Genomic DNA, 57,671 nt, shown 5'->3' with positions numbered 1-57,671 from the left:
GGAGGAGAACGCACCGCTGGACCCGCGCTGCTTCCTCGACCAACGCAACCAGTTCTCCCGCTCCCGTGGACACCTCGCCGTCGCCGACAACGGCATCGCCGCCGCCAAGGGCGCGACCGTGGACGCGTCGAACCCGGTCGGCACCACCCTGACCAGTCCCGTCGTGCCGGTCGGCGGCCAGCGGCAACTGGAACTCGTCTTCTCCTCGCACTACCGGCAGGCGCACAAGGCCGTCGGCCGGGTGACCGTGTCGTTCGACGGCGGCCCGGAGAGCGAGATCCTGCGCTACTCGGCCGCCCGGATCAGCGCCAACGCAGGCGGGGACGTCATCTCCGGCCAGGAGGTCGTCCCGGTCAAGGTCCCGGCGAAGGCCAGCACCGCCGTGTTCCGGTTCGGCTACTCCAGCAACCAGCCGAAGCTCTACTGGGCGATCGACGACGTGCTGGTCCGTACGCCGATGGTTGCGCTGCCGGCGGACGCCACGGCGACCACGATCCAGGTGCTCAGCGACATCCAGCACGAGGGACTGCCCTACCTGGACGGCACCCTCGACCTGCTGCGCCGCCAGGCGCCGAAGGCGAAGGCGCTGCTGGTCGTCGGCGACATCATCAGCGGCCCGCGCGAACAGACCCAGGAACAGCAGGTCGCCGAGTACGACGAGGTCAGCGACATCTTCGCCGACCGGGACCGGATCCCGACCGTGCTGCCGGTGCTCGGCAACCACGACGTACGCAGCCGGGTGCTGACCCTGCAACAGCAGGTCGACAACTTCCTGACCTTCGGCAACCGGTGGGGTGCCGAGATCGACAGGACGTACTACGAGAAGGTCGTCGGCGGGGTGCCGATCATCGTGCTCGGCCCGGAGGCGGGCGTGCCGGCCGAGGAACAGCAGGACATCAGCGACGCGCAGGTGACCTTCCTCGGCCAGCGGCTCGCGCACTGGTCCGGGCGGGGCAAGCAGGTCCTGGTGCTGCGGCACTACCCGTTCGCCTGGACGGTCTCCGGCACGTACGGCAACTTCTACGGCAACGGGCCGCGCGACGTGCAGTTGGAGAACATCATCGGCCGCTACCCGAACGCCATCTACCTCAGCGGACACACGCACTGGTCGCCGTACCGGTCGGACTGGGCGGTCCGTACGGTCACCGACGGCGGGCACCCGGACGGCTACACCGCCATCAACACCGGGGCGCTGGCGATGGAGTTCGCGCCGAGCCCGACCGACCCGTGGGACGAGGACTCGGCGACCGACCGGCCCGAGTCGCCGTCCGCGCTGACGATCTCCGTCTACCCGGACCGCACGGTCGTGCTCGCGTACGACGCGCTGACCGGTGAGCAGATCAACCGGGTCGAGGTGGCGAACCCGCTCCACCGGGGCTGACCCCGACCAACCGGGCGCCCCGACGTCCCAGCGACCCAGGGGCGCCCGGTGACGGGGGAGTGGACCGGTTGTGAACATGAACAGCAGGACAACTGAGGAACTCCGCCCGTACGTCACCATTTGCCGGGCGGCGTTATGCGAGTGACGGAGCGGACCGACCGGATAGCCCGTTTCCGCTGGCCGGCGACGCCAAAAATTTACACCGTCCCGTACACCCGTCAGTTCATGTAACGACACTGTTTCCGCATATGCTCCAGCGCGTCTACCCCCCTTTACGGAGGCTTAGTTTGATGCGCCGGAACAGACGCACGCGCTCACTGAACGCGCTGGGCGTACTCCTCACCACTGGTGCGCTCGGCCTGGCCAGCGGCACCGCCGCGGTGGCCGCCGAACCAACGGCAACCCCGTTCATCAGCGAACTCCACTACGACAACGCCGGCACCGACTCCGGCGAGGCGATCGAGATCGAGGCCCCCGCCGGGTTCGACCTGGCCGGCTGGCAGATCGTCCTCTACAACGGCAACAACGGCGCCGCCTACAACACCCGTACGCTCAGCGGCGCGGTCCCGGCGGCCGGCGTGGTCGTCGCGACCTACCCGGTCGACGGCATCCAGAACGGCTCGCCGGACGGGATCGCACTCGTCGCACCCGGCGGCACCGTCGCCGAATACCTCACCTACGAGGGCACCTTCGCCGCCGTCGGCGGCCCCGCGAACGGTCTGACCGGCACCGACATCGGCGTCTCCGAGGGATCGTCGAGCCCCGTCGGCTTCTCGTTGCAGAAGGTCGGCGGCGCCTGGCAGGACGCGGCCGCGAACACCTTCGGCGTACGCAACGCCGGTGGCGACCCGGACCCCGATCCCGATCCCGACCCGGTCGGCTGCACCGTCACCGTCACCAACACGATCGCCCAGGTCCAGGGCACCGGCGACGCGACCCCGCTGGCCGGCACCCGGGTCACCGTCGAGGGCGTGGTGACCGGCGACTACCGCACCGGCGGCTACAACGGCATCTCGGTGCAGACCGCCGGCAGCGGCGGACGCGCGCCGGCCGCCGGCACCGCCTCGGACGGCATCTTCGTCTACCTGACCACCAACGCCGCCAACCACCCGTCGGTCGCGATCGGCGACCGGATCCGGGTCAGCGGCACGGCGAGCGAGTTCAACGGGCTCACCCAGCTCAGCATCGCCGCCAAGGCCGACGTGCAGGTCTGCGAGCAGGGTGCGGCGCTGCCGACCCCGGCCGCGCTCAGCCTGCCGCTCGACCCGGCCGGCCGCGAGTCGGTCGAGTCGATGCTGGTCGCCCCGGTCGGCCCGTACACGGTCTCCGAGGTCTACAACACCAACCGGTACGGCGAGGTCGTGCTCGCCGCCGGTGAGTTCGCCGCCCCGATCCCGACCGACCTGGCCCGCCCCGGCACCGAGGACGCCCAGGCGGTCGCCGCCGCGAACAAGCTCGCCCGGCTGCTGCTCGACGACGGCCGCACCACCAACCTGTCGACCGACAACACCCTGCCGCCGTACTTCTCGCCGACCAGCCCGCTGCGCGTGGGTGACCAGGTCGAGGCGTTCGGCCCGTCGGTGCTGTCGTACGGCTTCAACGAGTGGCGGCTCCAGCCGACCACCCCGGTCGCGGCGAGCACCCCGCCGGCCGGTCGCACCACCTTCAAGTCGACCAACCCGCGTACGGCGGCACCGGAGAACGTCGGCGGCGACATCCGCCTGGCGAGCTTCAACGTGCTGAACTACTTCGTCCACTTCGGTGGCGAGGCGCGCGGTGCCGACGACGAGGCCGGCCTGTTGAAGCAGGAGGCGAAGATCGTCTCGGCGATCAACGCGCTCGGCGCCGACGTGGTCGGGCTGGAGGAGATCGAGAACTCGGTCCGGTTCAACACCGCCGACCCGCAGCAGGCGCTCAAGCGGCTGGTCGCCGCCCTGAACGCCGCCGCCGGTGCGGGCACCTGGGACTACGTCCGTACCCCGGCGCAGTTGCCGCCCGCGAGCCAGCAGGACTTCATCACCACGGCGATCATCTTCAAGCCGGCCAAGGTGACGCCGAAGGGCGAGTCCCGCTCGGTCAACGACGAGAGCGTCTGGTTCAACGCACGCGAGCCGATCGCGCAGAGCTTCACCTCCGGTGCGGTCACCTTCACCGTGGTCGTCAACCACCTCAAGTCCAAGAGCGCCTCCGACTCGGCGACCGGCGACAACGCCGACGCCGGTGACGGCCAGGGCCAGTTCAACGGCGACCGGGTCCGCCAGGCGCGGGCACTGGCCACCTTCGTGGACCAGTTGAAGACCGACAGCGGCAGCGACGACGTGCTGCTGCTCGGCGACTTCAACGCCTACACCCACGAGGACCCGATGCAGGTCCTCTACGACAAGCAGTACACCGACCTGAACATCACCCACGAGGCGAGCTACGTCTTCGGTGGCGAGTCCGGCTCGCTGGACCACGCCATCGCGTCGCCGTCGCTGGCCGCCCGGGTCACCGGCGTCGACGTCTGGCAGATCAACTCGCACGAGTCGTTCGCCTTCCAGTACGACGGTCACCCGGCGTTCTACGCGCCGAACCCGTACCGGGCCAGCGACCACAACCCGATCGTGGTCGGCCTGAGCACCGCACCGGCCGGTCCGATCGAGCTGCAACTGCTGGGCATCAACGACTTCCACGGTCGGCTCGAATCGCCCGGCAACGCGCCGGACGGACGCCCGATCGGCGGGGCGGCCCAGCTCGCCGGCCTGGTCAACCAGTTGCGTGGGCAGAACCCGAACACCGTGTTCGTGTCGGCCGGCGACAACATCGGCGCGTCGACGTTCATCTCGGCCATCGACGGGGACAACCCGACCCTGGACGCGCTGAACATGATGGGCCTGGACGCCGCGTCGGTCGGCAACCACGAGTTCGACAAGGGCTTCGCCGACCTCGCCGGCCGGGTCAACGACCGGGCGAACTTCCCGTACCTGGGTGCGAACGTGTACCGGGGCACCGAGCGGGCGCTGCCCGCGTACGAGGTGAAGACGGTCGGCGGCGTACGCGTCGGCATCGTCGGTGTGGTCACCGAGCAGACCGCGTCGCTGGTCAGCCCGGACGGCATCGCCGGCATCACGTTCAAGTCGCCGGTTCCGGAGGCCGAGGCGGTCGCCGCCCAGCTGAAGGACGGCAACCCGGCCAACGGTGAGGCCGACGTCGTGGTCCTCGTCGCGCACGAGGGTGCGGCACTGGAGAACATCGCCACCCCGGAGGCGCTCGCCGCCGACCCGGTGTTCGGTGCGTTCGTCCGGGCCAGCGCCGACATCGACGTCATCGTCAGCGGGCACACCCACCAGCCGTACGCCTTCGAGATGCCCATCCCGGGCACGGACCGGCTCCGGCCGGTCGTCGAGGCCCAGGAGTACGGCCGCAAGCTCGCCCAGGTGAAGCTGAGCATCGACCCGACGACGAAGGCGGTCACCGCCTCCGACGCCGGTCTGCTCGACGTCGTCGGCGCACCGGCCGACCCGGCGATCGCACAGCTCGTCGCGACCGCCAAGGCCAACGCCGACGTGCTCGGCCAGCGGCCGCTCGGCTCGATCACGGCCGACATCCGCCGGGCCACCACCAACGGCCAGGAGGATCGGGGCAAGGAGTCGGCGCTCGGCAACTTCATCGCCGACGTGCAGCTCGACGGCACCAAGGACGCCGGTCGGGGTGGCGCGCAGATCGCGCTGATGAACCCGGGCGGGCTCCGGGCCGACCTGGTGTACGGCACCGACGGGGTGATCACCTACTCCGAGGCGTTCTCGGTCCAGCCGTTCTCGAACGACGTGGTGACCAAGAGCTACACCGGCGCCGAGATCAAGCAGGCGCTGGAGCAGCAGTGGCAGCCGGCGGGCGCGTCCCGTCCGCTGCTCTGGCTCGGCGTGTCCAAGGGCTTCACGTACACGTACCTGCCGGACGCCGCACAGGGCTCCCGGATCACGTCGATGAAGCTCAACGGTGTGGCGATCAACCCGACCGCCACGTACCGGGTCACGGTGAACTCGTTCCTCTCGGCGGGCGGGGACAACTTCCTCGCCCTGGCCGGCGGGACCAACCGGGTCACCACCGGCGACAACGACCTGACCATGCTGACCGACTACCTCGCGGCGAACTCGCCGGTGACCGCCGACCCGCAGCCGCGCTCGGCGATCGGTCAGCCCGGCCCGCAGTGCACCACGACGATCACCGGCCGCTGGAGCAAGCCGCTGACCGTCAGCGCGGGCCTGACCTGCCTGGAGAACGCCACCATCTCCGGCCCGGTCACGGTGGTCCCCGGCGCGTCGCTGATCAGCACCGGTAGCACGATCTCCGGTCCGGTCACGGCCACCCGCCCGGTCCTGTTCACCCTCTCCGGGACCACGGTCTCCGGTCCGGTGACGGTGACCGGCGCCACCGGTGCGGTCCTGGTCGAGTCCGGCCGGATCAGCGGCCCGGTCACGGCGACCAACAACACCGGCGGGGTACGCCTCGACACGCTCACCATCGCAGGTCCCGTCACGGTGACCGGCAGCACCGGCAGCCAGCCGGTGCTGGTCGCCGGGAACACGGTCAGCGGGCCGCTCTCCTGCTCGGGCAACACGCCCGCGCCGGGCAACGACGGCCGGCCGAACACCGTACGGGGTCCGGCGTCGGGGCAGTGCGCCCGGCTCTGACCTGACGCCGTACTGATCAGGTAGTTTCCACCCCCGGTCCGGGGTCGCCGTTCGACGGCGGCCCCGGATCGGGTCTTTTCCGGTGTGTGTCGGCCCCGGGATCCGGCGGATCGGGCAGGATTCGAGGGGAATCCGATCTAGCGAGGGCGAGTGTCGACGTGAGAGCCGTTCAGTTCAACGAGTACGGAGACCCGGACGTGCTGCACGTGGCCGAGGTGCCCGAGCCGCACGCCGCAGCGGGTCAGATCCGGGTGGCGGTCCGGGCGATCGGGGTGAACCCGTGGGAGTGGAAGGTCCGCTCCGGTGCGATGCGGGAGTTCATGCCGCTGACCCTGCCCAGTGTTCCGGGCAGCGAGGTGGCCGGAGTGGTCGACGAGATCGGCGACGGGATCACCGGGTTCTCGGTCGGGGACGAGGTGTTCGGCTTCGCCACCGGAGCCGCGTACGCCGAGTACGCCGTACTGCCGCAGGACCATTTCGCCCAGAAGCCGCCCGCGCTGCCCTGGCCGGAGGCGGCGGCACTGCCGACGGCGGCCGAGACCGGGTCACGCGCCCTGGACACGCTCGGAGTCACCGAGGGGCAGACCGTGCTGGTCAACGGTGCCGCCGGGGGCGTCGGACTGGCCGCGGTCCAGCTCGCCGCGCTGCGCGGCGCCACCGTGATCGGCACCGCCAGCGAGCCGAACCACGACTTCCTCCGCTCGCTCGGCGTCACCCCGGTCACCTACGGCGACGGCCTGGTCGAGCGGGTACGCGCGATCGCACCGACCGGGCTGGACCGGGCCCTGGACGTCGCCGGCCGGGGTGGCCTGCCCGACCTGATCGAGCTGGCTCACGGCACCGACAACGTGCTGACCATCGCCGACCCCGAGGCACAGAAGTACGGTGTCCGGTTCTCCAGCGGTCGCAGCAAGAACCCGTTCCCGGCCCTGGACCGGGTGGCCCGCCTGATCGAACAGGACGCCTTCACCCTTCCGGTGGCCGAGACGTTCCCGCTGGAGCAGGCCGCCGACGCCCACCGGATCAGCCAGGCGGGCCACATCCGGGGAAAGCTGGTCCTGCTCCCCGCCTGAGGCATGTCAACGGCTCGGCGGCTTGTCGATTAAGGACGGCACAGAACCGGAGTAATACTGCTGAGGACATGGACCGCCAGCGCAGGCGCCAGGCAGAGTTCCTGGTACACCGGAGCCTGCCCACGCCCCTGATTCAGTGGGTTGGAGTCTACGACGATCATCGAGGCTCACAGGTGCGCGAGATCCTGAAGGATCATTCGCTCGCCGGACGCATTATCGTCAGACCAACCTGGTACTACGGATACGGGCGGGGGTGAGGTACATGATCGAGGAGGGCCACGGCAACCTGCTGACGGCCGATGTCGAAGCTCTGGTCATACTGCCGATGTCCGGAAAGTAGTCGCCCGGTCACGGGGTCAGGGCGTGGAAGGCGCCGGCGCGGGTGCCGACGTAGACGTGGCCGCGCCAGACCGCAGGGGTGGACTCGACGCAGCCGCCGAGCCTGAGCTGCCAGAGGGGTTTCGGCGCGACCATGGTGTCGGTGACGTCGTAGGCGTGCAGCACGCCGGCGCAGTCGCCGATCAGCAGGACGTCGTCGACCACCACCGGCGACTGCCAGGTCGGTCCGGGCAGGTCGAAACGCCAGCGGACCGTACCGGTGCTCCGGTCGACACCGAGCACCTCACCGCCGTTGGTGTCGAAGATGACCACGTCCCGGTGCAGGGCCGGAGTGCCCCAGACCCCGGCCGGTCGACCCTCGGTGTCGTGCACCCGCCACACCAGCGGGTCACCCGTACGCCGGGGATCGAGCTTGACCATCTGGCCGACCTCACGGGAGCGGGCGGTACCGCGCTCGTACTCGGCGCCGACGTAGAGCGCGCCCTCGGCGTCGACGACCACCGTGGCGTCGGTGTCGTCGCCCATCCAGAACCGGAACACGCGTTTCGGCGTACGGCCCTCCTTCAGACCGCCGATGTCCCAGCCCTGCACCAGACCACCGGAGTTGGCGAAGTAGACGGTGTCGCCGTACACCGCCACCGAGCTTTCGATCGACACCATCCGGTCGCCGACATCGCGCAGCAGTTGCGCGTCCCAGCCGGGTGCGTGGAACACCAGCTTCGGCGCGACCGTCACCCTCCCGTCCGGGCCGTAACCACGGTTGAGCTTCACGACGTGGAACTGGCTGTTCTCACCGCCCTCGAACAGGTAGTCGTCGATGACGATCGCGGACCCGTCCCAGTCGTCGTTCCACATCGTCGGTGAGACCGCGTTGGCGGAGAGTTTCCACAGCTCGGTCGGCTTGTCCCGGTCGATGGCGATGATCCGGTAGTAGTTGTCCCGGGAGCCGGTATACACCAGCGGGAAACCGTCCGGGTCGACCGTGACCGAGCCCTTGATGATGTCGCCGGTGGGGAAGTCGGGCAGCAGCCGCTCGCCGGTCACCGCGTCGAGGAAGTGCACCTTGCGGTCGTACGCGCCGAACACCACCCAGGTCCGCCCGGCCCGCTCGAACACGGCGGGTTGACCGGTCCAGCCGGAACCGCACCACTGCCGGGTGCCCTTGTCGTCGGTGGACTCGGCGCAGAGCCCGCCGCTGCGGGGGAACGTCCACGCCTGCTTCGGCGCGGTGCGCGGCAGCGGTCCGGTCCCGTACCAGGTGCGGGTCGGGTTGCCCCGGAAGGTGAGCAGACCGGGGACCTTCTCGCCGTACGGTCGGCCCACCCCGGCCGGGTCCGACCACCGGGTGTCGGGCGCGGCGGCCGCCGTGGGCGCGGTCGGCCCGGCCGTCGCGGACCTCGACCCGGTCACCCAGGATGGCCCGGTACGGTCCGGCGCGTCCCCCCGGCCGCACGATGCCCCGGCCATGAGCAGCACGGCGACGACCACCGCCGCACCGAGGCGGCTCGGGTGCCGATCATGGGATGGGCTCATCGGGTCAGTGTGCCCACCGTCCTACCGGCTGGCGCTCATCCCATCCGACTGTTTCGATATCTGCGCTGTCAGTGCATGTCGGACGAACGGACGAGCCGGCGCCGCCGTGGCGCGGGACCTCACCTGTCGCATGCCCTCAGTAGCATTGCGTGCGGATGTGGGTTGGGTCACCACGGACCCGCCGCACCCGGCCGACGAGGGGTGGTGACAGTGACACTGACCGAACTGGACCCCGATCCACGACCGGAACCCGCCACCGCCCCGGGCGGCCGGTGGCGAACGGTCGGGCGCCGGCAGCGGGGGCTCCGGCGCCGCCGGTTACGCCGACTGCTGGTGCCGACCCCCAACCGGTTCGTCCTGGTCGGGGCGATGCTGCTGGTGCTCTTCGCGCTGACCGCGGGCATCGCCGGGCTGGCCGTGCGGGCCGCGGTCGACGCCGGCAAGGTGATGGTCACCAGCGCCGCCCAGATGAGCGGCAACGCCCAGGGCATGCACCGCTGGCTGGCCGAGGCCGACGCCGCCGCCACCGGTCGGTTCCTCGCCCCGCCCGACTCCGCCCATCGGATACAGCTCAACCGCAACTACGAGGACGCGGTCGGCGAGGTGCGCCGGTTGCTGGCCGAATCGGCCGGGCTGACCGGCGGCGACCCGGAGCGGGCCGCCGGGCTGGCCCGGGTGGCCAACCAACTGCCGACCTACGTCGACCTGGTGCAGCGCGCCCAGCAGTTGGGCGCGGAGCCGGCGAGGCGGGAGTTCGACGCGCTGCTCGGCGCGGCCTACCTGCGGGAGGCGTCCGGCTACCTGCGCGATGTCCTGCTCCCGGCCGCCCAGCAGCTCTGGGAACACGAGACGACCCGACTGAGCGAGGCCCGGCGGGGCGGCCAACTCGCCCTCTTCGGGTCGATCGGGATCACCCTGATCACCCTGGTCGCGCTCGGGTGGAGCCAGCGCTACCTGCGGCGCCGGACCAAACGCCGGGTCAGTCCCGGCCTGGCGCTGGCCACGGCCGCCATCGTCGCCACCACCGGCTGGCTGGTGGTCTCCTGGTCCCACTGGCCGCAGGCCGAGGAGCGGCTGACGGTCGCCGGCCGCAAGCTCGACCAGCACCGGAACCTGATCGGGATCCAGCGCGACGCACTCCGCGCCCGCGCCGACGTCCACCTGCGACTGGGCGGCAACAGCAACCAGTACGGCATGGTCGCGCTGAACGAGCGGTTCGAGCGGGACGCGCACTGCGAGTCGACCGGGCCCGGATTCACCCCTCGGATGGAGGTCCTGGTCGACGTCTGGTGCACCGCCCACCGGCAGCACATCGAGGAGAACGAACGGCTCGGCGCCCACTCGGCGGCGGTCGCCGCGGCACTGCCCGATGGTGAGGTCGCCGCCGCGTTCGGGCACTACGACACCGAGCTGACCAGGGAGATAGCCCGGCTCGACCGGGAGATCCACCAGGAGTTGACCACCACGCCATCGGCGCCGACCTCGCTGGGTGTGGTCACCCTGCTGCTCTGCCTGGTCGCCGCCGTCGGGGTGGCGTTCGGCATCGGGGTACGGGTGAGGGAGTACCGGTGACGAGATACCCGACCGGACCGCGTCGCACCACCGCCGTACTGGCGGTGGCGGCACTGCTTGCCGGTAGTGGCTGCGCCAACAGTTACCAGCCGCCGCAGGTGGCTGCGCCGTACCCGGCGGGGGTGCAGTGGCCGGCGCCGACCCCCAGCCCGATCAACCCGCCGGAGTGTGACGCGCGGCGGAGCCTGCTGCCGGATCCGACCCCGCCGAGCAAGTACGTGGAGCAGGGCTACATCCGGGCCGGGGTGGACCAGACGATGACCCGGATGACCTCCCGGCACCCGGCCACCGGCGAGTTCTCCGGCTTCGACATCGAGCTGCTGTACGGGATCGCCGAGGCGATGTTCCCCGGCAAGGACCCGAAGGAGACGCTCCGGTTCGTCGTGGTCACCTCGGGGGAGCGGCAGCAGCGGCTCAACGACGGGACGGTCGACATCGTCGCCGACTCGATGACCGCCACCTGCGCGCGGGCCACCGAGGTCGCGTTCTCCACCGACTATCTCGACTCCGGGCAGACCGTGCTGGTGCGCGGCGACTCGCCGTACCGGGGGATCGGGGATCTGGGTGGCAAGGCGGTCTGCGCGGCCACCGGCACCACCTCGCTGGAACACACCCGCGCCCGGCCGGAGAAGCTGGTGCCGGTCTCGGTGCCGAACTGGACCGACTGCCTGGTCATGCTGCAACAGGAGCAGGTCGAGGCGATCTCCACCGACCACAACGTGCTGCTCGGTCTCCAGGACCTCGACCCGACCACCCGGTTCGTGACCCAACCGCCGTCGCGCCCGGCCGGCGACTCCTCCTGCGACTGGCACGCCGAGCCGAAATCGGCCTGCACCTGGTTCAGCGACGAACCACACGCGATCGCCACCCGACAGGACGACGTCGCCCTGCTCCGGTTCGTCAACCACGTGCTGGAGCAGATCCGGCAGGACGGCAGGTGGGTGAAGATGCACGAGCGCTGGCTCGACGACCACCCGGACAACGGGCCGCCGCCGGCCCGCTACGGTTCCAGCCTCTCCTGGCCGCCGGGCATGTGAGGACGGGATGGCCGAACCACGTGCGCGGGAACATCCGATCCGACGGCACCAGCCGGAGGTGCAGCACCAGCAGGGCGGACAGCACCAGCCGGAGGTGCGCCAGCAGCAGGACGGCCCGGCTCAACCGGAGGTGGAGCTGCGCCGGCTGCGGGCCGAGTGCGCCCGACTGGCCGGTGCGCTGGTGGTCCGCGACGACCCGGACGGCTACCGGCAGCTGGAGCGGCCGGACGCGGCCGGGGCGACCGCCCGCGCCTGGCAGGACGTCCAGTGGCGGATCGGTGAACTCGCCGCCCAGCTCGCCGCCGCCCAGCAACTGCTCGACCGGGCGGACCTGCTGCGCCAGCGCCGCTTCGGCGGCCCGGTCGAGCCGGCGGCGGCCGGCGGTGGGCCGGCGGATCCGCCGGGGCCGACCGGTGACGCCGAGTTGTGGGCGCTGCTGCGCGGTCCGTGCGAGGTGGTGCTGACCGCCGCCACCGGGGCGCCGGTCGAGGTGATCCGGCTGCCGTTGCCCGAGGTGATCGTCCGGGCCGGCGAGCACCACGCGGCGATCCTGGCCGTGGCCGAGGCGGTGGCCGGCGCCCGCGCGACGATGTTCACCCGACTGGAGGCGGTGGTCGAGCACCTCGCGGAGCTGCGGGAACGGGCGGCCGGGGTGGGCGTACCCGAGGTTCTGGTCGAGGGGTTGCAGGCGGAGGTCGAGACGCTGCGGCGGGTCGGTGAACGGGACCCGTTGGGCGCCGCCGACGGGGTGGCCTGGGTCGCCGCCCGGGACCGGCTGGTCGGCCGGGTCACCGAACTCGGCGTACGGGTGGGGCTGGCCGAGCAGCTGCGGAGCCGCTGGCCGAGCCTGGTGGACGAGTTGCGGCTGCTGATCGGTCGACTCGACGCGGACGAGACCGAGGCGCGGCAGGCGTGGCGGGGACTCACCCCGATCCCCGGTGACCCCGAGTCGCCGACGGGATCCGGTGGACCGGTGCCACAGGCCGCGACCCTGCGGGTACGGCTGCGTGCCGTCGAACGCCGGTGCCGCCGGGGCGAGTGGTGGGACGCGGTCGACGAGGAGTCCGAGCCGGCCGAGATCGGGGCGGCGGTCGCCACGGCGGCGGAGCACGCCGCGCGGGCCCGGGAGGCGGCCGGAGCGCACCGGCGCCGGTTGTACGACTTCCGACTCGAACTGCGGGGTCGGCTGGACGCCTTCCAACGCAAGGCGTTCAGCGCCGGGCGTTCCGAGGACCTGGCGCTGACCGACCTGTACAACGAGGCACGGCGTCGACTCCGGTCGGATCCGTTCGACGCCCCGGCAGCCGACCGGGCGGTCACCCGGTACCTGCACGCGGTGAACGAGGAGGGCCCGGCATGAACGGCTGTCTCGCCCGGGACTGTCCGGGCACCGTCGACCTGGACGGCTTCTGCCTCAAGTGGGGGCACCAGTGCGTCGGCCAGTCCGGCGACGACTCCGCCGGCTCCAACGGCAGCGGTTCCGGCGGCGGCAGCGGTGCGGGCGGCGTCGACGGTGGCTCGGTGGCGGGTCCGGGCGGGACTCCCGGCAGCGGGTCGAGCGCGTTCGCCCGTCCGGCTGCTCCCGCCGCCGCGAACCGTCCCGCCACCTCGGGTCGTCCGGGTGCTCCGAGCCGTCCGGGTGCTCCGAGCCGTCCGGGTGCTCCGAGCCGTCCGGGCACGTCGGCTCGTCCGGCGGTGGCGAGTCGGCCCGCAACCGGGTCGCGCCCTCCGGCGGGTGGAAGCGGTCCGGCGGGTGGGAGTGGTCCGGGGCCGGCCGGGGTCAGCTCGGGTGGTGCCGGCTGGCGTACCGGATCGGGTGGCGGCTCGACCGGCGGCTCCGGCGGCGGTGCGGTCGCCCGGCCGGGTGGTGGCCGGCCACCGGGTTTCGGCGGCGGGACCCGGCGCTGGTTCGGACTGGTCGAGATGCCGGTGGTGCCGCCACGGGACCCGCTCACGGCGATCCGGGCCGAGCACGCCGTGCCGGAACACGCCCGGATCTGTGCCCGGTCGTCCTGCCGGCGACCGGTCGGTCGGACCGACGGCACCGACTCCGGCATCACCACCGGCTACTGCCCGTACTGCGGCACGCCGTTCTCGTTCGTCCCGCCGCTGCACGACGGGGACGTGATCAAGCAGCGGTACCGGATCCGGGGCTGCATCGGCTACGGCGGCATGGGCTGGATCTTCGCCGCCCGGGACGAGGACATGGACGGAAGCTGGCGGGTGCTCAAGCGCCAGCGGGCCGCCGAGGACTCCACCGCCGCCGAGGCGTTCGTCGGGGAGCGGCGGGCCCTGATCGCCCTCGACCACCCGAACATCGTCAAGATCTACGACTTCGTGCCGCCGGAGGCGGGCGACGGTACGCCGTACATCGTGATGGAGTTCGTCGGCGGGCAGTCGCTGGACGAGATGCGGCCGCGCCCGTCCGGCTGGGGCGTACCGGGGCCGCTGCCGTTGCCGCAGGTGCTGGCGTACGGGCTGGCCATCCTGGACGCCTTCGAGCACCTGCACGAACAGGACTGGCTCTACTGTGACCTGAAACCGGACAACGTCATGCACGTCGGCAACCGGCTCAAGCTGCTCGACCTCGGCGCCGCGCGGCGGGCCGACGACCTGGACAGCCCGCTGCTGGGCACCCGTGGGTTCGAGGCGCCCGAGGTGCACCGGCACGGGGCGCGGGCCGCCTCGGTCCGCTCCGACCTCTACACCGTCGGGCGTACCCTGGGCGCGCTCAGCCTCGCCGCGAACACCAGCCAGTACGTCAGCCGCTTCCCGGACGGGCTGCTGCCGGACACCGTCCCGCAGCTGCTCGACGAGCACGAGTCGTACCGCCGGTTGCTGGCCCGGTCCACCCACCCGGAACCGGCCCGCCGCTTCGGTTCGGCAGGCGAGATGTACGCGCAGGTGCACGGCGTACTGCGGCAGGTCCTGGCTGAGCAGGGCCAGGAGGTGCCGCTGTCGGCGTCGACACTGTTCGGCTTCGCGCCCCGCCCGTTCGGCGCGTACGACGATCTGACCACGCCGGTGCCGGCGGCGATGGTCGCCACCGCGCTCCCGGCGCCGTTGATGGACCTCGCCGACCCCGGTGCCGGTTTCCTCGGTTCGGTCGGCGCGGTCGCGCCGGCGGAGCTGATCGGCCTGCTCGGGCGGGCACCGGAACGCAGCCGGGACGTGCTGCTCCGGCTGACCCGGGCCTACCTGGACGCCGGGCAGCCGGAGTTGGCCGCCGGCACCCTGACCGAGCTGGCCGCGCGACCGGACGCACCGGTCGACGACTGGCGGTTGGACTGGCACCACGGGCTGGTCGCACTCGCCTCGGGCGAGATCGGTGCCGCCCGGGAGCACTTCGACACCGTGTACGGGCTGCTGCCGGGCGAGTTGGCGGCCCGACTCGGGTACGCGGTGGCCAGCGAACTCGACGGTGACCTGCGGGCGGCGGAACGCCACTACGGGGCGGTCTGGGCCACCGAGCGCTCGTCGCTGAGCGCGTTGTTCGGGTTGGCCCGTACCCGGTTGCGGCAGGGTGACCGGCGGGGTGCGGCGGCGGCGTTGGACGAGGTGCCGGAGGCGGCGAGTCACCGGGTGCCGGCGCAGATCGCGAAGGTACGGGCGCTGCTGGCCGGTGCCCGCCCGGCCGAGTCGGCGTCGGGTGACCTGGTGGCCGCGGCCGGTGCGGCCGAGGCGCTCGACCTGACCGGGGCCGCCCGGGACAGCCTCGCCGCCGAGGTGCTGGAGGTGGCGCTCGCCTGGGCCATCCCGCGCCAGACCGACGCGGCGGAGCAGGTGTTCGGGGTGCCGCTGGCCGAGGGGCGGCTGCGGGAGCGGCTGGCCGAGGTCTACCGTTCGCTGGCTCGGCATGCCGTGTCGCGCGGGGAGCGGGTCGCCCTGGTGGACCGCGCGAACCAGGTACGCCCGTGGACCTGGCTGTGAGTTTCCGATCCCGCGCGACGTCGCGCCGTCATCGCCCGAACCGAGCCGGGGAGGTGCGCCGGTGAGCGCTGGCCCGAACTTCGACATCAGCACCCACTACGAGATGTACCTGCCGACCGAGGGGACGCTGGTCGACGTCGTCGCCACGGTCCGGTCGACGGGTGCGACCGACGGCGACGGCCGGTCCGGGGCGGTCGCCCCGCACCTGGCCGAGGTGATCCTGCTGGACTGTTCGGGCTCGATGGGGTCACCGACGAGCAAGCTGATCCAGGCCCGGCGGGCGGCGGTCGCGGCGATCGACGCGCTGCCGGACGGGGTCCGGTTCGCCGTGGTGGCCGGCACCCACGTGGCGGAGATGATCTATCCGGGGGCGGCCCGGTTGACGGTCGCCAGCGACACCAGCCGGGCCGCCGCCAAGGAGGCGTTGCGGCGTACCAGCGCCGGGGGCGGCACCGCGATGAGCAGCTGGCTGCGGCTGGCGGCGCGGATCTTCGAGGATGCGCCGGGCAGCGTACGGCACGCGATCCTGCTCACCGACGGGCGCAACGAGAGCGAACCCGTCGAGGAACTGGACGCGGGTCTGGCCGAGTGCGCCGGCCGGTACACGGTGGACTGCCGGGCGATCGCCGAGCGGCCGGGGGTGCACACCTGGCGGGGGACCGAGCTGCTCCGGATCGCTGACGCGCTCGGCGCGAACCCGGTCGTGCCGGTGGAGGACCCCGACCGGCTCTCGGCCGAGTTCACCCAGCTCATCGCCGGTGCGCTCGGCCAGCAGGCGGCGGACGTGCGGTTGCGCGTACGGACCTCGGCGCTGGCCGGGGTCCGCTTCGTCAAGCAGGTGTACCCGACCATCGCCGACCTCGCCGAGCTGGCCCAACCGGTCGACGCCCAGACCACCGACTATCCGATCGGGTCCTGGGGCGAGGGGCACCGGGACTACCACATCGGGCTGGCGGTGCAGCCGATGGCGGCCAACGAGACCCGCCGGGTGGCTTGGCTGAGCCTGCTGGTGCCGGGTGCGGCCGAGCCGGCCGACGGGGACCGGCCGGACGCGGTCGGGCTGGCCGAGGTCGGGCAGACGGCGGTGGCGGTGGAGTGGACCGAGGACATCGCCCGGTACACCGGGATCAACCCGACGGTGGCCCACTACACCCGGCAGCAGGAGCTGGCGGTGGCGATCCGGGCTGCCTGGGAGGCGTTCGACGAGCGCCGGCTCGCCGACGCCGAGACGTTGATGGGGCGGGCGGTGGCGCTGGCGCACGCCGCCGGTGCGCACGACAAGCTGGCCGTCTTCGGCCGGGTGGTGGAGATCGAGGACGGTGCCTCGGGGCGGGTCCGGCTCCGGTCGGACGTCGACCCCGGCCACTGGCAGGTGCCGACCGTCACCGGCCACCACACCCGGTCCTGGGACACCGCCGGTCCGACCGGTTTCAGTGCCCCGAACGACGCGTCCCTGTCCGGCAACGGCGTCCCCGGCCCGACCGGTGGCGGGGTGCCGGGCGTGCCCGGTCAACGCTCCACGGGTACGGTCGACGCGGTTGTCGCCCCGCTGCCCGACGAGTGCCCGGAGTGCGGCACCCGGCGCCGGGGCCGGTTCTGCGAACGGTGCCGGTACGACTTCCAGGCGAGCCGGACCGGCTGATGGACTTCGACCTGTTCGAGTGGCTGGAGCGGTTCGACAACATATCGTCGATCATGGTCAGCACGATCGCCGTACTGGCGATGATCGGGGGCAGTGCCGCCTGGCAGCGCCGCCGGCCGGGCCGGACCTCGGAGACCACGGAATCGGTACGCGCCCTGGTGGCCGCCCAGCGCGACGCGGTACCGGCGCACGCGTACCAGTTCCTCGACGGTTCGGTCTCCGCGCTCTCCGCGATCTACGTACGGCAACGGGTCGCGCCGGGCGTCGGTCCGATCGGGCCGGTGCCGGCGTTCGAGGCCGACCGGCTGCTCCGTACCGACGCGCACCTGCTGCTGGTGGGGCCGGCCGGCAGCGGCAAGACCACCTTCGTCGGCCACGCGGTACGGGAGCTGGCGCGCGGTTTCACCGGCAACGGTCGGGGCCGGACCGGGGCGTCGGAGCAGGTGGGGCTGGCCCTGCCGGCGACGGCACTGGTCGACCGGTCGTTGCCGGAGGCGCTTGCCGAGGCGTACCGGTTCGGGTTGCCGACGGTGTTGACCGGTCAGCCGCCGGGGCGGTCGGGCCGCTGGCTGGTGCTGGTCGACGGGGTGGACCGGATCGTCGACCCGAACGTGCGTTCGCGGGTGCTGGGGCAGTTGCGGGAGTGGGCGGCCCGCTCCGACCACCCGTACCGGCTGCTGCTCACCACCCGCCCGCTGGCGGCGGAGGAGGCGACCGCGCTGCGGACGTACTTCGCCGAGTATCACCTGCTGCCGTTCGACCCGGCCGACCTGTCGACGTTCGCCGAGCGGTGGTTCCGGGACCGGGTGGCCGATCCGGACCGGGCGGCCGGCGACCGCGACCGGTTCCGGACAGAGCTGGACCGGGTGGAGCTGGGCGGGTTGACCGGCAACCCGTTGCTGGTCACGCTCGCGGCGCTGAGCTGGGAGGGTCGGCCGGGCGGATTGCCGCCGGGCCCGGCGGAACTGCTGGACCGGTTCGTCCCGCACCTGGTCGAGAGCGGCGCGGGCGCGGTCGAGGAGACCGGCGCCGCGCTGGGCCGCCGGGGTGGTTCGGGTACGACGGTCGCCGCCTGGCTGGACGAGCAGGTCGAGGGCTTGTGCGAGGCGGCCGCGGCGGGTTGGCTGCGCGACGGTGCGGCGGTTGGTGCGGCGGTCGGGTGGACGAACGAGCACGCTCCGGTCCCGCCGGGCGGCCTGTTGCGGGACTGGCCCGGTCGGGTCCGCGCCCTGCTGGTCGCGACCGGGTTGTACGTTCCGCGCGGTGCCGACGCCGAGCCGCTGACCAGGTCGGTGGCGGAGTACCTGGCGGCGGGGCCGCTGGCCCGGTCGTGGCTGGAGCCGGAGTGGCTGGCGTTGATGGCCGACCCGGCGACCCGGGGTACGGCGGCGTACGCGCTGGCGCGGGCCGGTCGGGCGAGCGAGGCGACGCTGACCCGGTTGGCCGGTGGGACGGGGCCGCAGGTGCTGGCCGCCGGGCGGCTGCTCGGTGCCGGGATCCCGATGTCGGACGGCGTACGGGACATGATCCTGGCGGCGCTGCTGCGGCACTGGCAGGCCGGTGAGCGCCCGTTGGCCGCCGAGTGCCTGGCGGTGCTGGGCGAGTTGGCCGGTGCGCCGGTGATCCGGCGGGCGGTGTTCGGTATCGCCTCGGACTCGCGCTGGCCGCGTCAGGTGCGCTCGGCCGCCACGACCTTCGCCGCCGTACCGGTCCTGCACCGGCCGGCACCGGAATGAGGGGTCCCTTCGGGCGGTATCGGTCACGGGGCGGGGTCGGCCGGGCGAGAATCGGAAAATGGCCCGGGGCGGAGCCGTTCGCAAGTCCGAGGATCCGAAGCAGCCGGCGTTCCTGGAGCTGTTCTTCGACCTGGTGTACGTCTTCGCGCTGACCCAGCTCACCCACCTGCTGATCGACAAACTCAACTGGCGCGGCGCCTTCGAGGCGTTCGTGCTGCTGCTCGCCCTGTGGTGGATCTGGGTGACGACGGCGTGGCTGACCGACCAGTTCGATCCGCAGCACCCGAGCGTCCAGCTGTACGTCATCCTGGTGATGTTCGGCATCCTGCTGATGGCGATCGTGGTGCCGCAGGGGCTCGACGGACACGGTGTGTTCTTCTCGCTGGTGTACCTGGTGATCAATTTCAGCCGGGGAATCTTCATCATGATCACCGCGCGGGGCACGAAACTTCCGCAACGGTCCCAGCGGGCCGCCTTCTGGGCCGCCGTCGCCGCCCTGTTCTGGATCGGGGGCGGGTTCACGCACGGCTGGACCCGAGGGGTGCTGTGGCTGATCGCGTTGGCGGTGGACTACGTGTCGGCGGCCTTTCGCTGGCCCACCCCGGGGCTGGGCCGCGCACCCGGCTGGGAGCTGGCGATCGCGGAGACCCACCTCGCCGAGCGATACCGGCAGGTCTTCATCGTCGCGCTCGGCGAAATTGTGCTGATCATGGGACTGACCTTTGCCGGCGGCGGCTTCGAGGGGTTCACCTTCGCTCGTACGGTCGTGCTGGTGCTCTCGTTCGCCAGTGCGGCGCTGATGTGGCGGCTCTACATCTACCGCGCCGGAAGCCAGCTGGCCCCGGCCATCGCCGCCGCCCGCGATCCGCACCGGCTCAGTCAACAGGCGTCGTACCTGCACACGGTCATGGTGGCGGGCGTCATCCTGACCGCCGTCGGGTTTACCCTCATCATCGAACACCCGACCAGTGCGCCCGCGCCGGCCTGGATAGCGGGGATCACCGGCGGGCCCGCGCTGTTCCTGGCCGGACGTTCCGGTTTCGAGTACGTCGTCTTCGGCCGGGTGACCCGACCGAGGCTGATCGGCATCCTCGTGCTCGGCGCCATCACGCCCGCGGTCGTCCACCTGCCACCGGAGGTCACCTCCGCGGCGGCGACCCTGGTCCTGGCCGCGGTCGCCACGGTCGACACCCTTCGTGGCCGCAGGCACCCGCCCGAGCCGGCCGCACCGCCGATCTGACCTTCCCGTGCCGTCGTACGGGGGCCGGTGGATCGCACCGGCCCCCGTACGTCAACGGTCAGAAGGCGTGGGTGACGGTGAGGGTGATGTTGGAGCAGGAGGCGGCGCGGCTGGTCAGGGCGTTCTTCTCGGCGGTGTCGACGGTGAGCCGCCAGCGGGTCTTCACCGCGACCCACTCGCCGATGTAACGGCAGACATCGCGGGACGGCACCCAGGTGGCCGGGTCCTGGTCACCCTTGGACTGGTTGACGTTGTCGGTGACCGCGATCAGGGCCCGTACGTCGCCCATGTCGTTGGCGTACGACTGCCGCCGGGAGGTGGTCCACGACCGCGCGCCGGAGTCCCACGCCTCGGCCAGCGCCACCACGTGGTCGATGTCCAGGTCGGACGGGTTGGTCCAGTACGCCCCGTCGTAGTAGGAGAACCAGCGACCGCCGGTGAGGGTGCAGCCCGAGCCGACCGAGGGGTTGGTGGTGGCCTCGGCGATCAGCACCTCGTAACGGGTGTTGCAGCCGTCGCCGTCGGCGTCGACCCAGTGCGGGAAGAGGTCGCGGTCGTAGCCGGTGCGAATCTCGGTGGCGACCGGCAGGTTCGCGAGCATGGTGCGCAGCGGCTGCGAGACGGTCGCGGCGTGGGCCGGGTTGGCGAGGCCGAGGACGGCGAGGGTGGCGGTGGCCAGCAGGGTGGTGGCCCAGCGCAGGGGGGTACGGGTCATCACGGCTCCATCCGTTGGTGCAGGCGATCTGCCTGGCACCTATATGGACGCAGCTGGATTTCATCTGGCCCCACTCGCGCGTGAACGATGGTTAAATTATTTCCACCCTGTTTCCCGTCCCCGGTCCCGCCGACCCGGTCAGCCGGCCGCCACCAGCGAATCCGTCGGCGACGTACGCTGCTTCGGGGTCTTGCTGGTGATCTGGAACCAGAACGAGCCGTAACCGGGCAACGTGAGCTGGTACGGCCGAGATCCGATCAACGGGAACGACGTCTGCCCGGTCAGCTCCACCGGCAGGTGACCGATGAACCGACTGCCCAGCGGCAGCTGCGCCGGCTGCGGATGCCGGGACAGGTTGTGTACGCAGAGCACCACCTCGTGCCCGTCCGGCCCGTCGTACTCGCGCAGGAAGGCGAGCACGGCCGAGTTCTTGCCGGCCAGGTCACGGAAGGAGCCGAGGGCGAGCGCGGGGTGCTGCTTGCGTACCGCGATCATCTGTCGGGTCCACTGCAACAGCGACGCCGGCTGTTCGAGCTGACGCTCCACGTTGACCGCCTGGTACCCGTACACCGGGCCCTGGTTGACCGGCAGGAACAGGGCGCCGGGGTCGGCGTTGGAGAAGCCGCCGTTGCGGTCCGGGGACCACTGCATCGGGGTACGGACCCCGTTGCGGTCGCCCAGCCACACGTTGTCGCCCATGCCGATCTCGTCACCGTAGTAGAGCACCGGCGAGCCGGGCAGGCTGAGCAGCAGCGAGGTGAACAGTTCGATCTGGTTGCGGTCGTTGTTGACCAGCGGAGCCAGCCGGCGCCGGATACCCAGGTTCACCCGCATCCGGGGGTCCTTGGCGTACTCGTCGTAGAGGTAGTCGCGCTCCTCGTCGGTGACCATCTCCAGGGTCAGTTCGTCGTGGTTGCGCAGGAAGGTGCCCCACTGACAGCCCTGCGGGATCTGCGGCGTCTGGGCGATGATCTCGGAGATCGGGAAGCGGGACTCACGGCGTACGGCCATGAAGATCCGGGGCATCACCGGGAAGTGGAACGCCATGTGGCACTCGTCCCCGTCGGTCTCCGGGTCACCGAAGTAGTCGACCAGGTCGGCCGGCCAGAGGTTCGCCTCGGCCAGCAGGACCCGGCCGGGGAACTCCTCGTCGACCGTCCGGCGCAACCGCTTCAGGTACGCGTGCGTCTCCGGCAGGTTCGCGCAGTCGGTCCCCTCCCGCTCGTACAGGTACGTCACCGCGTCCAGCCGGAACCCGTCGATGCCCAGCCCGAGCCAGTACCGCACGACGTCGAGCATGGTCTCGCGGACCACCGGATTGTCGTAGTTCAGGTCCGGCTGGTGGGCGAAGAAGCGGTGCCAGTAGAACTGCTGCCGGACCGGGTCGTAGGTCCAGTTCGACGGCTCGCTGTCGCAGAAGACGATCGGGACGTCGGCGTACTCGGTGTCGGTGTCCCGCCAGACGTAGAAGTCCCCGTACGGCCCGGTCGGGTCCTGCCGGGACTGCTGGAACCACTCGTGCGTGTCGGAGGTGTGGTTCAGCACCAGGTCGGTGATCACCCGGATGCCCCGGGCGTGCGCCTCGTCGATCAGCGTCACGAAATCGTCTATGGTCCCGAACTCCGGGGCGACGGTCAGGTAGTCGCGGATGTCGTAACCGCCGTCGCGGCGGGGGGAGTCGTAGAACGGTGGCAGCCACAGGCAGTCGACGCCCAGCCACTTCAGGTAGTCCAGCTTGGTGGTCAGGCCGGGCAGGTCCCCGAAGCCGTCCCCGCTGGCGTCGAAGCAGGCCTGGACGAACATCTCGTAGAAGATCGCCCGCTGGTACCACCGTGGCTCGACCGGCAGCTCGCGGGCGCGCCGCCGGTTGGTGGTCGGTGTCGGTAGTACGGGCATCTGCCTGGACAGCAGCCCCAGATCCTGGTCCGTGGACGGGATCGTCAGCGCGTTGACGCGCTCAGCTAGGTCGGACATGGTTCTCCTCCGGGATTCCAAGATGGAGGGCCCGCAGGTCGACAGCTCGGCGCACCCGCGGGTCACGCGGGAAGGAATCGCCGGCGTCGGTGACGGCGGGTTCACCGCCCGTTCATCCGCTTCAACCGGGCCCGACGATCAGCGGTAACGCCGATGTTTCAGTAGCGAATCCGACGATCGACGCGGGGTCGGTCACTGAGCGACCGACAACCCCTCCCACCAGCGGTAACGCGCGCTTGGCGGGGGTGCTGGCAGGGCTCGGGAGCGAGATACCCGGCGCAGCTTTGTCACGTACTGCACTATTCATGGCTTCTGAGTGCAGGGGCGGCGGTCGGAAATCTGACTCAACATCACCCGTTGTGTTCGGTGAACAGGCATGGTTAAGCTCATCGTGCGCGCCCCAATCGCCCGCTTCCCCCGTGGCAGGCGATCGGGGCGCGCACCTATTCCCCCTCCGCCCCTACCACCCGCGATCTAGGGCAAATGGTGGTGATCGGAGATCATCAAGCCTGTATTCGCCCTAGATCGACGCGATCCGGGGTGTCGAACGGTGATGAGCGGGTAGGGCGGGGTGTGGGTCGAACCGGACGTGAATCGTGTTCCGTGCCTCCCGCCATGTGGGCGGAGTGCGCACTCGTCGATGCCCGTGGCCCCGTGGGGGGACCACGGTGAGCGGGCCATCGGCGCTGCGGTTCGACTTCGCGTTCGCGCCGCCGTTCCGACTGCCGCTGGCGCTCGTCTGCGTCCGCCCCGCCACGGCCCGGATCACCCTCGACGACACCCTCGTCGTCCGGTACGGCCCGTGGCGGCTCGACACCCCGCGGTCGAACATCGCCCACGCCGAGCGCACCGGCCCATACCGGTGGTGGCGGGTCATCGGCCCACGCCTCTCGATGGCCGACCGTGGACTCAGCTTCGGCACCACGACCGCCGAAGGGGTCTGCATCCGGTTCCGTGAACCGGTCCCCGGACTGATCCCCGGTCACTGGCTGCGACACCCGGCGGTCACCGTCACGGTCGACGACCCGGAGCGCCTGGTCGCGGCACTGAACCCCGGGGCGGCCGGTCACCGGGACGGCTGAGCATGTGAGGGCGGTCACCGGCCGGTGGCGTGGGCGCGGGACGGTCGATCCTTAGTCTCGACCCATGAAGGCCATCATCTACACACAACCCGGTGACCCGGACGTGCTGCATCCGATCGAGCGACCCGTCCCCGAGCCCGGTCCCGGGCAGGTGCGGGTCCGGGTCACGGTCTCCGGGGTCAACCCGACCGACTGGAAGGCCCGGCGCGGGGCTCTGGGGGGCGCGCTCGCGTACCCGGAGATCGTGCCCAACCAGGACGGCGCCGGCGTCGTCGACGCGGTCGGCGAGGGCGTCCCGGCCGACCGGGTGGGCGAGCGGGTGTGGCTGTGGGAGGCATCCTGGCAGCGCGCCGACGGCACCGCCCAGGAGTACGTCACGCTGCCCGCGCGCCAGGCCGTCGCCCTGCCCGACGACGCCTCCTTCGACCTCGGGGCCAGCCTCGGGATCCCGGCGTTGACCGCGCACCGCTGCCTGACCGTCGGCGACGCCGGCCCACGACGGTTGGCTCCGGGAAGCCTCACCGGCCGGGTCGTGCTCGTCGCCGGTGGCGCGGGTGCGGTCGGCAACGCGGCGATCCAACTCGCCACATGGGCGGGGGCGACGGTGGTCAGCACCGTCAGCGGACCGGAGAAGGCGAAGCTGGCGCAGGCGGCCGGCGCCGACCTGGTGGTCAACTACCGCACCGGGGACCCGGCCGCCGAGATCCGCGAGTTCGCACCCGCCGGGGTGGACATCGTCGTGGAGGTAGCCCCGGGCGCCAACGCCGCCCTGAACCACGCCGTCACCGGCCCCGCCGGCACGATCGCGGTCTACGCCACCGACGAGCACGGCGAGGTGACGCTGCCGGTCCGCCCGCTGATGGTCAAGAACATCGGCTACCGGTTCGTGCTGGTCTACACGGTGCCCGAGGCGGCGAAGCAGGACGCCGTCGAGGACGTCACCGCCGCCGTGGCGGCCGGCGCGTTCCGGGTCGGCGAGGCGGCCGGCCTGCCGCTGCACCACTTCCCGCTCGACCGTACGGCGGCGGCCCACGCGGCGGTCGAAGCCGGCGCGGTCGGCAAGGTCCTCATCGACGTCGCCTGACCGTCGTCAGATCCCGGTCGACGTCGTCTGACCGTCGTCAGATCCCGGTCGATCCCGCCCCGGAGCGGCGGTCGATCAGAGCCTCGACGCCGTCGAGGAGCAGGTCGAGCCCGAACGTGAAATCGGCGTCGTCGATCCACTCCTCGGCGGCGCCGAAGGCGTTCGCCCGTACCGCGCTGCTCAGTTCCGGGTAGCTCTCCGGGTCGAGGACCTGACCGAGGACGTCGCCGTAGTCGGCCAGCCCACCGATGGCGCCGTCCCCGCCCGCAGTGGCCTCGGCGCCGCCGGTCATGCCGAGGGTGAGGTTCGCCTGGCTGGCGGCGTAGCCGGTGAGAGTGGTCGCGATGTTGATCCGCTCACCGAAGCTCAGTCCGGTGCCGTGCAGGGCGGCGAGTGCGCGGTCGAGCCAGCGCAGCGCCCGTGGCCCGGCCGGCGGGGTGCGGTTGGTGACCGACAGCAGCCAGGGCCGGTCGACGAGCAGGTCGCGGTTGGCCCGGGTCCAGGCGGTGAGGTAGTCCCGCCACGGCCGCCCGTCCAGCGGAGGTGGTTCGGCGGTGGCGGCGTCGACCATCACGGTCAGTAGTTCGTCCTTGCTGCCGACGTACCGGTAGAGGGACATCGTCGCCATTCCGACGCGATTGGCGACGCTGCTCATCCGTACGCCTTCCAGCCCTTCGCTGTCGGCGATCCCGATCGCGGCCTCGACGATGCTGCCCAGGTCGATGCTGGGCCGGGGCCCGTGCCGGGATGCGGTCTCGCGACCCCACATCCGCGCCACCACCGGTGGAAGCGCCTGTCGCGCCACTGTCGGGTTCCCCTCGTCCGTTGACCGGGTCTTGTCCCTACTCTAGATCCCGGTACTGTGTATCTCGTACGGTGTAGCGCATACGCAGATTACGGGGAGGGTCAGTGTGAGTACGCAGAGTCTGGTCAAACGTGTTCTCGACGTCGACGCGGTCCGGGGCTTCGCGCTCCTGGGGATCTTCGCCGTCAACGTCACCTTCATGGCGTCGGGCTATCCGGGAAACCTGGTCACCGACCCCAACTTCGACTCCGGCCTGGACAACCTCGTCCGCGCACTGTCGTCCGTCTTCGTCGACATGAAGTTCTACGTGCTCTTCTCGTTCCTCTTCGGATACAGCTTCACCCTCCAGATGGAGTCGGCGCGCCGGGCCGGAGCCGCCTTCTCGACCCGGATGCTCCGCCGGATCACCGGACTCTTCGTCCTCGGCGCCCTGCACACCGTCTTCCTCAACGGCGGTGACGTGCTCACCACCTACGCGGTGGCGTGTCTGGTCCTGCTGCTGATGCGCGACGTACGGGACCGCACCGCGATCCGGGTCGCGATCGGCCTGTACGCCCTCGTGCTGGTCAGCCTGATCGCCAGTGCCCTGTTCGTGGACCGGTCGGCGTTCATACCCGGGGAGGCCGAGGCGCTGGCCAACGGCGCGGAGGCGACCCGGGCGTTGCTCGGTGGCTGGGAGGCCAACATCGGGGCACACCTGGCCGGTCTGCCGCTGCTGGTCCTCCAGGCGGTGACCCTGCAGGGCCCGACCGCGCTCGGTCTGTTCCTGCTCGGCATGGTCGCCGGCCGCCGACAGTGGCTGGCAGGGGTCACCGGGAACGAGCCCGTCCTGCGCCGGATCCAGTGGATCGGATTCCCCGTCGGGCTGATCGGATCGGTCGTCTACACCGCACTCGGCGGCAACGGCAACACCCTCGGTGTCGGAGCCAGTGTTGCGACGGCGCCACTGCTGGCCGCCGCGTACGTCGCCACCCTGCTGCGGATCATGCACAATCCGCGTACGGCCGCCGTCCGGGCCGCCCTCGCCCCGGCCGGTCGGATGGCCCTGACCAACTACCTGTCCCAGTCCGCGATCTGCCTGGTCGTCTTCAGTGGCGTCGGCCTCGGTCTCGCCGGTACGTTCTCCCCGCTGGCCCTGTTCGCCTTCGTCGGGGTCGTGTTCGCGGCACAGCTCCTACTGAGCAACCTCTGGCTGGGACGTTTCCGCTACGGCCCGGTCGAATGGGCCCTGCGCTGGCTCACCAACGCCCGCCGCCCGCCCTTCCTCACCCCCACCGCCCCCACCCCCGCCCCCTCACCTCGTTGATCATGAAGTTAGCGCGTCGGAAATCGTCGAAACCCTGCGCTAACTTCATGATCAACGGGGCGAGAGGGTGGCGAGGGTGGCGAGAGCTCTTCAAATCCAGCGGGAGCCGAGCCACATGCGGGCGGACCATTCGGCGTAGGGGAGCGCCTGGCCGACGAAGACGGGGTAGAAGTAGGCGAAGCAGATCGCCACCAGCAGAACGTAGGCGCCGGCGATGATGACGCCGACCGTACGCCGGTCCAGGCCGCCGGGATCGGACGTGGCCGGGTGGTTCGACAGCTCGGCGGGCAGGGTTTCCTCGGACCGGCCGATGGTGGCCGGTCCGGTGCCGCCGTCGGTTGCCGGGACCGGGGCGCGTACCGCCGTCGCCGCCGGCACGGGGGGCCTGGGCGGGCCGATGATCGCGCCGAGTACGTAGGTGACCGCGAGGATCAGGAACGGCAGCGCGGGGGCGGTGTAGAAGGAGAACATGGTCCGGCCGTCGAAGGCGTACCAGAACCAGGGCAGCAGACCGGCGGCGACGCAGAGCATGATCGCCCCGGCCCGCCAGTCGCGGCGGGCGATGCCGAGCCAGCCGGTCGCGGCCAGCGCGGGCAGGAACGACCACCACAGGATCGGGGTGCCGAGCAGCAGGATCTCGGCGGCGCAGCTCGACGCGCCGCAGCCGCCGTCGGAGGACCAGTAGAACGCGACCGGACGGCCGAGCAGCAGCCACTGCCACGGCCACGACTGGTAGACGTGCGGGGTGACCAGCGTGGTGTGGAACTTGTACGCCTCGACGTGGTAGTGCCACAGGTTCTGCAACGCCCCGATGACCGGCAGCTCGGACTTGCCCGAGTCGGCCAACCAGTGCCGGAAGTAGCCGTGGTCGGTGACGAACCAGCCCGACCAGCTGGCGATGTACGTGGCCACGATCAGCACCCCGGCCAGGGCCAGCCAGCCGATCTCGCCGAGCAGGGCGTCCCGCCACGGGCGCCGTACGCCGGCCGAGCGGCGGGCACCGACCTCCCAGAAGATGACCAGCAGGGCGAAGGCCGGTACGAAGTACAGCGCGCTCCACTTGACGGCGAGTGCGCAGCCGAGCAGCACGGCGGCGAGCAGTCGCCACCACGGCACGCTGTCGGGGAACCGCAGCGGCAGCCGGCCGGCGCGACCGGGTGTGCTCGGGTCGAGACCGGCTTCGATCGCCCTCAGCCAGCGGCGGCGTCGGTGGTCCCGGTCGACGACCAGGGCGCTGAACGCGGCGAAGATGAAGAAGAGCAGGAAGATGTCGAGCAGCGCGGTGCGGGAGAGCACCACGTGGAAGCCGTCCAGGGCGAGCAGCAGCCCGGCGGCGCAGCCGAGCACGGTTGAGCCGAAGAGGCGACGGGCGGTCCGGACCATCAGCAGCACCGAGAGGGTGCCGATGATGGCCGCCGAGAAGCGCCAGCCGAACTCGGGTGACGTGGTCATGATGTGCCCGGCGGAGACGATGTTGCCGTCGGCGTCGGAGTAGCCGAAGGCCCACTCGCCGATGCCGATCAGCCATTTGCCGAGCGGGGGATGGACGACGTACGACGGCCCGTTGTCCTTGTAGTTCCACTCGACGCCCTTGCTGACCAGGCCCCAGGCGTCCTTCGCGTAGTACGTCTCGTCGAAGATCTTGCCCTTGGGGTGGCTCAGCCCGACCAGTCGGACCACGGCCGCGATGGCCACCACCAGCAGGGTGGCGAGCCAGGAGTACGGCTCCAGTCGGGTGTCGAACGGGACCAGGCGGCGTCGCAGGATCGCGGGCAGGCCGCCACCACCGGGTGTCCCCGGTCCGGCGTCGGGCGTCTCCGGTCCGGCCGCTGTCGAACCGCCCGGGGGAGCGTTCGGTGGTTCGGTGGCCGTACCGCCCGAGTGATCGCGATCGCTGTCGCGGCTTTCGGTATGCGCTGTCGACGCCATGGTCACCCCGCGATCGTAGGCTGCGGGAGCGGGCGACGGCGTCCTACGCCAACCTGTCATTTTTACGTGTATCGATGAGGGGACGTTTCTGGTGGAAGATATGTCGGGTATCGGGCGACTTGTCGTACTCGGTGCGCCGCTCGGGAACCCCGCCGACGCCTCCACCCGACTCCGGGAGATGCTCGGGAGCGCGGACGTGGTCGCCGCCGAGGACACCCGTCGACTCGCCCGGCTCGCCCGGGACCTCGACGTCACCATCAAGGGCCGGATCATCTCCTACTTCGAGGGCAACGAGGAACGCCGTACGCCCGCGCTGGTCGAGGCCGTGTTGGCCGGCGAACTGGTCGCACTGGTCACCGACGGCGGCATGCCGAGCGTCTCCGACCCCGGATACCGGCTGGTCAGAGCCGTGGTCGACGCCGGTGCACCGGTCACCGCCGCCCCCGGACCGAGCGCCGTGACCACCGCGCTCGCCCTCTCCGGGCTCCCCGTCGACCGGTTCTGCTTCGAGGGGTTCCTGCCCCGCACCGGCGGCGCGCGCCGTACCCGGCTGCGGGCACTCGCCACCGAGGAACGCACCCTGGTCTTCTTCGAGGCGCCGCACCGGGTCGCCGGCACGCTGACCGATCTCGCCGACACGTTCGGCGCCGACCGTCCGGCCGCCGTCTGCCGCGAGCTGACGAAGACGTACGAGGAGGTGTTGCGCCGACCGCTCGGCGAGCTGGCCACCTGGGCCACCGAGGGTGACCCGCGTGGCGAGATCACCCTGGTGGTGGCCGGTGCGACCGCGACACCCGCCGTCCGCCCGAGCGACGCGGACCTGCGCGCGGCGGTGGCCGACCGCGAGGCCGCGGGCGTCTCCCGGCGCGACGCCATCACCGAGGTCGCCACCGGGTACGGCCTGCGCCGCCGCGAGGTCTACGCGGTGGTGCACAGCACGACCTGAGCCGTTGTCCCCGGCAGCTCAGAAGGTGGCGGCGAGGAAGCCGGCGGTGATCGCCAGCGGGCCGGCGAATCCGACCAGTACGGCGCCCCGGCGGGCGGCCCGGCTCGGCAGCCGGCCCGCCCCGGTCGCCCAGACGATGCCGACCCCGCAGAGCAGCACCAGGGTCAGCCCCAGCCCCCAGCGCAGGTGCAGGGTCCCGGTACCGGTGCCGACGTACGCGGTGCCACTGTTTCCGCTGATCATGCGCGCGGTGAGCTGCCAGCCTTCGAGCTTGTCCTCGGCCGGCACCCCGGCCAGCCGGATGCCCTCGGCGCTGAACCGGCCGTCGGCCGAGATGAACTCGCCCCGGCAGCGCTGGCCGATGCCCTGCCCGGTGCAGTCGATCACCGTGGCCGTGCCCAGGTCACCGTGGCCGAAGGCGAGCCAGAGCGGTTCCACGCTGACCCAGGCGAAGAAGCTGGAGAGCAGGGCCAGCAGGACCAGCCCGGCCAGTCCGGACGCCGGTCGGCGCGGTGGCTTCGGCGGCGGGGTCGGCTGCCCGTCCGGTGTACGCCGGGTCGGGAACGACCAGAGCCGTCGCGGTCGTTCGTCCGGGTCGGGGCGGGCCGGCGTGCCGTCCCAGTTGACCTGCTCGATCGGCAGCCAGAAGTCCTCCTCGTCCTCGGCGGCGGACGCGGGCATCGGCACCGTGGCCCCGGTCGGGGCGGTCGCCGTGCCGTCGACCGACGGGACCGTACGCGGTCCGGTGTCGGCGATCCGGGGTACCCGCTGCGGCACGGTGTTGCGGGGTGCGCCGGTGGTCGGCTCGATCCCGGCGGACACCGGCCCGGCCAACCACGGCGAACCCACCACCCCGGGTACGGCCGCTCCGGTGCTTGCCGGTTCGGGGGCGGCCGTTCCGGTCACTGGCGGTTCGGTGGTCGCAGGTGCGGTGGCCGAGGACTCGGCGGCGGTGGCGGTCGGCTCCCTGATGACGGTCTGCTCCGGGGTCGGCAGCGGAGCCCACGGGTCGGGTCGGTCGGGCGGCGTCGGTGGATCGCTGGTCGGCGCGGCGCCGCCGGTGGTCGACTGCTCGGCGGTCGGCGATTCGCCGCCATCGGCCTGGCCCGGGTCAAGTTTCCCTGGCTGTTGCCCGTCTGGTCTACCGGTCACAGAGAGTATTGGACTATGTGCGCCCGCTCAGGAGAGGCAGCTTGAGTGCGTGTCGCCGACAAATCGGGCGCAGAAATCCGACCCGTTCCAGGATGGGATGGCCTTGCCTGCCGTTCCGGGGCCGGAAAGGGCGGTGACCTCGATCGATGTCGCCGCGCCGGATGGGCTCGACGGCGGACGATTTCCGGACCCCCGAGGGGTCGGCCGGGACCGGAACGGGCCTATTGGTTCGCGGTCGCCCGGTGGCGGTCATTAGGCTTGCTGCTCATGAGTCACGTTCTCGCGGCGGTCGCCTGGCCGTACGCCAACGGCCCGCGCCACATCGGCCACGTCTCCGGCTTCGGAGTGCCCTCCGACGTGTTCAGCCGGTACATGCGGATGGCGGGTCATGACGTGCTCATGGTCTCCGGCACCGACGAGCATGGCACCCCGATCCAGGTGCAGGCCGACAAGGAAGGGGTCAGCCCGCGCGAGCTGGCCGACCGGTACAACCGGGTGATCGTCGAGGACCTGCACGGGCTCGGCCTCTCCTACGACCTGTTCACCCGGACCACCACCGGCAACCACTACGCGGTCGTCCAGGAGTTGTTCGAGGGGCTGCACCGCAACGGCTACATCGTGCCCAAGGTGACGATGGGGGCGATCTCCCCGTCCACCGGCCGTACGCTGCCCGACCGCTACATCGAGGGCACCTGCCCGATCTGCGGGTACGACAGCGCGCGCGGCGACCAGTGTGACAACTGCGGCAACCAGCTCGACCCGATCGACCTGATCAACCCCCGCTCGAAGATCAACGGCGAGACGCCGGAGTTCGTCGAGACCGAGCACTTCTTCCTCGACCTGCCCGGCTTCGCCGAGTCGCTGGGCAGGTGGCTCGACACCCGTGAGGGCTGGCGGACGAACGTCCTACGGTTCTCCAAGAACCTGCTCGCCGACCTGCAACCCCGGGCGATCACGCGGGACCTGGAGTGGGGCGTACCGATCCCGCTCGACGGCTGGCGCGACCGCAACGACAAGCGGATCTACGTCTGGTTCGACGCGGTCATCGGCTACCTCTCCGCCTCGATCGAGTGGGCCCGCCGCTCCGGCGACCCGCAGGCGTGGCGGCGCTGGTGGGCGGCGGACGGCGAGGGCAAGGACGCCACCGGCTACTACTTCATGGGCAAGGACAACATCGTCTTCCACTCGGTGATCTGGCCGGCGCTGCTGCTCGGCTACTCCGGCGAGGGCGACCGGGACGGCACACCGGGCGAGCTGGGCCGGCTCAACCTCCCCACCGAGGTCGTCTCCAGCGAGTTCCTGACCATGGAGGGGCGCAAGTTCTCCTCCTCCCGGCAGGTGGTCATCTACGTCCGGGACTTCCTCGACCGCTACGACGCCGACGCGCTGCGCTACTTCATCGCCGTCGCCGGCCCGGAGAGCAACGACACCGACTTCACCTGGGCCGAGTTCCTCCGCCGCAACAACGACGAGCTGGTCGCCGGCTGGGGCAACCTGGTCAACCGGTCCATCTCGATGGCGGCGAAGAACTTCGGGGCGATCCCGCCGGTCGATCCCGCCGGGCTCACCGAGGCCGACGAGGCGATGCTGGCGGTCGCGCGTACGGGCTTCACCACGGTCGGGAACCTGATCGAGCGGCACCGGCAGAAGGCGGCGATCGGCGAGGCGATGCGGGTGGTCGGCGAGGCCAACAAGTACCTCTCCGAGCAGGCGCCGTGGAAGCTCAAGGGCGAGGAGCAGAAAGCTCGGATGGGCACCATCCTGCACGTCGCCCTCCAGGTGGTGAGCGACGCGAACACGCTGCTCACGCCGTTCCTGCCGCACTCGGCACAGCAGGTGCACGAACTGCTCGGCGGCACCGGCGTACACGCGCCGATGCCCTCGATCGTGCAGGTCGAGGACCTCGACGGCGGGCCGTCGTACCCGGTGCTGACCGGTGACTACACGGTCGGTGCCCGGTGGGAGTCCACGCCGATCGAGGCCGGTCGGCCGCTGGCCGCACCGAAGCCGGTCTTCCGCAAGCTCGATCCGTCGATCGTGGACGAGGAACTCGCCCGCCTCGGCGGCTGACCGCAGCGCCGCAACGGTTCGCGTACCGCCAGGTCCGTGTCGTCCAGCCCCGTGCCGGGACGATCCGGACCTGGCGGGCGCGGCCGGCCGATCCGGTCGGGTCGTCGACGGCGGGAGCCGCCCGACTGGTCACAGCCTGCCCGGCCGACCTGACACAATCCTGACGAAATTCTTGAATCCGCCGGTCAGGGCGTTGCCGGCGGGTCGAGTTTGGCGGCAACCTCGTCGGCCTCCGGGTGGCCGATGTCGGTGAGGATCTCCCGGGCCCGCTGCCAGGCGGACCGGGCCGCGGCCGGGTCACCGCCGGCCAGCCGGGTGTCGCCGAGGTGGTGCAGCGCCTCCGCCTCGCTGTACCGGTGCCCCAACTCGCGGGCCAGCTCGATGGCGTGCTGGAAACAGGTGGCGGCCCGGGTGTGGTCGCCGGTGTGGTGGTGGATGAAGCCGAGGCTGTCCCAGGTGCCCGCCTCGCCGACCCGGTTGCCGATCTCCTCGTGCAGCACCAGGGCCTTCTCGCACAGGTCCAGCGCCTGCTCGTACTCGCCGATCTGGGCGTAGTGCCAGCCGGCGTTGTTCAGCGTGTTGGCCTCGCCGCTCTGGTGCCCGGTGGCCCGGTACAGCTCCATCGCGAGCAGGTCGTGCCGGATCGCCTCGTGCATGTTGCCCTGCTGCTGGTGGACCATGCTCAGGTTGAGGTGCGTGTGCGCCTGCCCGACCCGGTCACCGAGCCGACCGAGCAGGTCGAAGGCGTCGCTCAGGTGCCGGTGCGCCTCGGGGTAGCGGCCGAGCAACGTGTACGCCCGGGCCAGGTCCCGGTGCGAGATCGCCTGCATCGGCAGGTCCCCGAACCGGGCCGCCGACGCCAGCGCGGCGTGCTGGGTGGCGAGCCGGTCGTGCCAGTGCCCGCGCCGGTCGAAGTAGGTGACCAGGCACCAGGCCAGTTGCCAGGCCCGGTCGTCGAACCCGTACTCGGCCGCCTGCGCGATGACGGCCACCAGCACCGCGTGCTCGGCGGTCAGCCAGCCCATCGCCGCGTCGTAGTCGCGCGGGCGCTCGACCACGACGTCCGGCCCCGGCGGTTCGAGGTCGATCGGGTCCCGGTGCGGGTCGAGCGACTGCGCCGCCCGGTACGCCGAGTGCAGGTAGTGCTCCAGCAGCCGCCGGACCGCCCGCTGCCGTTCCGGCTCCGGGTCGTCGGCCCGCCCGAGCTCGGTCGCGTACGCCCGCAGCAGGTCGTGGCAGGCGTACCGGCCGGGCGACTGCTCGGAGATCAGGTGGGCACGGGAGAGTTCGGCCAGCAGCGGGCGTACCCGGTTCACCGGCAGGCCGGCGAGGCTGGCCACCGCCGGCACCGCGACGTCCGGCCCCGGATGCAGGCCCAGCAGCCGGAACACCCGTGCCGCGGGCGGGCTGATCGCCCGGTACGACCAGGACAGCGCCGCCCGTACGTCGAGCAGCGGGTCGCCGCTGTCGAAGGCGTCCAGGGTGCCGTCCGGGTCGTGGAGTTCGGCGGCGAGGTCGGCGAGCGGGAAACCGGGGTGGGCGGCGGCCCGTGCGGCGACCACGGCGAGCGCCAGGGAGAGCCGGGCGCAGCCGGTGACGATCCGGTGCACGGCGTCCGGTTCGGCGTCCACCCGTTCGGTGCCGAGCCGGCCGGCGAGTAGGGCCCGCGACTCGTCGGCGGTGAGCAGGTCCAGGGTGAGGGAGCGGGCGGCCTCGGTGGCGACCAGCCCGGCCATCTGGTTGCGGCTGGTCACCAGGACCAGGCAGCCGGGGCCGCCCGGCAGCAGCGGCCGGACCTGTTCGGCGTCGCGGGCGTTGTCCAGGACGATCAGCATCCGCTTCTCCGCGACCAGGCTGCGGTAGAGCCCGATCTGCGCGTCCGGGTCGGCCGGCACCGACCCCGGCGGTACGCCGAGGGTGTCCAGGACGCCGCGGACCGCCGCCGACGGTGGTACGGCCGTCGCCGACGGTTCGAAGCCGCGCAGGTTGACCCAGAGCTGCCCGTCCGGGAAACGCCAGAGGTTGTCGTGCGCCCAGCGCGACACCAGCCAGGTCTTGCCCACCCCGCCGGTGCCGCAGACGACCCAGAGCCGGGTGTCGTCCGGTTCGGAGAGAGCGCCCAGTTCGGCGGTCCGGCCGATGAACAGCGGTGGGCGGGCGGGCAGTTGCCGGGGGACCGGTGGCCTGGCCGAGGCGGGCTCGACCGTGGCCGGTGGCGGGTCGAGCGACGGCTCCGCCGCCAGGATCTGCCGCTGTCGGGCCCGTAGTGCCGGGCCGGGCTCGGTACCCAGTTCGTCGACGAGGAGTTGACGGGTGCGCTGGTAGTGGGCCAGGGCGTCGGCCTGCCGGCCGGACCGGTACAGCGCGAGCATCAGCTGCCCGGCGAGGCGTTCGTCCAGCGGGTGTTGGCGGGCGAGCGCCGACAGTTCGGGCAGGATCCGGGCGTGCTGCCCGAGTCGCAGGGCCGCGTCGGCACGCTCCAGTTCGGCGCCGAACCGCTCCTGGGTCAGGGTCTCGCGCAGCGAGTTCAGCCAGGGTGTGTCCAGTTCGGCGAACGCCTCACCGTGCCACAGCCCGAGCGCCTCCTCCAGCAGGGCCAGCGCCGGCTCCTCGCCGGCCGACCGGGCCTGGCCGGCGAGGTGCCGGAAGTGGTGCAGGTCGACCGCCGACGGGCTGACCGTGAGCAGGTATCCGCCGGACTGGCGGGAGATCACGACGCTGTCCGCCTCGGCCAGGCATCGGCGCAGCCGGGACAGGTAGCTGTAGAGCGCCGACCGGGCCTGCTGCGGGGGCTGCTCGCCCCACACCCGGTAGAGCAGCGTTTCGATCGGGACCGTGCGGTTCGCGTCGATCAGCAGGGCGGTCAGCACCGTCCGCTGTCGAGCGTGGCCGAGGTCGACCGGGTGGCCACCGACGCGGGCTTCGACATCGCCGAGCAGCCGGAACTCAACTGCCAACTGGCTGCCCCCCGGCCTGTGTCGATATTGGTGTCAGTCGGCCTGACCAGCCGATTCAAGGATCCTACAAGGTTCCCGGAAGATCGCTTGTCTACTCTGGACGGCCGCGTACCCGTGCTGTCAGAAGCCGGCGACGTAGCTGGTGGTGGCATCGACCGCGCCCTCGGCGAGCGTCGCCGCCTCCTGTAGGCGCTGTTTGGCCTGTTCCAGGCGGACCAGGGCCTCGGCGACCTGGGCGTGGTTCGCGCCGCTGGTGATGCCGCGCAGCAGGGCGGACGTCCGGTCCATCGACTCGGCGACGGACCTGATCGTCGCCGCCTGCTGGGACGTCTCGTTGGCGAACCGGCCGATGCCGGCCTTGACCTCTTCCACCGATGCCATCTGCGCATCCCTCCCCATCAACGGGCGCCACTGGACGTGACGGGGCCGACCGTACCGGAGGGGGCGCGGTCGGCCCGGTCGATGCCGTCGGCGGCGCGGGTCGAGACGCAGGCCACAGGATCGGGGGCGGGAGGGGTCTTGCGTATCGAAGCTTAGGTCAGGCTAACCTAACTCCCGTGCCAACCGAGGTCACCCATCCCGCCACCGCGCCGGCCCAGCCGCCGCCACCGCCGTCACCGCAGCCGCGGTCGCCGCGCCGGGCAGCGATCGGCTGGCGCCTGTCCGGGCTACTGCTCGCGGTCGCCGTAGTCGTCCTGGTGGCACTGGGCAGCCTCGCCGTCGGCGCCAAGCCGATCCCCCTCGACACCGTCGTCCACCAACTCCTGCACCACGACGGATCCGACGACGGCATCATCATCCGCAGCCTGCGGATCCCCCGTACGCTGCTCGGGCTCGCCGTCGGGGCCGCGCTCGGACTGGCCGGGGCCCTGATGCAGGCGCTCACCCGCAACCCGCTCGCCGACCCCGGACTGCTCGGCGTCAACGCGGGCGCCGCCGCCGCCGTGGTCACCGCGATCGGCGTCCTCGGCGTCACCAGCCCCCTGGGGTACGTCTGGTTCGCCCTGCTCGGCGCCGCCCTCGCCGCCACCGTCGTCTACCTGCTCGGCTCCCGGGGACGCAGCGCCGCCACCGCCGTCCGGCTGACCCTCGCCGGTACGGCGATCACCGCCGCCCTCACCGGCTACATATCCGCACTGGTCCTGCTCGACCCGCAGACCTTCGACGGCTACCGGTTCTGGTCCGTCGGCAGCCTCGCCGGCCGGGACCTCTCCGTACTCACCGCGGTCGGCCCGTTCCTGCTCGTCGGTGCCGCCTGCGCGCTCGCCCTGGCCCGGCCGCTGAACGCGCTCGCCCTCGGCGAGGAGAGCGGCCGGGCGCTCGGCGCGCACCTGCGTCGTACCCGGGGAATCGGGGTGGTCGCGGTGACCCTGCTCTGCGGCGCGGCGACCGCCGCCCTCGGCCCGATCGCGTTCGTCGGCCTGACCATCCCGCACATCGCCCGCGCCCTGGTCGGCCCCGACCAGCGCTGGATCCTGCCCTACTCGATGGTGCTCGCCCCGATCCTGCTGCTCGGCGCCGACATCATCGGCCGGGTGATCAATCGGCCCGGCGAGGTCGAGGTCGGCATCGTCACCGCGTTCGTGGGCGCCCCGGTGCTGGTCGCGCTGGTCCGCCGAACCCGGATGGTCCAACCGTGACCGCCGCACCGATCACCCCACTGCCACCGACCGGGCGGGTACGGGCCCTCGGCGGCCGGGTCACCGTCCGGGTCGACCGCCGGGCGGTGCTGGTCTGCGCCACCCTGGCCCTGGTCGCCGTCGTGATCGCGGTGTTCACCCTCGGCACCGGCGACTACCCGATCCCGGCCGTGGACGTGGTCCGCACCCTGCTCGGCCACGGCACCCCCGCGCAGGACTTCATCGTGCAGACCCTGCGGCTGCCGCGACTGCTCACCGCCGTACTGGTCGGGGTGGCGCTCGGTGTCGGCGGGGCACTGTTCCAGAGCCTGTCCCGCAACCCGCTCGGCAGCCCCGACATCGTCGGCTTCGACACCGGTGCCGCCACCGGCGCGCTCGTGGTCATCCTGCTGATCGGCGGCAGCGGGGCACAGGTCGCCATCGGTGCGGTGCTCGGCGGGATCGCCACCGCCATGCTGGTCTACCTGCTGGCGGTCAAGCGCGGCGCACCCGGTTTCCGGCTCATCCTGATCGGCATCGCGATCGGGGCGCTGCTCCTGTCCGTCAACTCGTACCTGATCACCCGGGCCGAGCTGACCGACGCCCGCCAGGCCCACCTCTGGCTCACCGGCAGTCTCGACGGTCGCGGCTGGGAACAGGTACGACCGCTCGCCCCGGTCCTGCTCGTCCTGCTGCCGTTCGCCGTCCTGCTCGGCCGTGGGCTGCGGATGCTCGAACTCGGCGACGAGCCGGCGCGGGCGCTCGGCGTACCGGTCGAGCTGACCCGGATCGGGGTGCTGCTGGTCGGCATCGGGCTGACCGCCACCGCGACCGCCTCCGCCGGACCGATCGGATTCATCGCGCTCACCGCGCCACAACTGGCCCGCCGGCTGACCCGTACCGGTGGGCCGAACGTGCTGCCGTCCGCGTTCATGGGCGCCGCCCTGCTGGTCACCAGCGATCTGGCCGCGCAGCGCCTGTTCCACCCCGTAACGCTGCCGGTCGGGGTGCTGACCGCCGGCCTCGGCGGGCTCTATCTGGCCTGGCTGCTGGCCGGGCAATGGCGGAAGGGACTCGGATGACCGGCTCGACCAACACCCTGCCCACGGTGGCGACCAGCGCCCCCGCGCCGGCCGGTACGACCAGGCTGAGCTGCGTCGACACCACCCTCGCGTACGACCGGCGGGTGGTCGCCGAGTCGTTGAGCGTGGCCATCCCGGACCACTCGTTCACCGTCCTCGTCGGACCGAACGGCTGCGGCAAGTCCACCCTGCTGCGGGCGCTCGCCCGGTTGCTCGCCCCGAAGCGGGGCGCCGTCCACCTCGACGGCCGGTCGATCCACGAACTGCGGGCCAAGGAGGTCGCCCGCCGGCTCGGGCTGCTGCCGCAGACCACGGTCGCGCCGGACGGCATCACCGTGCTCGACCTGGTCGCCCGAGGCCGGTACCCGCACCAGGGGCTGCTGCACCAGTGGGCGCCGGCCGACGAGGAAGCGGTCGCCGAGGCGATGGCCGCGACCTCCGTCACCGACCTCGCCGCCCGGTACGTCGACGAACTCTCCGGCGGGCAGCGGCAACGGGTGTGGCTGGCGATGGCCCTGGCCCAGCAGACCCCGATCCTGCTGCTGGACGAGCCGACCACCTTCCTCGACATCGCCCACCAGATCGAGGTGCTCGACCTGGTCGCCCGGCTCCGCGAGGAACAGGGCCACACCCTGGTCGCGGTGCTGCACGACCTCAACCACGCCTGCCGGTACGCCACCCACCTGATCGCCATGCGCGACGGGCGGGTGGTGGCCCAGGGCCCACCGGCCGACATCATCACCGCCGACCTGGTCGAACAGGTCTTCGGGCTGCCCTGCCGGGTGATCACCGACCCCGAGTCCGGCACCCCGCTGATCATCCCGAGAGCGCGTCGCGCCGCCCGGCCGTAGTCGCTCGAACCCCCTCACCAACCGCACGTACACAGACGACTGGGAGAACCATGTCCAAGCACCTTCTGACCCGACGCGGATTCCTGCGCGGTGCCGGCGCCACCGGCGTACTGCTCGGCCTGGCCGCCTGCGGCGACTCCGGCGTCGAGCCCGGCACCGGTGGCGACCGGTCCGGGGCGGCGCAGCCGTTCCGGTACACCGACGGCCGGGGCACCACCGTCGAACTGGCCGCCCGGCCGCAGCGGGTGGTCGCGCAGAGCAGCGCCGCCGCCGCCCTCTGGGACGCGGGCTTCCAGGTCACCGGGGTCTACGGCGAACTGGGCACCGTCGACGGCAAGCTCAACTACCAGGCCGGCAACATCGACCTGAGCAAGGTCGAGGTGGTCGGCAAGACGTGGGGCGAGTTCAACCTGGAGCGGTACGCGGCGCTGCGCCCGGAACTTCTGGTCGACATGTCGTTCGACGACAAGACCCTCTGGTACGTCCCGGAGGCCAGCGCCGACAGGGTGTACGGCCTGGCGCCCTCGATCGGGATGAAGATGCCGGGCCTTGACCTGCCGGCGATCATCGACAACTTCATGGCGCTCGCGGTCCAGCTCGGCGCCGACCCCGACGCCGCACCCGTGAAGACCGCCCGGACGGAGTTCGACGCGGCAGTGGCCGAGGTGAAGGCCGCCGCGGCGGCACAGCCCGGCCTGCGGGTGCTGGCCCTCTCCCGCGACCCGGACAGGCTCTACGTCGCCGACCCGAACATGCACCCCGACCTGAAGCACCTGGCCTCGCTCGGCGTCCGGTTCGTCACCCCGTCGAAGCCGCTCGGGCCCGGCGAGTACTTCGAGGAGGTCAGCTGGGAGCGGACCGGCTCGTACCCCGCCGACGCGATCATCTACGACGGCCGCGAGGTCGCCACCATGGCCGACACCGCCAACAGGATCGCCACCTGGACCAACCTGCCCGCCGTCAAAGCCGGGCAGGTCTACCGGTGGCAGCCCGCCGCACCGTACAGCTACGCCGCCAGCCTGCCGATCTACCGCGACGTCGTGAGCTGGCTGAACAAGGCCAAGCCGCTGGGCTGAGCTCGCCGTACTCCGTCGGCGGCCGGGGTCAGCGGCCGTACGGAAGGTCAATCATCCGGTCGTCGGTGACCTCCTGCGCCGGTGCCCAGGCCTCGTAGATCCCGCGTTCGTAACACTGGGCGCCGCAGGCGGCCACGCTGTCCGGGTTCGGTCGGCACAGCCGCAGCCGCAGCCAACCCGTCTCCTCGCCGAGGACCAGGCAGAGCACGCCGCGCCAGGTGGTGTAGCGGGCCCGGCGCCGGACCGCCTCGACCGGGTACCGGGCGGCCCTGGTCATCGCCAGCACCCGGAAGCCGCCCGGCAGGTCGGCGATCGCCTCGTACTCCTGGCCGTGGTAGTCGCCGACCAGTTGGGTGGTGCGCGGGGTCTCGCCGAACGGCACGTAATCCTGGTCCGGAGAGATGCCCGGCACCGCCGCCAGCAGGTGCCGCCAGCGCGGACCGGCCATCCGCAGCCAACCCCGCTGCTCCGGCTGGTACGTGTACAGCACCACCTCGTCGCCGGCCGGCGAGTACGCCACCAGGGCCGCGTTCGCCGGCAACGGCAGGTCGGCCATGTCCCGGGTGACGTACTCCGGGATCAGGTGCCGCCCGCTGGGGGTGAACCCGGTCCCGAGCACCGGTGGCCCGACCCGGTCGTGCGGCGGGATCGCCACCAGCCCGGCGTGCCGGTCACCACCGGGTACGTCGTAGTCGAGCGGGTCGATCGCCCGCCAGCGCAGCGCGTACGCGACCTCCAGCCCGTCCCGGCCCCCCTCCGGGTCGGTCCGCAGCAGCGCCAGGTCCTCCGGCGTACGCAGGTGGGCGATGTCGTACTCGCGGTAGCAGAACCCGTACGGCAGCCAGCCGCGCAGGTGACCGGCGAGCTGGCGGGCGGAGAGCACCTTGACCATCGGGGTGCCCTGGCGGATCAGTGCCGAGGCCCGCACGCTGGCCAGGACCGGGTCGGCGGCACCGGCCGTGGTCTGGCTGAGCTGGTGGATGTCGGCCCAGTTCCGGGCCCGGTTCAGTGGCGCCATCAGGGGTGGCTCCAGCTCCGGGTCGCCGCCGGAGCGGGGTCCGTACACGGCGCTGACCTCGCTGGCGTGTACGAACCGGTGCCACGGCCGGCGGGCGTCCGGGCGCGGGTCGCGAACGAATCCGGGCAGTTCGTCGGCGCTGAACAGCTCGTACGCCGCGCCCCGGGCGAGTTCCTCGGCCGGATGGTTGACTCCGGCGTGCGTCACCACCAGCCCGGCCGGCGCCTCGGGCACGTCCCGTGTCTGGGGGGTGACGCTCATGCGCGCGACGCTAGGAGGGTTCGGTGCCGTACAGGTAAACGGCGGGTGTCCGACAGAGAGTGCGACCGAAGATCGGTCGATGCCGGCCCAACGGGCAGCCTCGATCGACCGGGTGGCCCAGCCATGATCGGCTCTCCGGGTACGCCCCGGACGGTCGCGGCGGGTATGTGATGCTGACGGGCGATGACTGAGCCGACCGAATCCCGCCGGCAGCGGGCCGCCCGCCGGGCCGGGGAGTTCCCGCCCGCGCCCGAGCCGCTGCCCCTGCCGGTGCTGGACAGCCACACCCACCTCGACATCACCGTCACCGAATCCGGCACCCCCGGCGCCCCTCCACCCCCCACCGCGCCCCCCGAACCCGGCTCCCCCACACCCGGCACCCCATCCGGGGATCCGGTCAATCTGCTCATCGAGGTCGCCGCCGAGGCCGGGGTGGACCGGCTGGTCCAGGTCGGCACCGATGTGGAGTCGTCGCGCTGGGGTGCCGAGGCGGCGGACAGGTACCCGGCCGTGCTCGCCACCGTCGCCCTGCATCCCAACGACGCCCCGCGCCTGGCCGACCTCGACGCGGCCCTGCGCGAGATCGAGGCGCTCGCCGGCCGGGGCCGGGTACGCGGCATCGGCGAGACCGGGCTGGACCACTTCCGGACCGGCGACGAGGGCCGCGCGGCGCAGGAGGAGAGCTTCCGGGCGCACATCGCCATCGCCAAGCGCTTCAACAAGGCGCTGGTGATCCACGACCGGGACGCGCACGCCGACGTGCTCCGGGTGCTCGACTCCGAGGGCGCCCCGTCGACCGTGGTGCTGCACTGCTTCTCCGGCGACGAGGAGTTCGCGGCCGAGTGCGTGCGGCGCGGTTACGTGCTCAGCTTCGCCGGCACGGTCACCTTCGGCAACGCAGCCGGGTTGCGGGCGGCGGCCCGGCTGACCCCGTTGGACCAGATGCTGGTGGAGACCGACGCGCCGTACCTGACGCCGACGCCGTACCGGGGGCGGCCGAACGCGTCGTACCTGATCCCGTTGACCGTCCGCACCCTGGCCGAGGCCACCGGCGCCGACCTGGACGAACTCTGCGCCGCCCTCTCCGCCACCGGCGAGCGCGTCTTCGGCCCCTGGTGATCCCGACCGGTCGGCCCGGTCAGGTGCGGCGGGCCGGCACCCTCGGCGTACGGCGACCGCCGCGCACCCCTCGGGGACGCGGTACGCCCTCCTCGCCACCGCTGCCGGCCCCGTTCGGGGTACCGGCGGTGGGGCGGGCGCCCGACCCGGCGCCGGGCCGGCCGGGTGTCCACGGGGTGGGGACGAAGCCGCGTTTCACGGTGAGCAGTTCCACCCCGGCGCTCCACGACCGGATACCGTCGATCCGGGCCAGCGTCCGGGTGGTGAACTCCAGCACGTCGGCGTGGGTCGGCAGGATCACCTCGCACATCAGCGACTCCTGCCCGAGGGTCGCGGCGACGTAGCGGACCCCGGTCAACGCGGCGAGTTCGCGGGCCACCGCCTCCAGCCGGGCCGGGGTGACGGAGAGCCAGAACAGCAACTCCGCCTCGAACCCGAGCGCCGCCGCCGGCACCAGCGTGATCACCTGTACGCAGCCGGCGACGTACAGGGCCTCGAACCGGCGCCGTACGGTGCTCTCGCTGATGCCGAGGCCGAGCGCCACACCGTGGAAACTGGTCCGCCCGTCGTGTTGCAGCGCGGCGACGATTCGTTGGTCCACCTCGTCCAGGTGGGCCGGTGGACAGTCGTGCACCGGTGGCGTCGGCGTCCGGCCGTCGTCCACGAGCAGCCGGCGACTCCACTCGTGGTCCGACTTGTACGTGTGCAGCAGCAGGTCGGCGATGGTCGCCTGGACCCCCGGAATCCGCTGCACCCCGGTCAGCACGCTGTGCATGCTGGTCCCCCGGGGCACCAGCACCTCGGCGACCAGGTCGTGGGCGCCGGTCAGCACGGCGACGAAGCGCACCTCGGGTCGGGCGGCGAGCGCCCGCGCGGTCGGCAGTTGAGCGCCCGGCGTGCAGCGGACCCGGACGATCAGCAGGTCGGCGGGCCCGCCACCGGGCTGCGGTGCGACGGCCACCTTGACCAGCCCGTCGGCGATCAGTTGCTGGGCCCGGCGGGCCACCGTGGTCACCGAGGTCCCGATCAGTGCCGCGATCTCCGTCCAACTCGCCCGGCCGTTGACCTGGAGCGCGGCGACGATGCGCCGGTCGGTCGGGTCGAGGTCGTAGGGGCCGGGAGGCATCAGGCGGGGGAGACGGTCGACGGGGCGCCGGAGATCGGCACCGCGATCGTCGCGCCGCGACGGGTGGGCATCATCGGGTTCGGTCGGTCCACGGTCACCAGCGTGGGGTACGGAACGCCGGTCAGCAACGCCGGCATGTCCGGATTTCTGGCACCTTGTGGGGAAAGCGGAGTTGTACGCGAGGTGTCGGATCGGTATGACCCGGCCGGCGACCGTCGACGGCTCTGCGGTTCCCACCACGGCGTGCCGGCCGGACGCCCGACGCCGCACCGTAGGCTCTGGCCTCATGACCGGACTCCTCGGCCCGGCGGAGATCCGGGAACTGGCCGCCCGCCTCGGCGTCGCGCCGACCAAGAAACTGGGCCAGAACTTCGTCCACGACCCCAACACCGTGCGCCGGATCGTGGCCGCCGCCGAACTCACCCCGGACGACGTTGCCCTGGAGGTCGGCCCGGGACTGGGCTCGCTCACCCTCGGGCTGCTCGCCTCGGCCGGACACGTCCACGTGGTCGAGATCGACCCGACGCTCGCCGCCGCGCTGCCGGCGACCGTCGCCGACCGGGCCGGCACCGCCGTCGACCGGCTGACCGTGCACACCGCCGACGCGCTGCGGATCACCGCCGCCGAACTCGGGCAACCGGCACCGACCGCACTCGTCGCGAACCTGCCGTACAACGTGGCCGTGCCGGTGGTGCTGCACCTGCTCGCCGAACTGCCCACCCTGCGGCAGGGACTGGTGATGGTGCAGAAGGAGGTCGCCGACCGGCTCGTCGCCGGCCCCGGCTCCAAGACGTACGGCATCCCGTCGGTGAAACTCGCCTGGTACGCGACCTCCCGCGGCGCCGGCAAGGTGCCACCCAACGTCTTCTGGCCGGTACCGAACGTCGACTCCGGCCTGGTCGCCTTCACCCGACGCGAGCCGCCCCGCGTCGACGTACCCCGGAAGAAGGTCTTCGCGGTGGTGGACGCGGCCTTCGCGCAGCGTCGCAAGACCCTGCGCGCCGCGCTCGCCGGCTGGGCCGGTGGCGCGGACCGGGCCGAGGCGGCGCTCACCAGGGCCGGCGTCGACCCCGGGGCGCGGGGTGAGGCGCTCACCGTGGAGCAGTTCGCGGCGATCGCCGCGTCGGCCCCCGTGGCTTCCGGGCCCGCCGAGTAGGCTTGCGGCCGTGCTGTCGACGAGGTCCCTACCGTCCCCACCCGTCCCCGCTGCGGCGGTGGCACCACGGGTCCCGGGCCGTGCCCGGTGACCGAGGCATGGCGGCCCGGCGACGACGATGAACGGTCGCGGCGCGGGGCGACCGGCCCGGTCAGGGTCCGCGTCCCAGCGAAGATCAACCTGCATCTCGGGGTCGGTCCGCTGCGTCCCGACGGCTACCACGAGCTCAACACCGTCTACCACGCCATCGCGCTCTACGACGAGCTGACCGCCCGGCGCGGCGACACCCTCAGCCTCACCATGGAGGGCGAGGGCACCGGCGAGCTCGCCCTCGGCGACGAGAACCTGGTCATCCGGGCCGCCCGCGCGCTCGCCGCGCACGCCGGGGTGCCCGCCCACGCCCGGCTGCACCTGCGCAAGCAGATCCCGCTCGCCGGGGGCCTGGCCGGTGGCAGCGCCGACGCCGCCGCCACCCTGGTCGCCTGCGACACGCTCTGGGGCACCAACCTCTCCCGCGACCAGCTCGCCGCGATCGCCGCCGACCTCGGCTCCGACGTACCGTTCCTGATCTACGGCGGCACCGCGCTCGGCACCGGCCGGGGCGAGACGATCAGCCCGGTGCTCGCCCGCCCGACCACCTGGCACTGGGTGGTGGCGATCGCCGACGGCGGCCTGTCCACCCCGACCGCGTACCGCGAACTGGACCGGCTGCGGGCCGACGGGGACGCCCCGCCACCGCTGCCGAACGCCGACGCGCTCCTCGCCGCGCTGCGCCAGCGCAACCCGGCCGTACTCGCCGCCACGCTCGGCAACGACCTGCAGGCGGCCGCCGAGTCGCTGCGCCCGGCCCTGCTGGCGACCCTGCGCACCGGCGAGGCCGCCGGAGCGCTCGCCGGCATGGTCTCCGGCTCCGGCCCCACCTGCGTCTTCCTCGCCGCGGACGCCGCCGGGGCCAGCCGGATCGCCGCCGAACTGGAGGCCGCCGGGGTCTGTCGGCTGGCCCGTACGGCGACCGGCCCGGTGCCCGGTGCGCGGGTGATCTGACCGGTCGACGGGGTACGCCACCCGCGTACGCTGGACTACTCCAGGCGTCTCCCCGTGCCGGTCAACCGGTACTCGGAGCGCCTTTGATCATGAAAGGTGGGCCTCCGTGGCCAACATCGTCAACCTGGACCGGGTGTCCAAGGGCTATGGCGCGGCCGGGCAGCTGCTCACCGACGTGTCCCTCGGCCTCGACGACGCCAACCGGATCGGCGTCGTCGGGCTCAACGGGGCCGGCAAGTCGACCCTGCTCCGCCTGCTCACCAAGCTCGAAGAACCGGACAACGGGCGGGTCACCCACCGCCGCGACCTGCGGGTCGCCTCGCTGCCGCAGACCCTGAACCTGGCCGCCGAGGCGACCGTACGCGACGTCGTGCTCGGCACCGCCTGGCTGGACCAGAGCATGGGCGCCGAGCACGAGTGGGCCGGCGACGCCGGAGTACGCGGCATCCTCGACGGGCTCGGCATGCCGTACCTCGGACTGGACCAACCGGTCGGGCCGATGTCCGGCGGCGAACGCCGCCGGGTCGCGCTCGCCGCCCTGCTGGTCCGCACCGCCGACCTGCTGATCCTCGACGAGCCGACCAACCACCTCGACGTGGCCGGGGTCGACTGGCTGGCCCGGCACCTGGTCAACCGCCGGGGCGCGCTGGTGGTCGTCACCCACGACCGCTGGTTCCTCGACGCGGTCTGCACCACCACCTGGGAGGTCGGCGACCAGACCGTACGGGCCTACGAGGGCGGCTTCGCCGCCTGGACGCTGGCCCGTGCCGAACGGGAACGGGTCGCCGCCGCCACCGAGGCCCGACGGCAGAACCTGCTCCGCAAGGAGATCGCCTGGCTGCGCCGGGGACCGCCGGCGCGGACCTCCAAGCCCCAGTTCCGGATCGACGCCGCGAACGCGCTGATCGCCGACGTACCACCGCCGCGCGACACCATGTCGCTGCAACGGATGGCCACCTCCCGGCTCGGCAAGCAGGTGTACGACCTGGAGAACGTCACCCTGCTGGCCGGCCCGAAACTCATCCTCGACGACCTGACCTGGCAGGTCGGGCCCGGCGACCGGATCGCGATCGTGGGCGCCAACGGCGCCGGCAAGACCACCCTGCTGCGCCTGCTCGCCGGGATACTCGAACCGGCGAAGGGCCGGATCAACACCGGCTCCACCGTCCGGCCGGCGTTCCTCTCCCAGGAACTGTCCGAACTGCCGAACCAGTTGCGGGTGCTCGAAGCGGTCGAGGAGGTGGCCCGGCGGGTCGTCCTCGGCGACCGGGAGTTGGCCGCGTCGCAGCTCGCCGAGGTGTTCGGCTTCGACGACCGTCGGCTCTGGACCCCGGTCGGTGACCTCTCCGGTGGCGAACGGCGCCGGCTCCAGATGCTCCGGCTGCTCGCCTCCGAGCCGAACGTGCTCCTTTTCGACGAGCCGACCAACGACCTCGACACCGACACCCTGGCCGCCCTGGAGGACCTGCTCGACTCCTGGCCCGGCACGGTGATCGTGTCCAGCCACGACCGTTACCTGATCGAGCGGGTCACCGACGTGGTCTACGGCATGTTCGGCGACGGGCGGCTGGTCCACCTGCCCGGCGGCATCGACGAGTATCTCGCCCGCGCCGAGTCGGGCCAGGGCGGCCGGACGGCGACGGTGGCCTCCGTCACCACCACCGCAGCGGTCGGCGACGGCGACGGCGACGGGGCCGCGACCGGCGCGACCCAGCTCAGCGCCGCCGAGGTGCGGCTGGCGAAGAAGGAACTGAGCAAGCTGGAGCGGCAGATCGGCAAGCTGGACCAGCGCGAGTCGGCCCTGCACGACCAGATGGCCGAGTACGCCACCGACTACGCCAAGGTCGCCGAACTCGACGGCCAACTGCGCGCCGTACGGGCCGAGCGGGAGCAGATCGAGGAGAGCTGGCTGGCCCTGGCCGAGCAGGTGCCGGGGTCCTGACCCCGGGGTGGCTCCGACGGTGGGGGTCGGGCGTGTGCGGCGTCACACCGCCACGTGCGGGACAATGGTTGACGACCCCCACCGGAACGGCGTTGGAGAGTTACGACTATGGCGCACAACCCCGTCAACCACCCCGCGCGCCCGATCTACCGGGCGATCGGCGGCCTGACCGGTCTATACCTGGTCATCTTCGGTGTCCTCGGGCTCATCGAGACCGGTGGCAACGAGCTGTTCGCCCAGGACCAGAACACCACCGTGCTCGGCCAGGGGACCAACCTCGGCCACTCGGTGCTCGCCGTGGTGCTCGGCATGATCATCCTGATCGCCACCGGGCTGGGCCGCAACATCGACGCGGCGGTCAACAAGTGGTTCGGCTACCTGATGATGGTGGTCAGCCTGGCCGGTCTCGCGGTGATCCGGACCGACGCCAACTACCTCAACTTCACCATCGCCGGGGTGGTGGTCACCATGCTCGTCGGGCTGGTCCTGCTGATGGCCGGCATGTACGGCCGGGTCGGCTCCGAGGAGGAGGCACGGGCCTGGCGGGACGGGCGCCTGGTCCTCTGAACCGGGACGGCGCCGGGTGCGCTGACCGGGGCGGATCCGCGTTCACCGGAAACCGCCTCCCGATCTGGGTGACAATTCGGAAGAATCGTCACCCGTACGGGAGGAGAAGCCGGTGGCACACATCCCCATCAACCACCCGGCGCGTACGCTCTACCGGGTCATCTCCGGGCTCGTCGGCCTATACATCCTGATCTTCGGGGTGTTCGGCATCGTCGAGACCGCCGGTGACCCGCTCTTCGGCCGGGGCAGCGACTACGCCCTCGGCCTGCGTACCAACCTGGCCTTCTCGATCGTGTCGGTGTTCTTCGGGGTCGTCATCATGATCGGCGCATCCCGCCGGGGCAACCTCGGCCATTTCATGAACCTGACCGCAGGCGTGGTCTTCCTGGTCGTCGGACTGGTCATGCTCAGCGTGCTGCAGACCGAGGCGAACATCCTCAACTTCTCCGTCGCCACCGTCGTGGTGTCGCTGATCTTCGGCCTGGTCACCCTCGCCACCGGCCTCTACGACAAGGTCGGCCCAGCGGAGCACGCCGAGCAGGAGCGGCGGTACCGCCGGACCGCCTCGTCCGAAACCTCACCCGGCTGACCCGCCCCGGCACCGACGCGCCGGGACGGGAACGTCAGCGACCCCGCCGGGTCAACAGGGTCGGCTGCGCCTCCAGGTGGGAAAGCCCGTGCCAGGCCAGGTTCACCAGGTGCGCCGCCACCGTCTCCTTGCGCGGCTTGCGTACCTCCAGCCACCAGCGACCGGTCAACGCCACCATGCCGACCAGCGCCTGCGCGTACAACTCGGCCAGCTTCGGGTCGTAACCACGGCTGGAGAACTCCGCACCGAGGATGTGCTCCACCTGGTGCGCCACGTCGTTGAGCACGCTGCTGAAGTTTCCGGTCGCCGACATCACCGGCGACTCGCGCACCAGCACCCGGAAGCCGCTGGTCTCCTCCTCGATGTAACCGAGCAGCGCCAGCGCGGCCTGCTCCAGCAACTCGCGCGGATGACCGGCGGTCAACGCGGCGGCCACCGTGTCCAGCAGGGCCCGGACCTCCCGGTCGACCACGACCGCGTAGAGGCCCTCCTTGCCGCCGAAGTGCTCGTAGACCACCGGCTTGGACACCTTGGCCCGGGACGCCACCTCCTCTATGGAGGTGGCGTCGAAACCCCGCTCGGCGAAGATCTGGCGCCCGATGGAGATCAGCTGCTCGCGGCGTTGCGCCGCTGACATCCGTACCCTGGAACTTGGTTTGGTTGGCGCCGCTGGCGGTCGCCCGCGCCCGCTGCCCCCGCTGGTGCTCGGGCTCTCTGTCACCCGGCCATCCTGCCAGGTGGCAGGTCCCGGTACGGTGCCCGGCGCGGCGCGATCACTGCGGAGCGGCCGGTTTCACCAGTTTCGCTGCGATCCGTTCCGGCTTCGGCCACCGTACGTCGGACGCCGCACCGGTCTTCTCGAAGATCCAGATCACCCGTGCCGAGATGTCCACCTGACCGCGCAGCACCCCGTGCCGGGCGCAGGTCGGGTCGGAGTGGTGCAGGTTGTGCCAGCTCTCCCCGAAGGAGAGGATCGCCAACGGCCAGAAGTTCGACGCCTTGTCACCCTGGCGCACCTCGAACGGGCGCTCGCCGTAGACGTGACAGACCGAGTTGATCGACCAGGTCACGTGGTGCAGCAGCCCGACCCGGACCAGACCGGCCCAGAAGAACGCGGTCAGCGCCCCCTGCCAGGACCAGGTCACCAGGCCGCCGACGGCGGCCGGCGCGAGCAGCGAGATGCCCACCAGCAGCGGGAAGAGCCGGTCGACCCGGCTGATGTCCTTGTCCGCCAGCAGGTCCGGGGCGAACCGCGCCCGGTTGGACAGCTCGCGGTGGAACAGCCAACCCATGTGGGCGAAGAAGAGGCCCTTGGTCAGCCCCCAGACGCTCTCGCCGAACCGCCACGGCGAGTGCGGGTCGCCCTCCACGTCGGAGAAGGCGTGGTGGCGACGGTGGTCGGCCACCCACTGGGTGATGTTGCCCTGGACCGCGAACGAGCCCGCGACCGCCAACGTGACCCGCAGCCACCGCTTGGCCTTGAACGAGCCGTGCGTGAAGTAGCGGTGGAAGCCGACCGTGATGCCGATCCCGGCGACCACGTACCAGACCGCGGCGATCGCGATGTCGGTCCAGCTCAGCCAACCGCCCCAGGCCACCGGAACGGCGACGACGAGGGCGACGAACGGAACGATGACGAAGGACCAGAGGGCGATCAGGATGCCCGTCTGCTGCTTACCCTCGGTGAGCGGCTTGGGGCCCTTGTCGGTGGTTCCTGCGGCTGGTTCGGTCAGGGTGGTCGGCATGGCACCTCGCTGGGCGGAGACGGGGACGAGTTCGGTAACTTACGCCTACGTCACCGTAACCTACGGCACCGTAACTCGCTATGGGTGCGTTCCTGGCAGTTCCCTCCGAGGTCCTATCGAAACCTGTCGTACGCGCGTTCTAATTTGCTGGTCATGACCGACAACCTCGCCGCCGAGGCCCGGCGGCTGCGCACCGTCGAGGGCCTGTCCGTGGGCCAGATCCGGCAACGTCTGGGCATCGGCAAAGACCGGCTGTACGAGCTGCTGCGGGGCGTCCCGGCTCCGGAGTGGACCCGGCGGCCGAACGCCAAGGACGAGTTGCGGGACCGGGCGGTGCGGTTGCGGGGAACCGGCTGGTCGGTGACCGACATCGCGACCGAACTCGGCGTCGCCAAGTCCACCGCCTACCACTGGGTGCGCCACCTGTCGCTCTGCTGGCGCTCTTCCTGCGTTTCCTGGAGTCCTGCGGGGTCGATCGAGGTGCACCGACGTACCGGCTGAGCATTCACGAGTCTGCGGACGTGGACGCGGCCGAGTCCTGGTGGCGGGAGACGCTGGGCCTGCCCGCCGACCGGTTCCGGGTGCCGGCGCTGAAGCGGCACCGGGCGACGACGAACAGGCGCAACATCGGCGAGTCCTGTCGAGGCTGCCTGGTGGTGGATGTGCCGGGCAGCCGGGAACTGTACTGGCGAATCGAAGGTGTCGTGCGGACTTTGTCCGCTGAGGCGCTAAAGCGATTCGGTGAGGGCTCGGCGGAGGCGCTACGCTGACACTGCTCTTCCTTCGGCCGTGGTGTAATTGGCAACACCCGGGTCTTTGGTACCCGTATTTCAGGTTCGAACCCTGGCGGCCGAGCTGTTCCCTATAGTCCGTTTTGTTCGGTTCGAGGGAACCCCGCGACCGGGTCCGGTGGCGCGGCTAGCATGGGGCCGCAGACCGCCAACCGTTCTGACGGGAGCTCCCTCGTGTCCCAGCCCCGCGTCCGCACCGTCGTCGTCCTCGCCGCCGGCGAGGGCAAGCGGATGAAGTCGGCACTGCCCAAGGTGTTGCACCCCCTGCTCGGCCGTACGCTGGTCGGTCACGTGCTGGCTGCCGCCGCGCCGCTGGCCCCCGACCACACCATCGTCGTGGTCGGCCACGGCGCCGACCAGGTCACCGGGCACCTCGCCGAGGTCGCAGCCGACGCGCGCCCGGTCCTGCAGGCCGAGCAGCGCGGCACCGGACACGCCGTCCGGATCGCTCTCGACGCCGCCCCCGACCGGGCCGGCACGGTGATCGTGATCAACGGTGACGCACCGCTGCTCCGACCGGATACCCTCGCCGCGCTGGTCGAGGCGCACGAGACGGCCGGCGCCGCGGCGACCGTGCTCGCCGCCGAGGTGCCCGACCCGACCGGCCTGGGCCGGATCGTCCGGGACGAGGCCGGGCGGCTGGAGCGGATCGTCGAGGAGCGTGACGCGGCCGTCGCGCAGCGCGCCATCCGCGAGATCAACGCCGGCATCTACGCCTTCGACGCCGCCCGGTTGCGGGACACCCTCGGCAAGCTCTCCACCGACAACGACCAGGGCGAGGAATACCTCACCGACGTCTTCGGCCTGTTCGCCACCAGCGGCGAGCCGGTGGTGGTGCACGTCGCCGCGGATGCCACCGAGACGCTCGGCTGCAACGACCGGGTCGAGCTCGCCGCGCTGCGGCAGCTGCTCCGGGACCGGGTGAACACCGGCTGGATGCGCGCCGGCGTGACCCTGCTCGACCCGGCGACCACCTGGATCGACGTCACGGTGACGCTCGACCGGGACGCGGTGGTGGACCAGAACACCCAGCTGCGCGGGTCGACCACGATCGGCGCGGAGGCGGTCGTCGGCCCGGACGTGACCCTGATCGACACGAGCGTCGGCGCCGGGGCCACGGTGCTGCGCAGCCACGCGGTCAGCGCGGAGATCGGCGATCGGGCCAGCGTCGGGCCGTACGCCTATCTGCGGCCGGCCGCCCGACTTGCCGAACAGGCGAAGGTGGGTACGTTCGTAGAGGTGAAGAACTCCGAGGTCGGGGCCGGCGCCAAGGTGCCGCACCTGTCGTACGTGGGGGACGCCACGATCGGTGCCCGGGCCAACATCGGCGCGGCGACGATCTTCGTCAACTACGACGGGGTGACCAAGAGCCACACCACCGTCGGTGAGGCGGCCTTCGTCGGCTGCGACACCACCCTGATCGCCCCGGTCGAGGTCGGCGCGGGCGCGTACATCGCGGCCGGCAGTGCGATCGACACCGACGTACCGCCGGGTGCGCTCGGGGTGGCCCGGAGTCGGCAGCGCAACATCGAGGGCTGGGTGGCGCGTCGGCGGGCCGGCACCCGGTCGGCGGAGGCGGCGGAACGGGCCCTGGCCGGGGCGGCGGAAACCACACCGTCCGAGGCCGGCGGCGCAAGCCAGGGTGAGGCAATCCACGCGGCGGCCGATGCGGGTGGCGTCGGCCCGGTCAAGGGAGATACTGCAACCGAATAGTCCCTGGTCCACCGCCGGGAACCACCGACCAACGGGAGCAGACGAGCCGATGGGCAGCATCGTCGCCGAAAACCGCAAGAGCCTGATGCTCTTCTCCGGGCGGGGCTTCCCGGAGTTGGCGAAGGAGATCGGCGAGGTACTCGGAGTGGCGCCCACGCCCTCCGATTCGTACGAGTTCGCCAACGGCGAGATTTTCGTACGGTTCAAGGAATCCGTACGTGGTTCGGACGCGTTTGTCGTCCAGTCCGTCACCCACGGCGTGAACCGCTGGGTGATGGAGACGCTGATCATGGTCGACGCGCTGAAGCGCGGTTCGGCCAAGCGGATCACCGTGGTCCTGCCGTTCTATCCGTACGCGCGGCAGGACAAGAAGCACCGGGGGCGGGAGCCGATCTCGGCCCGGCTGGTGGCGGACCTGCTCAAGACGGCGGGCGCGAACCGGATCCTCACCGTCGACCTGCACACCGCGCAGATCCAGGGTTTCTTCGACGGGCCGGTGGATCACCTGTTCGCGATGGACATCCTGGCCGAGTACGTCGAGCGCCAGTACGCCGGGCGGCCGATGACGGTGGTCGCGCCGGACTCGGGCCGGGTCCGGGTGGCGGAGCGGTGGACCGACCGGTTGGGCGGCTGCCCGCTGGCGTTCATCCACAAGACCCGTGATCCGCTCAAGCCGAACCAGGTGGTGGCGAACCGGGTGGTCGGTGACGTGGAGGACCGGGTCTGCCTGATCGTCGACGACATGATCGACACCGGTGGCACGATCCGGAAGGCGGCCGACATCCTGTACGACTCGGGCGCCTCGGACGTGATCGTCGCCTCGACGCACGCGCTGCTTTCCGATCCGGCGACCGAGCGGCTGAAGAACAGCCGGATCAGCGAGGTGATCGTCACCAACACGCTGCCGCTGCCGGCGGAGAAGCAGTTGGACAAGATCACCGTACTGTCGATTGCGCCGTTGTTGGCGCGGGCGATCCGTGAGGTGTTCGACGACGGCTCGGTGACCACGCTTTTCGGTGGTCTGAGCTAGTCGGACGCGGCTGGTGTCGGCGTCCGTGGCGGCGCTGGCCTGATTACCCGGGGTACCGGCTGAATGCTTGTCGGAGCCTCGGGTAGAATGGTGCGGTTGCCACGGCGAGGGTGCCCAGCGGGCCGCTGACAGAAGCGCCGCTCGGAGGTTCCGTCATCGACGCGGTGCTCCGGGCAGTGTTCTGCACGCAAGAGCCCCAGCGAGCCCCTCGCCCCAGCACCGCCAGCCGACGTTCCGCCGTAGCGACGATATCAGGAGTTTCCCCGTGTCCGAGGTAAAGATCAGCGCCGAGCCCCGTACCGAGTTCGGCAAGGGTGGTGCCCGTCGTACCCGTCGGGCCGGCAAGGTGCCAGCCGTGCTGTATGGCCACGGCGAGGCCCCCAAGCACATCGCGCTTCCCGCGCGTGAGTTCGCCGCGGCCATCCGCCGTGGCGGCGCGAACCAGCTCTTCGCCATCGACGTCAGCGACGGCACCCAGGCGCTCGCGCTGCCGAAGGCGATCCAGCGTGACCCGATCAGGGACACCTTCGAGCACATCGACCTGCTCCTGGTCCGCCGGGGCGAGAAGGTCACCGTCGAGATCCCGGTGCAGCTCGTCGGCGAGGCGGCCCGCGACACCCTGGTCATGCCGCAGATCGACACGCTCTCGGTGAGCGCCGACGCGACCAAGCTCCCGGACCACCTCGACCTCTCGATCGAGGGGCTGGGCGCCGGTTCGCAGATCACCGCCGGTGACGTGAAGCTGCCGCAGGGCGTCGAGTTGATCGCCGACCCGGAGCAGGTGCTCGTGGTGATCACCGGTGCGCCGACGGCCGAGCAGCTTGAGGCCGAGGGTGCCGGGGTCATCGAGGAGACGCCGGCCGAGGAGACCGAGGAAGCCGCCGAGGGCGAGGAAGCCGCCGAGGGCGAGACCGCCGAGGCGACCGAGGCCGAGGCTCCGGCCCAAGCCTGATCGATGTCGTGACACAGGCGCTCCCGACCGGGTCGGGGGCGCCTGTTCCGTACTGCTGACACGCAGGGGAGACGGGTGTGGCGGACGAGGCGGAGCCGTGGCTGGTCGTCGGGCTGGGCAACCCCGGCCGGGAGTACGCGGGTAACCGGCACAACGTCGGGTTCATGATCGTCGACCTGATCGGTTCCCGGATCGGGGCGAAGTTCGGCCGGCACAAGCGGGCGGTCGCCGATGTCGGCGAGGGGCGGCTCGGTTTCGGCGGGCCGAAGCTGGTGCTGGCGAAGCCGCTGACGTACATGAATCTTTCCGGTGGTCCGGTGGCGGCGCTGGGGCAGTTCTACAAGGTGCCGGCGGCGCAGGTGATCGCGGTGCACGACGAGCTGGACATCCCGTACGGGCAGATCCGGGTGAAGATCGGCGGCGGCGAGGGCGGTCACAACGGGCTGCGGTCGATGTCGAAGTCGCTGGCGACGAAGGACTACGTACGGGTCCGGTTCGGCGTCGGGCGCCCGCCGGGGCGGCAGGATCCGGCGGACTACGTGCTCTCGGACTTCTCGCCGACGGAGCGCAAGGAACTGGAGTTCCTGGTCGACCGGGCGGCCGACGTGGTGGAGTCGGTGATCCTGCGGGGCGTGGAGTGGACACAAAACGCGTACCACAGCGCATGACTGCCGGGCACCCGGCGGTAATGTGCCGCAGAGGGGTGGCCAGGGGGTTCCGTCAGCAAGGAGGCGGTCAGTGATGGTGCGTGTGGTGGTGGCCGTGGCCGCCCTGACCCCGAGTCTGCGCTGATGCCGACGCCACCGGTGATCGACGGTGCCTTCGCCCGCTGGTTGGCGGCGAAGGCCGGGGACGCGCTGATGGAACTGCGCAGCGAGATGGGGCACGCGGATCCGGGGGCGCTCCGGGCGGCCGGGGACAAGGTCTCGCACGATCTGCTCCGTACGGAGTTGGCCCGTTGGCGGCCGGCGGACGCGGTGCTCTCCGAGGAGGACGAGGGGGCGCGGCGGGCCTGGTCGACTGATCTCGGTCCGGCGGCTCCGCGGAGGATCACCGCCGACCGGGTGTGGATCATCGATCCGTTGGACGGGACGCGGGAGTTCTCCGAGCAGGGCCGGTCCGACTGGGCGGTGCACGTGGCGCTCTGGGCTCGTACCGCGACGACCGAGCACGGGCTGGTCGGTGGGGCGGTGGCGTTGCCGGCGCAGCACCGGGTGCTCGGCACCGACCATCCACCGGCGTACCCGCCGATGAACCTACTGGCCGCGACGGCGCCCGGTGGGCGGACGATCCGGTTGGCGGCGAGTCGGAGTCGGCCGCCGGTGTTCCTGACCGAGTTGGCGGAGGAGGTGGGTGCAGAGTTGGTGCCGATGGGGTCGGCGGGTGCGAAGATCGCTGCGGTGGTTGGTGGTGAGGTGGACGCGTACGTGCACGCGGGTGGTCAGTACGAGTGGGATTCGGCGGCGCCGGTGGCTGTGGCGACGGCCACGGGTCTGCACGCTTCCCGAATCGACGGTTCTGCGTTGAGATACAACGAGGCCGATCCTCGGCTACCCGACCTGGTCGTCTGCCGGAAAGATCTTGCAACCCGGCTGCTGGCAGCGCTGCGGCGGCACCTCCGGGTAACCTAGGCCCCGGTGTTGTGGAGTTGACCGACCGGAAAGGTCTGGAATGCGCATGGGCGGCGGCGGATGCAGCGGACACGTGGCATGAACGGCACGGCGGCGTACCGGGTGTCGCATCTGGATGCTCTTGAGGCGGAGAGCGTTTTTGTGATGCGTGAGGTGGTGGCGGAGTTGGAGCGTCCGGTGCTG

Annotated in this window: 46 protein-coding genes, 1 tRNA gene and 1 pseudogene (1 of these 48 running past the window's edge); 35 read left to right on the top strand and 13 right to left on the bottom strand. The window is 71.6% G+C overall.

The window, feature by feature from the left end; translation table 11 throughout:
* The 4 genes from ACZ6QQ_RS32305 to ACZ6QQ_RS32290 form a co-directional block, all read left to right on the top strand.
* Positions 1-1,381: the 3' portion of a metallophosphoesterase family protein gene (locus ACZ6QQ_RS32305; RefSeq protein ID WP_465881436.1), read on the top strand. The gene continues 293 nt to the left of window position 1, outside the view; only the last 1,381 of its 1,674 coding nucleotides appear in the window; its start codon lies off the left edge, out of view; it ends in the stop codon at positions 1,379-1,381.
* Between the two features lie 290 nt (positions 1,382-1,671).
* Positions 1,672-6,054: an ExeM/NucH family extracellular endonuclease gene (locus tag ACZ6QQ_RS32300; protein ID WP_465881434.1), complete on the top strand. Its 4,383-nt coding sequence runs from the start codon at positions 1,672-1,674 to the stop codon at positions 6,052-6,054.
* Between the two features lie 158 nt (positions 6,055-6,212).
* Complete coding sequence (locus ACZ6QQ_RS32295; protein ID WP_465881433.1) at positions 6,213-7,127, top strand: NADP-dependent oxidoreductase; 915 nt, start codon at positions 6,213-6,215, stop codon at positions 7,125-7,127.
* Positions 7,124-7,384, top strand: coding sequence for a DarT ssDNA thymidine ADP-ribosyltransferase family protein (locus ACZ6QQ_RS32290; RefSeq protein WP_465881503.1), 261 nt, complete (start codon positions 7,124-7,126; stop codon positions 7,382-7,384). Before ACZ6QQ_RS32295 ends, ACZ6QQ_RS32290 begins: the two co-directional genes overlap by 4 nt.
* Before the next feature lie 91 nt (positions 7,385-7,475).
* Here the strand turns inward: ACZ6QQ_RS32290 and ACZ6QQ_RS32285 are convergent, their stop codons facing one another.
* Positions 7,476-8,999 carry a hypothetical protein gene (locus ACZ6QQ_RS32285; protein ID WP_465881431.1) on the bottom strand — a complete coding sequence of 508 codons (1,524 nt, stop codon included), beginning with the start codon at positions 8,997-8,999 and terminating at the stop codon, positions 7,476-7,478.
* A gap of 204 nt (positions 9,000-9,203) precedes the next feature.
* On the opposite strand from ACZ6QQ_RS32285, the gene ACZ6QQ_RS32280 reads away from it, so the two are divergent.
* The 7 genes from ACZ6QQ_RS32280 to ACZ6QQ_RS32250 all read left to right on the top strand — a co-directional run bounded on the left by ACZ6QQ_RS32280 (position 9,204) and on the right by ACZ6QQ_RS32250 (position 20,156).
* On the top strand, positions 9,204-10,571 hold the full coding sequence (locus ACZ6QQ_RS32280) for a hypothetical protein (RefSeq protein ID WP_465881430.1): 1,368 nt from the start codon (positions 9,204-9,206) through the stop codon (positions 10,569-10,571).
* Entirely contained in the window at positions 10,568-11,608 is a 1,041-nt protein-coding gene (locus tag ACZ6QQ_RS32275; RefSeq protein ID WP_465881429.1) for a transporter substrate-binding domain-containing protein, read from the top strand. The genes ACZ6QQ_RS32280 and ACZ6QQ_RS32275 overlap by 4 nt, the downstream gene beginning before the upstream one ends.
* Positions 11,609-11,615: 7 nt before the next feature.
* Complete coding sequence (locus ACZ6QQ_RS32270) at positions 11,616-12,968, top strand: hypothetical protein (protein WP_465881427.1); 1,353 nt, start codon at positions 11,616-11,618, stop codon at positions 12,966-12,968.
* Positions 12,965-15,538, top strand: a complete 2,574-nt coding sequence (locus tag ACZ6QQ_RS32265; protein WP_465881426.1) for a serine/threonine-protein kinase — start codon at positions 12,965-12,967, stop codon at positions 15,536-15,538. Before ACZ6QQ_RS32270 ends, ACZ6QQ_RS32265 begins: the two co-directional genes overlap by 4 nt.
* A 61-nt stretch (positions 15,539-15,599) precedes the next feature.
* The gene (locus tag ACZ6QQ_RS32260) at positions 15,600-17,180 is read left to right on the top strand and encodes a VWA domain-containing protein (protein WP_465881424.1); all 1,581 of its coding nucleotides are present in this window, start codon (positions 15,600-15,602) and stop codon (positions 17,178-17,180) included.
* A complete protein-coding gene (locus ACZ6QQ_RS32255; RefSeq protein WP_465881423.1) occupies positions 17,180-18,916 on the top strand; it encodes an NACHT domain-containing protein in 1,737 nt (578 codons plus the stop codon). The genes ACZ6QQ_RS32260 and ACZ6QQ_RS32255 overlap by 1 nt, the downstream gene beginning before the upstream one ends.
* Before the next feature lie 58 nt (positions 18,917-18,974).
* On the top strand, positions 18,975-20,156 hold the full coding sequence (locus ACZ6QQ_RS32250; RefSeq protein ID WP_465881422.1) for a low temperature requirement protein A: 1,182 nt from the start codon (positions 18,975-18,977) through the stop codon (positions 20,154-20,156).
* 58 nt (positions 20,157-20,214) lie between these two features.
* Here ACZ6QQ_RS32250 and ACZ6QQ_RS32245 read toward each other — a convergent pair whose 3' ends face one another.
* Both ACZ6QQ_RS32245 and treS read right to left on the bottom strand, forming a co-directional pair.
* Positions 20,215-20,871: an HNH endonuclease family protein gene (locus ACZ6QQ_RS32245; RefSeq protein WP_465881420.1), complete on the bottom strand. Its 657-nt coding sequence runs from the start codon at positions 20,869-20,871 to the stop codon at positions 20,215-20,217.
* 138 nt (positions 20,872-21,009) lie between these two features.
* Positions 21,010-22,845, bottom strand: a complete 1,836-nt coding sequence (gene treS / locus ACZ6QQ_RS32240; protein ID WP_465881419.1) for a maltose alpha-D-glucosyltransferase — start codon at positions 22,843-22,845, stop codon at positions 21,010-21,012.
* Between the two features lie 668 nt (positions 22,846-23,513).
* On the opposite strand from treS, the gene ACZ6QQ_RS32235 reads away from it, so the two are divergent.
* Together ACZ6QQ_RS32235 and ACZ6QQ_RS32230 are read left to right on the top strand one after the other, a co-directional pair.
* Complete coding sequence (locus ACZ6QQ_RS32235; protein ID WP_465881418.1) at positions 23,514-23,927, top strand: hypothetical protein; 414 nt, start codon at positions 23,514-23,516, stop codon at positions 23,925-23,927.
* Positions 23,928-23,991: 64 nt separating this feature from the next.
* Positions 23,992-25,011 carry an NADPH:quinone reductase gene (locus tag ACZ6QQ_RS32230; RefSeq protein WP_465881416.1) on the top strand — a complete coding sequence of 340 codons (1,020 nt, stop codon included), beginning with the start codon at positions 23,992-23,994 and terminating at the stop codon, positions 25,009-25,011.
* A 37-nt stretch (positions 25,012-25,048) separates the two neighbouring features.
* Here the strand turns inward: ACZ6QQ_RS32230 and ACZ6QQ_RS32225 are convergent, their stop codons facing one another.
* Positions 25,049-25,816, bottom strand: coding sequence for a TetR/AcrR family transcriptional regulator (locus tag ACZ6QQ_RS32225; protein ID WP_465881415.1), 768 nt, complete (start codon positions 25,814-25,816; stop codon positions 25,049-25,051).
* Between the two features lie 106 nt (positions 25,817-25,922).
* Between ACZ6QQ_RS32225 and ACZ6QQ_RS32220 the strand changes: the two genes are divergently transcribed.
* Positions 25,923-27,122, top strand: a complete 1,200-nt coding sequence (locus tag ACZ6QQ_RS32220; protein ID WP_465881414.1) for a DUF418 domain-containing protein — start codon at positions 25,923-25,925, stop codon at positions 27,120-27,122.
* Positions 27,123-27,212: 90 nt separating this feature from the next.
* On the opposite strand, the gene ACZ6QQ_RS32215 is transcribed toward ACZ6QQ_RS32220, so the two are convergent.
* Positions 27,213-29,051, bottom strand: coding sequence for a dolichyl-phosphate-mannose--protein mannosyltransferase (locus ACZ6QQ_RS32215; protein WP_465881501.1), 1,839 nt, complete (start codon positions 29,049-29,051; stop codon positions 27,213-27,215).
* A gap of 100 nt (positions 29,052-29,151) precedes the next feature.
* Between ACZ6QQ_RS32215 and rsmI the strand changes: the two genes are divergently transcribed.
* Positions 29,152-29,997, top strand: coding sequence for a 16S rRNA (cytidine(1402)-2'-O)-methyltransferase (gene rsmI, locus ACZ6QQ_RS32210; protein WP_465881412.1), 846 nt, complete (start codon positions 29,152-29,154; stop codon positions 29,995-29,997).
* 18 nt (positions 29,998-30,015) lie between these two features.
* Here the strand turns inward: rsmI and ACZ6QQ_RS32205 are convergent, their stop codons facing one another.
* A complete protein-coding gene (locus ACZ6QQ_RS32205; RefSeq protein ID WP_465881411.1) occupies positions 30,016-31,149 on the bottom strand; it encodes a hypothetical protein in 1,134 nt (377 codons plus the stop codon).
* Between the two features lie 267 nt (positions 31,150-31,416).
* Between ACZ6QQ_RS32205 and metG the strand changes: the two genes are divergently transcribed.
* Complete coding sequence (gene metG / locus ACZ6QQ_RS32200; protein ID WP_465881410.1) at positions 31,417-33,219, top strand: methionine--tRNA ligase; 1,803 nt, start codon at positions 31,417-31,419, stop codon at positions 33,217-33,219.
* Between the two features lie 185 nt (positions 33,220-33,404).
* On the opposite strand, the gene ACZ6QQ_RS32195 is transcribed toward metG, so the two are convergent.
* Complete coding sequence (locus tag ACZ6QQ_RS32195) at positions 33,405-36,176, bottom strand: AfsR/SARP family transcriptional regulator (RefSeq protein WP_465881408.1); 2,772 nt, start codon at positions 36,174-36,176, stop codon at positions 33,405-33,407.
* Between the two features lie 120 nt (positions 36,177-36,296).
* The gene (locus ACZ6QQ_RS32190; RefSeq protein WP_465881407.1) at positions 36,297-36,557 is read right to left on the bottom strand and encodes a hypothetical protein; all 261 of its coding nucleotides are present in this window, start codon (positions 36,555-36,557) and stop codon (positions 36,297-36,299) included.
* Between the two features lie 176 nt (positions 36,558-36,733).
* Here ACZ6QQ_RS32190 and ACZ6QQ_RS32185 point away from each other — a divergent pair, with 176 nt between their 5' ends.
* From ACZ6QQ_RS32185 to ACZ6QQ_RS32170, 4 genes are read left to right on the top strand one after another with little or no spacing between them, the layout of a single operon-like run.
* A complete protein-coding gene (locus tag ACZ6QQ_RS32185) occupies positions 36,734-37,816 on the top strand; it encodes an iron chelate uptake ABC transporter family permease subunit (protein WP_465881406.1) in 1,083 nt (360 codons plus the stop codon).
* Positions 37,813-38,877, top strand: a complete 1,065-nt coding sequence (locus ACZ6QQ_RS32180) for a FecCD family ABC transporter permease (RefSeq protein ID WP_465881405.1) — start codon at positions 37,813-37,815, stop codon at positions 38,875-38,877. Before ACZ6QQ_RS32185 ends, ACZ6QQ_RS32180 begins: the two co-directional genes overlap by 4 nt.
* Complete coding sequence (locus ACZ6QQ_RS32175) at positions 38,874-39,728, top strand: ABC transporter ATP-binding protein (RefSeq protein ID WP_465881403.1); 855 nt, start codon at positions 38,874-38,876, stop codon at positions 39,726-39,728. Before ACZ6QQ_RS32180 ends, ACZ6QQ_RS32175 begins: the two co-directional genes overlap by 4 nt.
* 50 nt (positions 39,729-39,778) lie before the next feature.
* Complete coding sequence (locus tag ACZ6QQ_RS32170; RefSeq protein WP_465881401.1) at positions 39,779-40,804, top strand: ABC transporter substrate-binding protein; 1,026 nt, start codon at positions 39,779-39,781, stop codon at positions 40,802-40,804.
* Between the two features lie 28 nt (positions 40,805-40,832).
* Here the strand turns inward: ACZ6QQ_RS32170 and ACZ6QQ_RS32165 are convergent, their stop codons facing one another.
* Complete coding sequence (locus ACZ6QQ_RS32165) at positions 40,833-42,083, bottom strand: hypothetical protein (protein ID WP_465881400.1); 1,251 nt, start codon at positions 42,081-42,083, stop codon at positions 40,833-40,835.
* Positions 42,084-42,266: 183 nt separating this feature from the next.
* On the opposite strand from ACZ6QQ_RS32165, the gene ACZ6QQ_RS32160 reads away from it, so the two are divergent.
* Positions 42,267-43,202: a TatD family hydrolase gene (locus tag ACZ6QQ_RS32160; protein ID WP_465881399.1), complete on the top strand. Its 936-nt coding sequence runs from the start codon at positions 42,267-42,269 to the stop codon at positions 43,200-43,202.
* Between the two features lie 19 nt (positions 43,203-43,221).
* Here the strand turns inward: ACZ6QQ_RS32160 and ACZ6QQ_RS32155 are convergent, their stop codons facing one another.
* Both ACZ6QQ_RS32155 and ACZ6QQ_RS32150 read right to left on the bottom strand, forming a co-directional pair.
* Positions 43,222-44,328: an Lrp/AsnC family transcriptional regulator gene (locus tag ACZ6QQ_RS32155; protein ID WP_465881397.1), complete on the bottom strand. Its 1,107-nt coding sequence runs from the start codon at positions 44,326-44,328 to the stop codon at positions 43,222-43,224.
* Positions 44,328-44,465, bottom strand: a complete 138-nt coding sequence (locus ACZ6QQ_RS32150; RefSeq protein WP_465881396.1) for a hypothetical protein — start codon at positions 44,463-44,465, stop codon at positions 44,328-44,330. The genes ACZ6QQ_RS32155 and ACZ6QQ_RS32150 overlap by 1 nt, the downstream gene beginning before the upstream one ends.
* 149 nt (positions 44,466-44,614) lie before the next feature.
* Between ACZ6QQ_RS32150 and rsmA the strand changes: the two genes are divergently transcribed.
* From rsmA to ACZ6QQ_RS32125, 5 genes are all read left to right on the top strand, one after another.
* Positions 44,615-45,484 (top strand): 16S rRNA (adenine(1518)-N(6)/adenine(1519)-N(6))-dimethyltransferase RsmA, encoded by an 870-nt coding sequence (gene rsmA, locus ACZ6QQ_RS32145; protein ID WP_465881394.1) that lies wholly within the window; start codon positions 44,615-44,617, stop codon positions 45,482-45,484.
* Between the two features lie 87 nt (positions 45,485-45,571).
* Positions 45,572-46,528, top strand: coding sequence for a 4-(cytidine 5'-diphospho)-2-C-methyl-D-erythritol kinase (locus tag ACZ6QQ_RS32140; RefSeq protein WP_465881393.1), 957 nt, complete (start codon positions 45,572-45,574; stop codon positions 46,526-46,528).
* Between the two features lie 106 nt (positions 46,529-46,634).
* Positions 46,635-48,470 carry an ABC-F family ATP-binding cassette domain-containing protein gene (locus tag ACZ6QQ_RS32135; protein ID WP_465881391.1) on the top strand — a complete coding sequence of 612 codons (1,836 nt, stop codon included), beginning with the start codon at positions 46,635-46,637 and terminating at the stop codon, positions 48,468-48,470.
* 108 nt (positions 48,471-48,578) lie between these two features.
* Positions 48,579-49,037 (top strand): DUF4383 domain-containing protein, encoded by a 459-nt coding sequence (locus ACZ6QQ_RS32130; protein ID WP_465881390.1) that lies wholly within the window; start codon positions 48,579-48,581, stop codon positions 49,035-49,037.
* Positions 49,038-49,149: 112 nt separating this feature from the next.
* Positions 49,150-49,626, top strand: a complete 477-nt coding sequence (locus ACZ6QQ_RS32125; RefSeq protein ID WP_465881389.1) for a DUF4383 domain-containing protein — start codon at positions 49,150-49,152, stop codon at positions 49,624-49,626.
* Between the two features lie 34 nt (positions 49,627-49,660).
* Here the strand turns inward: ACZ6QQ_RS32125 and ACZ6QQ_RS32120 are convergent, their stop codons facing one another.
* Positions 49,661-50,347 carry a TetR family transcriptional regulator gene (locus ACZ6QQ_RS32120; protein ID WP_465881387.1) on the bottom strand — a complete coding sequence of 229 codons (687 nt, stop codon included), beginning with the start codon at positions 50,345-50,347 and terminating at the stop codon, positions 49,661-49,663.
* Between the two features lie 52 nt (positions 50,348-50,399).
* Positions 50,400-51,371 (bottom strand): acyl-CoA desaturase, encoded by a 972-nt coding sequence (locus tag ACZ6QQ_RS32115; RefSeq protein ID WP_465881386.1) that lies wholly within the window; start codon positions 51,369-51,371, stop codon positions 50,400-50,402.
* A gap of 153 nt (positions 51,372-51,524) precedes the next feature.
* Between ACZ6QQ_RS32115 and ACZ6QQ_RS32110 the strand changes: the two genes are divergently transcribed.
* The 9 genes and pseudogenes from ACZ6QQ_RS32110 to ACZ6QQ_RS32070 all read left to right on the top strand — a co-directional run.
* On the top strand, positions 51,525-51,872 hold the full coding sequence (locus tag ACZ6QQ_RS32110; RefSeq protein WP_465881385.1) for a helix-turn-helix domain-containing protein: 348 nt from the start codon (positions 51,525-51,527) through the stop codon (positions 51,870-51,872).
* A 20-nt stretch (positions 51,873-51,892) separates the two neighbouring features.
* Positions 51,893-52,141: a hypothetical protein gene (locus tag ACZ6QQ_RS32105; RefSeq protein ID WP_465881384.1), complete on the top strand. Its 249-nt coding sequence runs from the start codon at positions 51,893-51,895 to the stop codon at positions 52,139-52,141.
* A 13-nt stretch (positions 52,142-52,154) separates the two neighbouring features.
* A tRNA-Gln gene (locus ACZ6QQ_RS32100) sits at positions 52,155-52,226 on the top strand.
* 68 nt (positions 52,227-52,294) lie between these two features.
* Positions 52,295-53,875 (top strand): bifunctional UDP-N-acetylglucosamine diphosphorylase/glucosamine-1-phosphate N-acetyltransferase GlmU, encoded by a 1,581-nt coding sequence (gene glmU, locus ACZ6QQ_RS32095; RefSeq protein ID WP_465881383.1) that lies wholly within the window; start codon positions 52,295-52,297, stop codon positions 53,873-53,875.
* 49 nt (positions 53,876-53,924) lie between these two features.
* A complete protein-coding gene (locus ACZ6QQ_RS32090) occupies positions 53,925-54,905 on the top strand; it encodes a ribose-phosphate diphosphokinase (RefSeq protein ID WP_363601916.1) in 981 nt (326 codons plus the stop codon).
* Positions 54,906-55,170: 265 nt separating this feature from the next.
* Positions 55,171-55,857 (top strand): 50S ribosomal protein L25/general stress protein Ctc, encoded by a 687-nt coding sequence (locus ACZ6QQ_RS32085; RefSeq protein ID WP_465881381.1) that lies wholly within the window; start codon positions 55,171-55,173, stop codon positions 55,855-55,857.
* A 77-nt stretch (positions 55,858-55,934) separates the two neighbouring features.
* Entirely contained in the window at positions 55,935-56,525 is a 591-nt protein-coding gene (gene pth, locus ACZ6QQ_RS32080; protein ID WP_465881380.1) for an aminoacyl-tRNA hydrolase, read from the top strand.
* 123 nt (positions 56,526-56,648) lie between these two features.
* A complete protein-coding gene (locus ACZ6QQ_RS32075) occupies positions 56,649-57,488 on the top strand; it encodes an inositol monophosphatase family protein (protein ID WP_465881378.1) in 840 nt (279 codons plus the stop codon).
* A gap of 78 nt (positions 57,489-57,566) precedes the next feature.
* Positions 57,567-57,671: pseudogene (locus ACZ6QQ_RS32070) on the top strand (sulfate adenylyltransferase subunit CysD); the annotation flags it as partial.

The sequence above is a fragment of the Micromonospora sp. NPDC049529 genome (assembly GCF_055586685.1).
Note: the sequence above shows the minus strand (reverse complement) of the source record. Positions and strands in the feature narration are given on the sequence as shown.

Bases quoted from the DNA above. Each gene is read 5' to 3' on its own strand.
- rsmA (WP_465881394.1), top strand. From the start codon at position 44,615: ATGACCGGACTCCTCGGCCCGGCGGAGATCCGGGAACTGGCCGCCCGC.
- ACZ6QQ_RS32215 (WP_465881501.1), bottom strand. From the start codon at position 29,051: ATGGCGTCGACAGCGCATACCGAAAGCCGCGACAGCGATCGCGATCAC.
- ACZ6QQ_RS32175 (WP_465881403.1), top strand. From the start codon at position 38,874: ATGACCGGCTCGACCAACACCCTGCCCACGGTGGCGACCAGCGCCCCC.
- ACZ6QQ_RS32255 (WP_465881423.1), top strand. From the start codon at position 17,180: ATGGACTTCGACCTGTTCGAGTGGCTGGAGCGGTTCGACAACATATCG.
- ACZ6QQ_RS32265 (WP_465881426.1), top strand. From the start codon at position 12,965: ATGAACGGCTGTCTCGCCCGGGACTGTCCGGGCACCGTCGACCTGGAC.
- metG (WP_465881410.1), top strand. From the start codon at position 31,417: ATGAGTCACGTTCTCGCGGCGGTCGCCTGGCCGTACGCCAACGGCCCG.
- ACZ6QQ_RS32165 (WP_465881400.1), bottom strand. From the start codon at position 42,083: ATGAGCGTCACCCCCCAGACACGGGACGTGCCCGAGGCGCCGGCCGGG.
- treS (WP_465881419.1), bottom strand. From the start codon at position 22,845: ATGTCCGACCTAGCTGAGCGCGTCAACGCGCTGACGATCCCGTCCACG.
- ACZ6QQ_RS32155 (WP_465881397.1), bottom strand. From the start codon at position 44,328: ATGCCTCCCGGCCCCTACGACCTCGACCCGACCGACCGGCGCATCGTC.
- ACZ6QQ_RS32160 (WP_465881399.1), top strand. From the start codon at position 42,267: ATGACTGAGCCGACCGAATCCCGCCGGCAGCGGGCCGCCCGCCGGGCC.
- ACZ6QQ_RS32285 (WP_465881431.1), bottom strand. From the start codon at position 8,999: ATGAGCCCATCCCATGATCGGCACCCGAGCCGCCTCGGTGCGGCGGTG.
- ACZ6QQ_RS32230 (WP_465881416.1), top strand. From the start codon at position 23,992: ATGAAGGCCATCATCTACACACAACCCGGTGACCCGGACGTGCTGCAT.
- ACZ6QQ_RS32170 (WP_465881401.1), top strand. From the start codon at position 39,779: ATGTCCAAGCACCTTCTGACCCGACGCGGATTCCTGCGCGGTGCCGGC.
- ACZ6QQ_RS32270 (WP_465881427.1), top strand. From the start codon at position 11,616: ATGGCCGAACCACGTGCGCGGGAACATCCGATCCGACGGCACCAGCCG.
- ACZ6QQ_RS32250 (WP_465881422.1), top strand. From the start codon at position 18,975: ATGGCCCGGGGCGGAGCCGTTCGCAAGTCCGAGGATCCGAAGCAGCCG.
- rsmI (WP_465881412.1), top strand. From the start codon at position 29,152: ATGTCGGGTATCGGGCGACTTGTCGTACTCGGTGCGCCGCTCGGGAAC.
- ACZ6QQ_RS32110 (WP_465881385.1), top strand. From the start codon at position 51,525: ATGACCGACAACCTCGCCGCCGAGGCCCGGCGGCTGCGCACCGTCGAG.
- ACZ6QQ_RS32300 (WP_465881434.1), top strand. From the start codon at position 1,672: ATGCGCCGGAACAGACGCACGCGCTCACTGAACGCGCTGGGCGTACTC.
- ACZ6QQ_RS32130 (WP_465881390.1), top strand. From the start codon at position 48,579: ATGGCGCACAACCCCGTCAACCACCCCGCGCGCCCGATCTACCGGGCG.
- glmU (WP_465881383.1), top strand. From the start codon at position 52,295: ATGGGGCCGCAGACCGCCAACCGTTCTGACGGGAGCTCCCTCGTGTCC.
- ACZ6QQ_RS32075 (WP_465881378.1), top strand. From the start codon at position 56,649: ATGCCGACGCCACCGGTGATCGACGGTGCCTTCGCCCGCTGGTTGGCG.
- ACZ6QQ_RS32245 (WP_465881420.1), bottom strand. From the start codon at position 20,871: ATGACCCGTACCCCCCTGCGCTGGGCCACCACCCTGCTGGCCACCGCC.
- ACZ6QQ_RS32090 (WP_363601916.1), top strand. From the start codon at position 53,925: ATGGGCAGCATCGTCGCCGAAAACCGCAAGAGCCTGATGCTCTTCTCC.
- ACZ6QQ_RS32190 (WP_465881407.1), bottom strand. From the start codon at position 36,557: ATGGCATCGGTGGAAGAGGTCAAGGCCGGCATCGGCCGGTTCGCCAAC.
- ACZ6QQ_RS32150 (WP_465881396.1), bottom strand. From the start codon at position 44,465: ATGCCGGCGTTGCTGACCGGCGTTCCGTACCCCACGCTGGTGACCGTG.
- ACZ6QQ_RS32115 (WP_465881386.1), bottom strand. From the start codon at position 51,371: ATGCCGACCACCCTGACCGAACCAGCCGCAGGAACCACCGACAAGGGC.